57 protein-coding genes and 1 tRNA gene (1 of these 58 only partly in view) are annotated in these 57,543 nt (G+C 46.3%); 28 read left to right on the top strand and 30 right to left on the bottom strand.

What is annotated here, in order from left to right; translation table 11 throughout:
* The 7 genes from moeA to cmoA all read right to left on the bottom strand — a co-directional run.
* A protein-coding gene (gene moeA, locus ACXAGX_RS14540) for a molybdopterin molybdotransferase MoeA (RefSeq protein WP_474839191.1) crosses the window boundary here: on the bottom strand, positions 1-1,034 show its 5' portion. It extends 220 nt beyond the left edge of the window; 1,034 of the gene's 1,254 nt are visible here — the first part of the coding sequence; its start codon is at positions 1,032-1,034; its stop codon lies off the left edge, out of view.
* Between the two features lie 111 nt (positions 1,035-1,145).
* Positions 1,146-2,909 carry a sugar phosphorylase gene (locus tag ACXAGX_RS14535; protein ID WP_474824715.1) on the bottom strand — a complete coding sequence of 588 codons (1,764 nt, stop codon included), beginning with the start codon at positions 2,907-2,909 and terminating at the stop codon, positions 1,146-1,148.
* 3 nt (positions 2,910-2,912) lie between these two features.
* Positions 2,913-4,136, bottom strand: coding sequence for a glycosyltransferase family protein (locus tag ACXAGX_RS14530; protein ID WP_070127729.1), 1,224 nt, complete (start codon positions 4,134-4,136; stop codon positions 2,913-2,915).
* A gap of 14 nt (positions 4,137-4,150) precedes the next feature.
* Positions 4,151-4,969 carry an HAD-IIB family hydrolase gene (locus ACXAGX_RS14525; protein WP_474839189.1) on the bottom strand — a complete coding sequence of 273 codons (819 nt, stop codon included), beginning with the start codon at positions 4,967-4,969 and terminating at the stop codon, positions 4,151-4,153.
* A gap of 2 nt (positions 4,970-4,971) precedes the next feature.
* Positions 4,972-5,838 (bottom strand): kinase, encoded by an 867-nt coding sequence (locus tag ACXAGX_RS14520; protein ID WP_474824713.1) that lies wholly within the window; start codon positions 5,836-5,838, stop codon positions 4,972-4,974.
* A 94-nt stretch (positions 5,839-5,932) separates the two neighbouring features.
* On the bottom strand, positions 5,933-6,916 hold the full coding sequence (cmoB, locus tag ACXAGX_RS14515; protein ID WP_474824712.1) for a tRNA 5-methoxyuridine(34)/uridine 5-oxyacetic acid(34) synthase CmoB: 984 nt from the start codon (positions 6,914-6,916) through the stop codon (positions 5,933-5,935).
* The gene (cmoA, locus tag ACXAGX_RS14510; RefSeq protein WP_474824711.1) at positions 6,909-7,661 is read right to left on the bottom strand and encodes a carboxy-S-adenosyl-L-methionine synthase CmoA; all 753 of its coding nucleotides are present in this window, start codon (positions 7,659-7,661) and stop codon (positions 6,909-6,911) included. The genes cmoB and cmoA overlap by 8 nt, the downstream gene beginning before the upstream one ends.
* 190 nt (positions 7,662-7,851) lie before the next feature.
* Here cmoA and ACXAGX_RS14505 point away from each other — a divergent pair, with 190 nt between their 5' ends.
* Positions 7,852-8,487: a response regulator transcription factor gene (locus tag ACXAGX_RS14505; RefSeq protein ID WP_474824710.1), complete on the top strand. Its 636-nt coding sequence runs from the start codon at positions 7,852-7,854 to the stop codon at positions 8,485-8,487.
* Positions 8,488-8,554: 67 nt separating this feature from the next.
* Here ACXAGX_RS14505 and fadE read toward each other — a convergent pair whose 3' ends face one another.
* The 4 genes from fadE to purM all read right to left on the bottom strand — a co-directional run bounded on the left by fadE (position 8,555) and on the right by purM (position 13,516).
* Positions 8,555-10,981, bottom strand: coding sequence for an acyl-CoA dehydrogenase FadE (fadE, locus tag ACXAGX_RS14500; protein ID WP_474839187.1), 2,427 nt, complete (start codon positions 10,979-10,981; stop codon positions 8,555-8,557).
* A gap of 141 nt (positions 10,982-11,122) precedes the next feature.
* Positions 11,123-11,869 (bottom strand): DUF3108 domain-containing protein, encoded by a 747-nt coding sequence (locus tag ACXAGX_RS14495; RefSeq protein ID WP_474839185.1) that lies wholly within the window; start codon positions 11,867-11,869, stop codon positions 11,123-11,125.
* A complete protein-coding gene (gene purN, locus ACXAGX_RS14490) occupies positions 11,829-12,479 on the bottom strand; it encodes a phosphoribosylglycinamide formyltransferase (RefSeq protein ID WP_474824707.1) in 651 nt (216 codons plus the stop codon). The genes ACXAGX_RS14495 and purN overlap by 41 nt, the downstream gene beginning before the upstream one ends.
* The gene (gene purM / locus ACXAGX_RS14485) at positions 12,479-13,516 is read right to left on the bottom strand and encodes a phosphoribosylformylglycinamidine cyclo-ligase (RefSeq protein ID WP_474824706.1); all 1,038 of its coding nucleotides are present in this window, start codon (positions 13,514-13,516) and stop codon (positions 12,479-12,481) included. Before purM ends, purN begins: the two co-directional genes overlap by 1 nt.
* Before the next feature lie 210 nt (positions 13,517-13,726).
* On the opposite strand from purM, the gene ACXAGX_RS14480 reads away from it, so the two are divergent.
* On the top strand, positions 13,727-14,998 hold the full coding sequence (locus ACXAGX_RS14480) for a DUF2066 domain-containing protein (protein ID WP_474824705.1): 1,272 nt from the start codon (positions 13,727-13,729) through the stop codon (positions 14,996-14,998).
* 7 nt (positions 14,999-15,005) lie between these two features.
* On the top strand, positions 15,006-15,746 hold the full coding sequence (gene hda, locus ACXAGX_RS14475; RefSeq protein WP_474824704.1) for a DnaA regulatory inactivator Hda: 741 nt from the start codon (positions 15,006-15,008) through the stop codon (positions 15,744-15,746).
* Here the strand turns inward: hda and ACXAGX_RS14470 are convergent.
* The 3 genes from ACXAGX_RS14470 to arsC are packed head-to-tail and all read right to left on the bottom strand — an operon-like array spanning position 15,743 to position 17,114.
* On the bottom strand, positions 15,743-16,162 hold the full coding sequence (locus ACXAGX_RS14470) for a DUF2069 domain-containing protein (protein ID WP_474824803.1): 420 nt from the start codon (positions 16,160-16,162) through the stop codon (positions 15,743-15,745). The two genes, hda and ACXAGX_RS14470, sit on opposite strands and share 4 nt — an antisense overlap.
* Before the next feature lie 11 nt (positions 16,163-16,173).
* Positions 16,174-16,761, bottom strand: a complete 588-nt coding sequence (gene wrbA, locus ACXAGX_RS14465; RefSeq protein WP_474839183.1) for an NAD(P)H:quinone oxidoreductase — start codon at positions 16,759-16,761, stop codon at positions 16,174-16,176.
* Complete coding sequence (gene arsC / locus ACXAGX_RS14460; RefSeq protein ID WP_474824702.1) at positions 16,761-17,114, bottom strand: arsenate reductase (glutaredoxin); 354 nt, start codon at positions 17,112-17,114, stop codon at positions 16,761-16,763. The genes wrbA and arsC overlap by 1 nt, the downstream gene beginning before the upstream one ends.
* Positions 17,115-17,182: 68 nt before the next feature.
* On the opposite strand from arsC, the gene ACXAGX_RS14455 reads away from it, so the two are divergent.
* On the top strand, positions 17,183-17,695 hold the full coding sequence (locus tag ACXAGX_RS14455) for a TlpA family protein disulfide reductase (protein ID WP_474824701.1): 513 nt from the start codon (positions 17,183-17,185) through the stop codon (positions 17,693-17,695).
* A 16-nt stretch (positions 17,696-17,711) separates the two neighbouring features.
* On the opposite strand, the gene bepA is transcribed toward ACXAGX_RS14455, so the two are convergent.
* Positions 17,712-19,175, bottom strand: a complete 1,464-nt coding sequence (bepA, locus tag ACXAGX_RS14450) for a beta-barrel assembly-enhancing protease (RefSeq protein ID WP_474824700.1) — start codon at positions 19,173-19,175, stop codon at positions 17,712-17,714.
* 248 nt (positions 19,176-19,423) lie between these two features.
* On the opposite strand from bepA, the gene ACXAGX_RS14445 reads away from it, so the two are divergent.
* On the top strand, positions 19,424-20,497 hold the full coding sequence (locus ACXAGX_RS14445) for an AI-2E family transporter (RefSeq protein WP_474839181.1): 1,074 nt from the start codon (positions 19,424-19,426) through the stop codon (positions 20,495-20,497).
* Positions 20,498-20,559: 62 nt separating this feature from the next.
* Here ACXAGX_RS14445 and bcp read toward each other — a convergent pair whose 3' ends face one another.
* Complete coding sequence (gene bcp / locus ACXAGX_RS14440; protein ID WP_474839179.1) at positions 20,560-21,024, bottom strand: thioredoxin-dependent thiol peroxidase; 465 nt, start codon at positions 21,022-21,024, stop codon at positions 20,560-20,562.
* Positions 21,025-21,046: 22 nt separating this feature from the next.
* A complete protein-coding gene (locus ACXAGX_RS14435; RefSeq protein ID WP_474839177.1) occupies positions 21,047-21,589 on the bottom strand; it encodes a glycine cleavage system transcriptional repressor in 543 nt (180 codons plus the stop codon).
* A gap of 249 nt (positions 21,590-21,838) precedes the next feature.
* On the opposite strand from ACXAGX_RS14435, the gene dapA reads away from it, so the two are divergent.
* From dapA to ACXAGX_RS14415, 4 genes are all read left to right on the top strand, one after another.
* Entirely contained in the window at positions 21,839-22,723 is an 885-nt protein-coding gene (gene dapA, locus ACXAGX_RS14430) for a 4-hydroxy-tetrahydrodipicolinate synthase (protein ID WP_474824696.1), read from the top strand.
* Positions 22,724-22,735: 12 nt separating this feature from the next.
* On the top strand, positions 22,736-23,851 hold the full coding sequence (bamC, locus tag ACXAGX_RS14425; RefSeq protein ID WP_070127709.1) for an outer membrane protein assembly factor BamC: 1,116 nt from the start codon (positions 22,736-22,738) through the stop codon (positions 23,849-23,851).
* A gap of 15 nt (positions 23,852-23,866) precedes the next feature.
* A complete protein-coding gene (purC, locus tag ACXAGX_RS14420) occupies positions 23,867-24,583 on the top strand; it encodes a phosphoribosylaminoimidazolesuccinocarboxamide synthase (RefSeq protein WP_474839599.1) in 717 nt (238 codons plus the stop codon).
* Positions 24,584-24,715: 132 nt separating this feature from the next.
* Positions 24,716-25,558, top strand: a complete 843-nt coding sequence (locus tag ACXAGX_RS14415) for a DMT family transporter (RefSeq protein ID WP_474839172.1) — start codon at positions 24,716-24,718, stop codon at positions 25,556-25,558.
* Positions 25,559-25,592: 34 nt separating this feature from the next.
* On the opposite strand, the gene ACXAGX_RS14410 is transcribed toward ACXAGX_RS14415, so the two are convergent.
* Both ACXAGX_RS14410 and ACXAGX_RS14405 read right to left on the bottom strand, forming a co-directional pair.
* The gene (locus ACXAGX_RS14410) at positions 25,593-26,141 is read right to left on the bottom strand and encodes a prepilin-type N-terminal cleavage/methylation domain-containing protein (protein WP_474839170.1); all 549 of its coding nucleotides are present in this window, start codon (positions 26,139-26,141) and stop codon (positions 25,593-25,595) included.
* A gap of 147 nt (positions 26,142-26,288) precedes the next feature.
* A complete protein-coding gene (locus tag ACXAGX_RS14405; protein WP_474839168.1) occupies positions 26,289-26,903 on the bottom strand; it encodes a LysE family translocator in 615 nt (204 codons plus the stop codon).
* A gap of 236 nt (positions 26,904-27,139) precedes the next feature.
* Here ACXAGX_RS14405 and efpL point away from each other — a divergent pair, with 236 nt between their 5' ends.
* Both efpL and ACXAGX_RS14395 read left to right on the top strand, forming a co-directional pair.
* Positions 27,140-27,712, top strand: coding sequence for an elongation factor P-like protein EfpL (gene efpL / locus ACXAGX_RS14400; RefSeq protein WP_070127705.1), 573 nt, complete (start codon positions 27,140-27,142; stop codon positions 27,710-27,712).
* A 79-nt stretch (positions 27,713-27,791) separates the two neighbouring features.
* Positions 27,792-28,094 (top strand): hypothetical protein, encoded by a 303-nt coding sequence (locus ACXAGX_RS14395; RefSeq protein ID WP_474824691.1) that lies wholly within the window; start codon positions 27,792-27,794, stop codon positions 28,092-28,094.
* A 65-nt stretch (positions 28,095-28,159) separates the two neighbouring features.
* On the opposite strand, the gene yfaE is transcribed toward ACXAGX_RS14395, so the two are convergent.
* The 4 genes from yfaE to ubiG form a co-directional block, all read right to left on the bottom strand.
* Positions 28,160-28,432, bottom strand: a complete 273-nt coding sequence (gene yfaE, locus ACXAGX_RS14390; RefSeq protein WP_083273229.1) for a class I ribonucleotide reductase maintenance protein YfaE — start codon at positions 28,430-28,432, stop codon at positions 28,160-28,162.
* Between the two features lie 14 nt (positions 28,433-28,446).
* Positions 28,447-29,577, bottom strand: a complete 1,131-nt coding sequence (gene nrdB / locus ACXAGX_RS14385; protein ID WP_474824690.1) for a class Ia ribonucleoside-diphosphate reductase subunit beta — start codon at positions 29,575-29,577, stop codon at positions 28,447-28,449.
* Positions 29,578-29,647: 70 nt separating this feature from the next.
* On the bottom strand, positions 29,648-31,978 hold the full coding sequence (nrdA, locus tag ACXAGX_RS14380) for a class 1a ribonucleoside-diphosphate reductase subunit alpha (protein ID WP_474839166.1): 2,331 nt from the start codon (positions 31,976-31,978) through the stop codon (positions 29,648-29,650).
* 424 nt (positions 31,979-32,402) lie between these two features.
* Positions 32,403-33,107 (bottom strand): bifunctional 2-polyprenyl-6-hydroxyphenol methylase/3-demethylubiquinol 3-O-methyltransferase UbiG, encoded by a 705-nt coding sequence (gene ubiG / locus ACXAGX_RS14375; protein ID WP_474824688.1) that lies wholly within the window; start codon positions 33,105-33,107, stop codon positions 32,403-32,405.
* A 356-nt stretch (positions 33,108-33,463) separates the two neighbouring features.
* On the opposite strand from ubiG, the gene gyrA reads away from it, so the two are divergent.
* The 10 genes from gyrA (at position 33,464) to pyrF (ending at position 46,376) form a co-directional block, all read left to right on the top strand.
* Positions 33,464-36,160, top strand: a complete 2,697-nt coding sequence (gene gyrA / locus ACXAGX_RS14370) for a DNA topoisomerase (ATP-hydrolyzing) subunit A (protein ID WP_474824687.1) — start codon at positions 33,464-33,466, stop codon at positions 36,158-36,160.
* A gap of 89 nt (positions 36,161-36,249) precedes the next feature.
* On the top strand, positions 36,250-37,335 hold the full coding sequence (gene serC / locus ACXAGX_RS14365; protein WP_474824686.1) for a 3-phosphoserine/phosphohydroxythreonine transaminase: 1,086 nt from the start codon (positions 36,250-36,252) through the stop codon (positions 37,333-37,335).
* 3 nt (positions 37,336-37,338) lie between these two features.
* Entirely contained in the window at positions 37,339-38,619 is a 1,281-nt protein-coding gene (aroA, locus tag ACXAGX_RS14360) for a 3-phosphoshikimate 1-carboxyvinyltransferase (RefSeq protein ID WP_474839164.1), read from the top strand.
* Between the two features lie 143 nt (positions 38,620-38,762).
* Complete coding sequence (gene cmk, locus ACXAGX_RS14355) at positions 38,763-39,437, top strand: (d)CMP kinase (protein WP_474839162.1); 675 nt, start codon at positions 38,763-38,765, stop codon at positions 39,435-39,437.
* 131 nt (positions 39,438-39,568) lie between these two features.
* Positions 39,569-41,239 carry a 30S ribosomal protein S1 gene (gene rpsA, locus ACXAGX_RS14350; protein ID WP_070127696.1) on the top strand — a complete coding sequence of 557 codons (1,671 nt, stop codon included), beginning with the start codon at positions 39,569-39,571 and terminating at the stop codon, positions 41,237-41,239.
* 76 nt (positions 41,240-41,315) lie between these two features.
* Positions 41,316-41,606, top strand: a complete 291-nt coding sequence (ihfB, locus tag ACXAGX_RS14345; RefSeq protein WP_474824684.1) for an integration host factor subunit beta — start codon at positions 41,316-41,318, stop codon at positions 41,604-41,606.
* A gap of 220 nt (positions 41,607-41,826) precedes the next feature.
* A complete protein-coding gene (locus tag ACXAGX_RS14340) occupies positions 41,827-44,166 on the top strand; it encodes a PilZ domain-containing protein (protein ID WP_474839160.1) in 2,340 nt (779 codons plus the stop codon).
* 82 nt (positions 44,167-44,248) lie between these two features.
* Positions 44,249-44,503, top strand: coding sequence for a lipopolysaccharide assembly protein LapA domain-containing protein (locus ACXAGX_RS14335; RefSeq protein ID WP_474824682.1), 255 nt, complete (start codon positions 44,249-44,251; stop codon positions 44,501-44,503).
* Between the two features lie 3 nt (positions 44,504-44,506).
* Complete coding sequence (lapB, locus tag ACXAGX_RS14330; RefSeq protein WP_474839159.1) at positions 44,507-45,676, top strand: lipopolysaccharide assembly protein LapB; 1,170 nt, start codon at positions 44,507-44,509, stop codon at positions 45,674-45,676.
* Between the two features lie 7 nt (positions 45,677-45,683).
* Positions 45,684-46,376: an orotidine-5'-phosphate decarboxylase gene (pyrF, locus tag ACXAGX_RS14325; protein WP_474839157.1), complete on the top strand. Its 693-nt coding sequence runs from the start codon at positions 45,684-45,686 to the stop codon at positions 46,374-46,376.
* A 75-nt stretch (positions 46,377-46,451) separates the two neighbouring features.
* Here the strand turns inward: pyrF and ald are convergent, their stop codons facing one another.
* Complete coding sequence (ald, locus tag ACXAGX_RS14320) at positions 46,452-47,579, bottom strand: alanine dehydrogenase (protein ID WP_474839155.1); 1,128 nt, start codon at positions 47,577-47,579, stop codon at positions 46,452-46,454.
* A 134-nt stretch (positions 47,580-47,713) separates the two neighbouring features.
* Here ald and lrp point away from each other — a divergent pair, with 134 nt between their 5' ends.
* From lrp to serS, 6 genes are all read left to right on the top strand, one after another.
* Positions 47,714-48,199 (top strand): leucine-responsive transcriptional regulator Lrp, encoded by a 486-nt coding sequence (lrp, locus tag ACXAGX_RS14315; protein WP_070127690.1) that lies wholly within the window; start codon positions 47,714-47,716, stop codon positions 48,197-48,199.
* Positions 48,200-48,459: 260 nt separating this feature from the next.
* On the top strand, positions 48,460-51,111 hold the full coding sequence (locus ACXAGX_RS14310) for a DNA translocase FtsK (protein ID WP_474839153.1): 2,652 nt from the start codon (positions 48,460-48,462) through the stop codon (positions 51,109-51,111).
* 5 nt (positions 51,112-51,116) lie between these two features.
* Positions 51,117-51,743 (top strand): outer membrane lipoprotein periplasmic chaperone LolA, encoded by a 627-nt coding sequence (gene lolA, locus ACXAGX_RS14305; protein WP_474839151.1) that lies wholly within the window; start codon positions 51,117-51,119, stop codon positions 51,741-51,743.
* A 41-nt stretch (positions 51,744-51,784) separates the two neighbouring features.
* Entirely contained in the window at positions 51,785-53,053 is a 1,269-nt protein-coding gene (locus ACXAGX_RS14300; protein ID WP_474824801.1) for a replication-associated recombination protein A, read from the top strand.
* Between the two features lie 4 nt (positions 53,054-53,057).
* Positions 53,058-53,441 carry a fluoride efflux transporter CrcB gene (crcB, locus tag ACXAGX_RS14295; protein WP_474839149.1) on the top strand — a complete coding sequence of 128 codons (384 nt, stop codon included), beginning with the start codon at positions 53,058-53,060 and terminating at the stop codon, positions 53,439-53,441.
* Between the two features lie 10 nt (positions 53,442-53,451).
* A complete protein-coding gene (gene serS, locus ACXAGX_RS14290) occupies positions 53,452-54,747 on the top strand; it encodes a serine--tRNA ligase (RefSeq protein ID WP_474824674.1) in 1,296 nt (431 codons plus the stop codon).
* Positions 54,748-54,810: 63 nt separating this feature from the next.
* Here serS and ACXAGX_RS14285 read toward each other — a convergent pair whose 3' ends face one another.
* Genes ACXAGX_RS14285 through ACXAGX_RS14265 form a run of 5 tightly spaced genes read right to left on the bottom strand, consistent with a single transcriptional unit; the run spans position 54,811 to position 56,853 of the window.
* A complete protein-coding gene (locus tag ACXAGX_RS14285) occupies positions 54,811-55,155 on the bottom strand; it encodes a TusE/DsrC/DsvC family sulfur relay protein (RefSeq protein WP_474824673.1) in 345 nt (114 codons plus the stop codon).
* A complete protein-coding gene (locus ACXAGX_RS14280) occupies positions 55,152-55,415 on the bottom strand; it encodes a hypothetical protein (RefSeq protein WP_474824672.1) in 264 nt (87 codons plus the stop codon). Before ACXAGX_RS14280 ends, ACXAGX_RS14285 begins: the two co-directional genes overlap by 4 nt.
* Positions 55,415-55,780 (bottom strand): DsrE family protein, encoded by a 366-nt coding sequence (locus ACXAGX_RS14275; RefSeq protein WP_474839147.1) that lies wholly within the window; start codon positions 55,778-55,780, stop codon positions 55,415-55,417. Before ACXAGX_RS14275 ends, ACXAGX_RS14280 begins: the two co-directional genes overlap by 1 nt.
* Entirely contained in the window at positions 55,780-56,178 is a 399-nt protein-coding gene (tusD, locus tag ACXAGX_RS14270) for a sulfurtransferase complex subunit TusD (RefSeq protein WP_474839145.1), read from the bottom strand. The genes ACXAGX_RS14275 and tusD overlap by 1 nt, the downstream gene beginning before the upstream one ends.
* Before the next feature lie 9 nt (positions 56,179-56,187).
* A complete protein-coding gene (locus tag ACXAGX_RS14265) occupies positions 56,188-56,853 on the bottom strand; it encodes a Bax inhibitor-1/YccA family protein (protein ID WP_070127680.1) in 666 nt (221 codons plus the stop codon).
* 253 nt (positions 56,854-57,106) lie between these two features.
* On the opposite strand from ACXAGX_RS14265, the gene ACXAGX_RS14260 reads away from it, so the two are divergent.
* Positions 57,107-57,198: transfer RNA gene (locus tag ACXAGX_RS14260), tRNA-Ser, on the top strand.
* A 155-nt stretch (positions 57,199-57,353) separates the two neighbouring features.
* Here the strand turns inward: ACXAGX_RS14260 and ACXAGX_RS14255 are convergent.
* Positions 57,354-57,543 (bottom strand): hypothetical protein (locus ACXAGX_RS14255; protein WP_474839143.1); only part of this gene is annotated, 190 nt, incomplete at its 5' end.

Genomic DNA, 57,543 nt, shown 5'->3' with positions numbered 1-57,543 from the left:
GATGTTGTGAGAGTCGCCTTAATCGTAAGGGGCTTGATAACCTGTTCTGAAGCCGCTCCCACCATGCGCTTAATAATAGGCAGTACCAATTGTTGGGTGGTCACAAATGCAGATACAGGATTACCCGGTACGCCACAGAATACTGCGTTACCTAATCTGCCGAACGCAAAGGGCTTTCCAGGTTTTATGGCTATTTTCCAAAACCCAATGTCACCCTGACTTGCTACCAGCTCTTTAACAAAATCGGCATCACCCACCGATACGCCACCACTACTGATCACTAAATCCTGAGTGTGAGCAGCGTTGGTAAATACTTCACTTAACGCCGCTTTATCATCTGCAACAATCCCGAAATCTGTGATCTCAACCGGTTCGGCGGCAAGCAGTGCTCGGGTACCCGTGCGGTTGGATTCGTAAATTTGACCTGAAGCCAGCGTTTCTCCGGCGGTTTTTAGTTCATCGCCTGTGGCAATAATACCCACCCGAAGTTTGCGGAAAACCTGAACAGAAGCAATGCCCATTGAAGCAAGTAGAACAAGGTGACTGGCGGTGAGCTGGGTGCCTGCTGTTATAACGGTCGCGCCTGTTGCAATGTCGCCACCGGCGCGACGGATATTTTCACCTGGCATGGCGGGTTTATTAATGACCACTTCAGTGTCTGTACGCGAGGTATTTTCCTGCATGACAACACAATCTGCGCCACTGGGAACCAGCGCACCCGTCATAATACGCACTGCCTGACCTTTTTCCAGTTTCACTTCTCTTAACGGCATGCCTGCAAGTTGCGTATCTACAACCTGTAACGGCAGTGTCGACTGCGAATCACTGGCGTACAGCGCAAATCCGTCCATTGCCGAATTGTCGGCAGGGGGCACGTTTACACCAGCAACCACATCTTTACTTAGCACCCGGTGTAATGCGTCGCCAACCATTACGGCTTCAGCTTCTACTACAGGTTGAACGTGTGACAGCGCGTTATGAAGTGCATCTTCCAAGGGAAGCCAACCATTGGGGGCAGAAGTCGAGATAGTCATTATGTGTATACCGCAGGTGAAAAGAGGAATTATTGCTTAACAAAATAAAAAAACCAACACCCACAACAACATGTGCTGGAAGGTGCTGGTTTTTCGGGGTAGATAGCAGTGTTAGTCTTCAAACTCCATATTTGAAATCCACACTGTTTGGTAGGGTTTAAGCTGCAGAAAGCCACCCACATCTTCAAGCTCATCACGGGTGATGAGATCCATCCATTTATCGGTACCAATCAAGTTAATACTTGATAGCAAAATAGACTGTTCTTCGTTAGTCACATTACTTACACAGAACACACTCTGCCGGCGATCAAGACTCTGTCGCCAGAATCCGAACAAGGTGTCACCGAGTTGTAAAGTAAACTGTGTGGCGTTCGGGTGAAAGGCCGGTTGTGCTTTACGAATACGAATTAACTGCGAAATGCGTGTTAGTACCTTGTGATGCTGGGAGTAGGGCGAATCGAGCAGGGCAGCGAGTTCTTCAAAATTCCAGCGATGACGATTAATAGAGCGGTTTTGCCCGGTGTTGGCCACCTTTTCATAATCGTTGCTGGTACCCAGTAGACTATGAATGTAAAGCCCTGGAATACCTTCCATACCAAGCATGATGGCATGCGCACAGATAAAGCGGTCTATCTGCCATTTGTCTGGCCCTGCCGTGGTACCTTGCAGAGCATCAAACAACGTGATGTTAATTTCATAAGGCTTTTGCTGACCGTGGTCGGATGCCCGCCAGGACACTTTTCCGCCGAAATTCTGCATGGTGTGAACCAGGGTAGAAATTTCTTCGTCATCGAGTAGGCCTTCCGCAGGGCGCAGACCAATGCCGTCGTGAGACGCAATAAAATTAAAATACGTGGTGCCGTTCTGCGCCGGTGGCATGCTCATCATCCAGTTTTTCAAATAGGCACAATTTCCGGTAACCAAGGTGTTTACCAGCAAAGGCGGCAGCGAAAAATTGTAGATGGCATGGGCTTCGTTAGCATTCCCGAAATAGGTGAGGTTTTCCCGGTTTGGGATGTTGGTTTCTGTAATGATAATGACGGTCGGGTCGGCATGTTCAATCAGCGTCCGAAGCATGCGAATGCACTCGTGAGTTTGAAACAAATTGATACATGAGGTGCCGATTATTTTCCATAGGAAAGCGACAGCATCCAAACGGAACAATTTCGCGCCCTTGTCCAGATACTGTCGAATGATTTCCACAAACGCCAGGAGCACCTTGGGGTTGCGGAAATCAAAGTCGACCTGATCATGACTGAAGGTACACCAAACATATTGCGTACCTGTGGCTGTTTGGGTTTCTCGCAATAGAGGAGAAACCCGGGGGCGGGTAACCATAGATAAATCATCGCTGGGATCAGCGGTGAAGAAGAAATCGCTACCGATCCCTTCTCCTTTCTGGAAATTCTCAAACCAGGCACTGCGAGCTGAGCAATGGTTAATCACTAAATCGAACATCAGTCCGTAGTGTTTAGCCAATCGCTCGATATCACCCCAGTCTCCAAGTGATTCATTCACACTGGAGTAGTCGATAACAGAAAAACCATCATCTGAGCTATAGGGGAAGAACGGCAACATGTGTACTTTGTTTATTGTGTTCTTACAGTAGGTATGGAGAAATCTATCGAGTGTGAACAATGGCTGTTCACCTTCACTGATCACACTATCGCCATAGGTGATCATAATGATGTCTTCTTCATCCCAGTAATTGCAGTAAGGTGTTGGCTGAACGATATCTTCGTCAGCCTTCAGGCGCATGGTTGCTAATAGTTCCGTGGCCAGTTCACCAACCGGGATTTCCAGATGCACATCCGCATAGATAGCCTGTAATTGATTACAAACCTTTTCGTGTAATTGATCCCAACTTGTCGTCATGCGTTACCCTAGTAGTTCAGCGGTGTCTGCTTCAACAGCCTCCAGCAGGCGGTCAAGAATATCTGGAACCGCACTGGTGACACGGTTCCAACTTGGAATAAACGGTGTTTCCATCGGATTTTCCAGGAAGCTAGTGCCTGCTTTCATGATATTACTGGCGAATAATTCAACGGCTTTTTCTTCGTTGTGAATATCTAACGTAAGGCCATTCATTACCGCATCGTTGTGGTAGGTTTCAACGAAGTCCAGCGCAATACGGTAATATGTCGCTTTAATCGAACGGAACATTTCGTTGCTAAACGTAAAGCCCTGTGTCGCCAGTTTGCGGAACAGTGCCTTGGTAATGTCGATAGACATTTTGGACAGGCCGCCTTGGTCGTTATTAAAAGACAGATCCTGGTGTTTGTGATCGTAGTTATCGGCAATGTCTGCCTGACACAAACGGTTATGGTTATAGTTTCTGTGCATTTCAGAAAGTACACCTACTTCCAGACCCCAGTCGCTTGGAATTCGAATATCGCTTAATACATCGCGACGGAAAGAAAACTCACCTGCTAGCGGATAACGGAAGCTGTCCATGAATTCGAGGTATTCGTGGTCGCCTAGTGTACGCTTAAGCGCGCGCAATAATGGAGTAACCAGCAGTCGCGAAACCCGACCATTGATTTTTCCATTAGCAACACGGGCATAGTAGCCTTTACAAAATTCATAGTTGAATTGTGGGTTAGCCACCGGATAAATCAGGCGCGCAAGTAAATCGCGGGTATAAGTCACAATGTCGCAATCGTGTAGCGCAACAGATTCTGAGCGGTTAGATGCCAGAATGTAACCCATGCAATACCATACGTTTCTGCCTTTGCCGAGCTCTTTAGGTGCCAGGTTAAGAGCAGATAATTCTTCATCGATGGCTTTTAAACGGGGGCCATCATTCCATAAAACACGGTGATGCTGTGGAAGCTTTTCAAAGAACTTCAGTGCAGACTTGTATTGTTCTTTATCGGCGCGGTCTAAACCAATGACGATTTCAGAAAGATAAGGAACTTGGGTCAGTTCGGTAACGATGTTAGGGAGTGCCTCACCTTCAAGTTCAGAATACAGCGAAGGTAAAATAAGAGCCATTGGGCGCTTCTGCGAAAATCGTAAAAGTTCAGCCTCAAGTTCCTCTGTGGGGCGTCTAGATAAGTTGTGTAACGTGGTCACTACGCCATTTTGATAAAAATCAGCCATGTGTTCTCCGTGTCCTATTTAAAAAGTAATTGGGTCAATACTTCAGTCCAGCCTTCGGGGCCATGTAGGGTACTGGTATATACATTTTCTTCTTTTTGTAATGGTGGTGGTGGATGGCTGGGAGAAGCGATTCTTACTGCTATATTCGCCGCTTCCAGCATCGCAATATCATTTTTGCCGTCACCCAGCGCTATGCTGGATACGTCTTCGTTACTTTGTCGACGGTACTCATCAACAAACCATTCCAAAGCAGCCCCTTTATTGCAGTCGCCGGAAATATGAATAAAGCGCCCGCCTTCGAGAGGGTAGGCCCCGCGCTCGGTTACCGATTTAATGAATGCCTCTTTGCGTTCATCAGAACCTTTCCATAAAACCGGTTCACCAAATTGACGCTGCGCTGCACGTGTGGCGTCGGCAGCGTCTAGGCCAGTTGCTTCACAAATATCTTCAATAGTCATTTCACTGAAATGGGTGAACTCATCCTGAAAATCCGGTTTCACTTTTTCAAGTAACTTCAGCCAGTACATTTTTGATGAAGTAAAGGATTTGCACCAAAATCCATCTTGCCAAACCGTACCTGCTGGCTTCTTCTTAAAAAAACCATGAGGAATATAGGCCGCAGCGCCATTTTCGACGATAAACGGTCCGTTCAGACTCAATGTTTGGCGTAGCTCCAATAATTCAACAAATGTCTTGCTGGTGGTTGGGATCACCGGAATGTTTGCGCCTTCTAGTTTTATTAGCGTGGGTTCGGCGGCGGCAAAACTGTAAGTGTTGTGATCCAGCAGAGTGCCGTCCATATCAGTGAAAATTAGCGTGTTAGCGTTGCTCATTACTACTTCCTGATTACGTCTTTTATTATTCGGTTTTCGTCGAGTTCAAATACCTGATTGCATTTATCTGGCAGCGTGGCAAATGCATGTTCGGTAAGTCGTTGATAGTGCTGAATGAAGCGTAGAATTTGTTCATCAGACATAATGCCAGCGCTGTGCTTCCCGGTTTTTGCTGCAAGTTTATGTTCTTGCTCGCATCGCCATTTATACACGTGTTCAAACGATGGACCTTTCAACATTACCCAATACTGCATAAATCGGTATAAAGATTCATAATCGTCAGTAATTTTATCGTTAACAAAGCTGCGCCACGTGCCGTCCGGGTCTTCCTCTGACTCTAGGGTGTTAACCGGTTCGTTTAGTGCTTTTGGCGCTTGTGCATCTACGCCCCAGCACCAGCCTTCCATAAGTACTATATCTACGGGGGCTTGAATAACCGGCCACTGCGCCGATGGGAAAGGGTCGTCAATGGCTTTATTGAACCGGGGAAGGGCAACGTCACCTGTTTTACCTAATGCAGCAAATGTTTGCAGCGCGAGTTGCGTGTTGTGGGTGCCAGGTACGCCCCGGGTCCTAAGCAACGGGTGTACAGATTCAGCTAACTCAACGCGGGACTGTTTTGAAAGGTAGAAGTCGTCGAGAGACACCGTCACGGCGGTGAGGTTTTTAGAAGTAAAATAATGAACCAGAAAATCACATAAGGTGGATTTTCCTGAACCCTGACAGCCATTAACGCCAACAAAGAAAGGTTTGTTTGCACTCTTTTGGTGCTCTGCAATTTCCTCTGCGAGCGGCATGAACCACTTTAGTGCAGTGGTGCGATAGCTGTCCGGTAATTGGTGTTCGGTCAGAAAGCCCGTAATATCCATGTTACTACCTATGTGGCGTGCATCTCAGCACAATCTTATGAGAGTAGTAACTACAACAATTATGCCAACATAGGTCACTATGTTGGCGTAAAAGCTACTTTTTCGTGGCGACTAAAACGGCACGTTGTGGTGCAGGATAGCCTTCAATGGTCTTACTATTGTCTTCAGGATCGAGGAAATCGACCAAAGACTGAGAGGTCATCCATTCGGTGGTACGTTGTTCTTCCAGCGAGGTGGTATTAATATCGGCAACGCAGATATTTTCAAAACCGAGTCGCTCAAGCCATAAGGTGAGTGCATTCACGCTCGGTAAGAACCATACGTTACGCATTTGCGCATAGCGTTCACCGGCCATCAGCACGGTTTGCTCGTCACCGTCTACCACCAACGTTTCGAGTACCAGCTCACCGCCTTTACGTAGCTGATCTTTCAGTTGAGCAAGAAACAGCATTGGATCCTTTCTATGGTATAGCACACCCATTGAAAATACGGTATCGAAGGCTTTCACTGGCTGCATTTGTTCGATGCCTAGTGGCAGGAAATGAATTGCTGAATTTTGACTGTAGTGTTTAATCGCCTGAAATTGGATCAAAAACAACTGAGAGGGGTCGATACCATATACCCCTGTCGCGCCTTGACCGAGCATCCGCCACATATGATAACCACTGCCACAACCCACATCGAGTACGTAGCGATTTTGTAATGGACTAATGTGCGGTAGCACGCGATCCCATTTCCAATCTGAACGCCACTCAGTGTCGATATGAATACCGTGCAGATGAAAGGGGCCTTTTCGCCATGGCATGAATTGCTTTAGCAACCCTTCAATTTGCTTTTGTTGATAGTCTGTTACGCTGTTGGCATCGCCAATCGTTACCGAGTCGAGTAAGTCAACATTACTAGCAGGTACATCAGGTAACTTTTCCAGCAACTTACACCATTTATTGAACTCACCATGTAAATCGTTTTTCTGCCAGTGAGTAATTTGGGCAGGTAAGGTTTCCAGCCAATGTGACAGCGGCGAGTGTAATACCTGCTCGTAACAATCTTTGAACCAGCTATCGGCAAGCTTATTCATTGCCAGACTCCTGTGGGGCTTTAATCGCCACCAAGGAAGTAAAGTTAAAACACTTGAACCACATTACAACATCAGTAAAGCCTACGCCTTTGAGGCGGTCTTCGTGAACTTTAAAGGTGTCGGTAAGCATGACGTTTTCTAAAGCAGCTCGCTTTTGGCTCACTTCTAATTCGCTGTAACCATTATTGCGTTTAAATTGATGGTGCAAATCGATAAGCAGATGATTCCCGGCTTCACTAGGATGCTGAATTTTTTCTGATAGCACCAAAATACCGCCGGGATTGAGCCCTGCGAAAATAGTCGCAAGTAACCCTTCTCGTTCGGCAGGCGGAATAAACTGGAGAGTGAAGTTCATGATCACCATTGAGGCGTTTTCAATGGTAGTTTCCAATGCTGATTCACAACGAATGGAAACCGGATTAGGCAAGTTAAAGCTGGAGACCACACGTTCGCATCGCTCAACCATGGCCTGGGAATTATCAATACCGATGATATTGCACTTAACGTGCTCGGTGCTTCTGGCCACAGATAAACTGGCAGCGCCTAATGAACAACCCAAATCATACACGTTGCTGTTATTCGTTACCCGTTCCCGGGCTAGTTCGCCAATAGTATGAAGAATGGTTTGATAGCCCGGTACCGAGCGCTGAATCATGTCTGGGAAAACATCGGCAACATGTTCATCGAAACGGAAGTCACTGACCTGGGTCATGTGATTCGCAAATATAGTGTCTGATTTTTGCACAGAAGCTGTCCGGATGGAAAAATTGAAAAAAACAGGCGGCGATTTTAAAGGATTGGCAGAATTTTTTCACATAAAAGGAAAAATATTATGAATAATCAAGCCGTGTGCGCTAAATTGACTTTATATCCTTAGCCTAAAGTATTAGGCTATACAGATTAGCAAATTTCTATAAAAGATCGAGCACGCATTTATGACCCGTATTTTAGTCGCAGACGATCATCCACTGTTTAGAGAAGCACTTAGCGCAGCCCTTGAGCCGTACTTTAAAGATGCTGAAATTCTCGAAGCTGGCAGTCTTGAAGCAATGATGTCTGTACTGGCTGCAAACAGGCAGATTGATTTATTGTTATTAGATTTAAACATGCCTGGTGGTGAATATTTCAATGGATTGATCACTGTTAAAGATGAATATCCAGATTTACCCGTTGCAGTTATCTCGGCAAACGAATCTATTGATGTGGTTGCACAGGTTATGGGGCTTGGGGCGGAAGGCTTTATCCCTAAATCCTCACCGACGAAAGAAATTGCATCTGCAATTGTCGCTATTAAAAGCGGTGAGAATTGGGTGCCTGAAGAAATGAAAGAAGATTTGCAGAACGTAGATGAGGAGTTGACCATTCTCCTGAAACGATTCCGCGAACTCACGCCAAAGCAGATTCAGGTTTTAAGCTTCTTACGGGCAGGCTTGATGAACAAACAAATTGCCCATGAAATGAATGTAACTGAAGCCACCATTAAGGCGCATATTAGTGCCATTCTACGAAAGCTTGAGATTAACACCCGTACTCAAGCCGTACTGCTGATGGATAAACTTCAGTTTAGTTAACCTTTACTGCTGTACAAAAAAATGCCGCTTCATATTAAAGCGGCATTTTTGTATCTGGAAATCGACATTACAATGTATTGATTTTCGCCACCAATTCTTCGTTGTCGAAGTCATCCACATTTATCGTGCGTAATCGACCCGCTTCAGCGCGTTTCAATAGCGCAGCTTCTTCTTCATCAATCCAGTCTGCAGCCAAGGCTTCATTCGCCAGCGCATCGAGGTTGGTGAAAGAGAGACGGGCTTTTTTCTGCTTACTAATGCGTTCAACAATAGGTTCCGCTTCGAGAATGTCGTCAAGAGTTTGTTCGAGGTCGCCAAACAGGTTGCCTTCTTCTCGTGTTAAATATTGTCCGTCACCTAGTCGACTACGCGCTGTACCAGGGGTTTGTAGTACAGTGGCAATCTTGTGTTCCAGTTTGTCATCAGGTCGCTTACAACGACGTCCGAAAGGCAATACCAGAAGCCGCATTGCCACAGACATGGGTTTACTGGGGAAGTTTGCGATAAAGTTATCGAGGGCTTCTTCGATATCAAACAGTGTATTCTGCATCGCCCAATGCATCATTGGCGCATCTTCAAACAAGCGGCCGTCTTCGTCGAAACGCTTGAGCGTGGCACTGGCCAGATACAATCCACTGAGAATATCACCAAGGCGGGCAGAGAGTCGTTCTCGACGTTTCAGGTCGCCACCGAGCATTCCCATTGAAATGTCGGTCAGAAAGGCAAGGTTAGCACTGTAGCCTTGTAACAGTTGATAGTAGCGCGCGGTGTCATCGTTAAATGGGGCACGATGGAAAATACCCCCAGTTATAGAGAACCAGAAGCTACGCACCTTGTTAGCAATAGCAAAGCCAATATGGCCAAAAACGGCTTTATCAAAGGCGCGTAACTGCTCGCGTTTATCTTCTAAGCCTGCGGCTTGGATTTCGGCCAGCACATAAGGGTGACAACGCATAGCCCCCTGACCAAATATCATCATATTGCGGGTAAGAATGTTGGCCCCTTCAACCGTAATGGAAATAGGCGCCCCCTGGTAACCACGACCAAGGTAGTTGTTCGGGCCGAGCATGATGCCTTTACCACCGTGAACATCCATGGCGTCATTAATCACCTGGCGCATCTTTTCGGTTAAGTGATATTTGGCAATGGCTGAGATGACGGAGGGCTTTTCGCCTAAATCAACGCCAACAGTGGAAAAGCGTGTTACTGCATCCATGAGGTAAGCGTTACCTCCGATCCTCGCCAGCATTTCTTCAACGCCTTCCATTTTCCCAACAGGAATGCGGAACTGACGACGAATACGGGCATACGCTCCGGTAGCAAGGGCCACAGATTTCGCGCCACCTGCACCGGTAGAGGGTAACGTGATGCAACGTCCCACAGACAAGCATTCCATGAGCATTCGCCAACCTTTACCAGCCATTCGCGGACCACCGATTATAAAATCAAGCGGCACAAAGATGTCATTGCCTTTGACGGGACCATTCTGGAAAGGGGTATTCAATGGAAAGTGACGGCGCCCAATTTCGAGCCCTTTGGTATCTCGTGGGATCAAGGCGCAGGTGATACCTGAGGCATCGTGCTCTAACAAACCATCAGGGTCTTCTAATTTAAACGCCAAGCCTACCACGGTGGCAACCGGTGCCAGGGTAATGTAGCGTTTGTTAAATGTCAGGCGCATACCAAGCACTTCTTTGCCTTCCCATTCTCCTTTGCAAACGATACCTACGTCTGGAATCGCACCGGCGTCGGAGCCGGCTTCCGGGCCGGTTAATGCAAAACAGGGAATTTCATCTCCGTTTGCCAGCCGCGGCAGGTAATGATCTTGTTGCTCTGGCGTACCATAGTGCTGTAATAACTCGCCCGGACCCAGTGAATTGGGTACGCCTACAGTGCTTGATAGCACGGCTGAGCAGCCTGCTAACTTCTGAATTACTCTTGATTGGGCAAAAGCAGAAAATTCCAGGCCACCGTATTTCTTCTTAATGATCATGGCGAAGAATTTGTGCTCTTTCAGGTAGGCCCAAATCTCTGGTGGCAAATCCGCATTCTGATGGTTAATTTGCCATTCGTTAACCATGTGACAGACCCGAACTACTGGCCCATCAAGGAACGCCCGTTCCTCTGGTGTTAGTCGTCCTTTAGGAATTGCGTGAAGCTTGTCCCAATTGGGTTTACCAGAAAACAGCTCACCATCCCACCACACGGTACCTGCATCGATGGCTTCCTGCTCAGTGGCTGACATCTCAGGACTGACTTTTTTATAGAAAGCCAGTATGGGTTTAGTGATATAAGGTCGACGAATATCCGGGATTGAAAGTGGTACGGCGACAACCAGAAAAACCAACCAACTGAAAAAACCAATACTACCGAATAAGGTTCCGAGTACCATCACGCCGGCTAAAAGTGAAACAGTGTTAGACAACGTCATCCGTTTATATGCTGCGACACTGGCTGTCAGCAGGAAAACCAATAACCAGACGAGTTCACCCATATTAAGCTCCTTTACCGTATGAGAATGTAATGCTTTTAGGAAGCATCACTATGAGGTCAGACCAGACCAATAACCTTAAGCTAATCCCTCAATGAAAAAAGGTCAAGGAACGAGAGATGAATAATAAAAGAAGTCAGTCAATTAAAGATGACGGTAGCTTTTTAGACGAATATCGCCCTGTTCGTCACCATCTTTAAATTGCTGCAAGCGAACAAGGTTATAATCCAACGAGGGGGCAAACCAAGCAAAGGTTTCCCGAGAACTGCTGTGGTCGCGAAGTAATTTAACTTTAATGGTCTCGAGTTTGCCGTAAGGTAAATCGAGGGTTTCATTGCCAGTGACTTTAATGTCGTAATTTTTGAGTTCGCCGCGATAGTTGACGAAGTCATAACTGACTTCAGTTTCACCGGCGGCCAATTTTCGGGCTAAGTCGATACGGTAGAGTTGGTTATCAGTTTCGCCATTCCAAGGCAGAGTCTCGCTCCCTTTAATCTCAATTTGCTTTTCCGGATAGCTGGCAAACTTTACTTCAAGCTCTTTATCCGGACCGGTTCCTGTTCGTTTATAGTAGTAAGAAAACGGGTGAATGAATTGTTCAGAGGCGAAGAAAACGGAGTGTTCGAAACGTTCGTCAGAGAGGAAAAACTTTGACACATCTGAATGATAGGTGAGGGCATACTGCTCATCTTTCAGATATTCAAGTTTGATAGAGACATTGCCTACATCCCCACCCCATTTATAAGCGGTATACTCTGCTTCAAACGGTGGGATGACCGGACCATCGTCAGCAAATGCTGCTGATGATGTCATCAGCAGCATAAACAACGATACAGTGAAAGAAATATAATTATTCGCTGGCGTAGCCTTGTGGCGGAAGAATGTGATCATCAAGTACAGCCTTATTGTCCTTCATCGTCAGTCTACCGGCTACAAACCACTGTAATACGAGTGGATAAATGCGGCGTTCCTGCTCCTGCACCCGTTCAGCCAAATCGCTGGCGGCGTCATCTTCAAACACCGGTACTCGGCTTTGGATGATGACCGGACCACCATCGAGTTCCGGGGTAACAAAATGAACGCTGACACCGTGTTCGCTGTCGCCGTTATCTATAGCACGTTGATGGGTATTTAACCCTTTGTACTTTGGCAACAAAGATGGATGAATGTTCAATAGTTTACCGGAAAAATGTTCGACAAATTCTGCAGTCAGAATGCGCATAAATCCTGCCAGTACAACAGCATCAGGTTTTACACTATCAATCAGTGATTGCAGTTTTGCGTCAAATTCATCACGTACCGGGTAGTCTTTGTGGTCGAGACAATGTGCAGGTATACCTGCTTTCTCAGCGCGCTCCAGGCCGAAAACGCCAGGGCGGTTTGAAATAACCGCCACAATTTCGGCATTTAACTGGCCACCTTCAACAGCATCTATCATTGCCTGAAGGTTAGAACCGTTTCCGGAAATTAGTACGCAAATGCGTGGTTTTGCTGCAGACATTAGTTGATCTCTACCTGCTCACCGTCATTACGTTGTTCAATGTGACCCAGTAACCAGGCTTTTTCGCCACCAGCGGTCAGGATCTCAATGGTTTCGTCTACGTCTTTCTCGTCAACCACGATAATCAGACCTACACCGCAGTTAAAGGTACGATACATTTCATGACGGGTGACATTGCCGTTTTCCTGCAGCCAGTCAAACACTACTGGCCATTCCCAGCTGTTTTCCTCGACAACCACTTTGGCATCGTCAGGTAAAACGCGCGGAATGTTTTCCCAGAAACCACCACCGGTAATATGTGAAATCGCTTCTACTTTTACTTTTTCAAGCAGCGCCAATACGGCTTTTACGTAAATGCGGGTAGGGGCAAGAAGGTGGTCAATTAACGGCTTGCCGTCGAGATCTGCATTGACGTCTGCACCACTTACTTCAATAATTTTTCTGATTAACGAATAGCCATTGGAGTGCGGACCAGAAGAGCCCAACGCAATAATTTTCTGACCGGGTTTTACACCTGTGCCGTCGATAACGTTATCGGCTTCCACCACGCCCACACAGAAACCCGCAATGTCGTAGTCGCCGTCGTGGTACATGCCAGGCATTTCAGCGGTTTCACCACCAATCAATGCGCAGCCGGCTTGCACACAACCTTCACCGATACCGGTAACCACGTCAGCAGCAACATCAACATCTAACTTACCTGTTGCATAGTAATCGAGGAAGAACAAGGGTTCAGCACCTTGTACAATCAGGTCATTAACGCACATGGCTACCAGGTCGATACCCACGCCGTCATGACGCTTGGCATCCATCGCTACACGTAATTTAGTGCCCACACCATCGGTACCAGAAACCAGTAACGGGCGCTTATATTTTGCTGGTAATTCGCACAGGGCGCCAAAGCCACCTAAACCGCCACGAACTTCAGGACGGCTAGTCCGTTTGGTAACGGATTTGATTCGTTCAACCAATTGATTTCCGGCATCAATATCTACGCCTGCATCTTTATAGCTAAGTGACTGTTTATTTTCGCTCACGAGTATGGCCCTGGTGCGGTGGTTTGAAAGACGCGGATTCTACCAGCAAGTTGCGGTAAGTCCAACAGCGACGGGTTACGAAATTGTTGTGGCAAAACCAGTTGCTGTCAAAGTTTTACATTTTAGTGGTGAAAAATTCTGTCAAATAACTCACAATACGATTTCTTTAGTTCATCAGCTTTCACTTTCCCGGAGCGACGCTAAATCTTCATGTTTTTTCAACGTATTATTCTTCGCTTTATTCCAGCTTGTGTATTGGTCTTTACCTCAGTTGCCTGTGTGAGTGTTATTGCCAGTACAACCGTATCCGTTAACGAAGCCAGTGTGGCAGTGGAAAATCAGTCTTCCCGCACGCAGCGTGCTGCAACGAGAACCGCCCTTGAACAAGTGGTTGTGAAAATTACAGGACAAAGGGATGCGCTAAAACAGGCATCGGTGAGGGCTATGCTATCCGAGCCGCAACGCTACTTGCGGGCCTATCGATTCGAAATGAATAACGGCGAACTGTTTTATGTGGGCGAATTTGATTCGCAAACCGTTATTCAGGAATTGCGTGAGGCAGGATTACCCATATGGGGCCAGCGTCGCCCAGATACCCTTATGTGGTTGGCTACCCAGGATGATAATTCAAATCGCGAGATTATCAGTGACGGTACTGCCAACGACATCACTGAAGCATTACGTAAAGTCGCCATGGAGCGCGGTGTGCCGGTGGTGTTCCCGTTAATGGACCTGGATGATAGCTTAAGTATTAGTGTTTACGACGTATGGGGGCGGTTTGCCGTTAGTCTCAAGGAAGCATCAACGCGCTATCAGCCAGATTACATTGTAGGGGCGCGTCTTTATAAAGTAGAAGAAAATGCCGTTCCCGATATCGAAGAGGCGAAAAAGACCCAGGAACAGGTCAGAAAGCTCAAATATGACAGCTACCGACCCGCATTTTCCAATAATGGTTTACAAGATTTAAATACGTATTTGGTCGACGATCTGGTACAGGCAGTAAAAGCGCCAGCATTTTCCCGCAGCGAATTTGAGGAAATGGGTAATCAGAGTCAGGATGGCGCTTACGCATTGGATTGGGTAGTTATCGACAATACTGATATCAATTTTGGCAGCGTTTACGCGGATGATCCGGCAGAACTGGCCGCGCTTTTTCTCGAAGATTACAGCGATTTTCTCGGCAAGCATTTTTCGGTAAACACCACTGAAGAGAACATTACCGAAGATCTGATGACCATTTCTGTTGCCAATGTGGACTCATTAGAAAAGTATGTGCATGCACGAGAGTACATGACACAAATGAGTATGGTGAAAGCCGTCTCTTTGATTGAACAAGAAGGGTCTGTTGCCACATTCTCATTAACTTTACTGTCTCGGCCAGAAGACTTTTACAAAGTCATCAAGCTCGACTCCAGACTAAAACCTGTTACAGATGCGGCAGGAAATAGACTGGAAGGGCAGAACTTCTACTGGAACGAATAAGTCCGCTATGCAGTTACCGCTTCCAGTCTCTCTGCCCGTAGATGAAACGTTCGGAAGTTATGTCGGCGGTGATAATCAGGATTTGGCAGATTTTCTTAGTGCCTTGAGTCAAAGCGGTAGTGAATGGCGCAGTAACCCGGCTTTCAGCTCACTTGATAAAAGTCCTCTCGCTGCGGTAGGTATAATTGGTGCGCCAGGTAAAGGAAAAAGCCACTTGCTTTATGCGGTTTGTCATCAGCTTGCTGCACGCAACACATCGCATATCTATCTTAACCTCCGTGATCACAAAGAGTGGACGCCAATTATCTTCGATGGCTTAGAGCGATTACCTTATGTGTGTCTCGATAATATCGATACCATTGCGGGTATTGCGGAATGGGAAGAGGCGTTATTTCACTTTATCAACCGGGTGGTCGATCATCACACATCGGTCTTATTGTGGGCTTCGTCCATGGGCCCGAATCATCCTGCCTTTCAACTACCTGATTTACGTTCGAGATTAAGCTGGGGTATAACGTATCAACTCCACGCACTGAGTGACGACAATCGTTTGGCCATTTTGAAACATCGTGCTGCACAACGAGGAATGGGCTTCTCAGATCAAGCGTTAATGTTCTTAATGAACCATTGTGAGCGTGATTTACCTACGTTGATGAATTTGCTGGCGAGGTTAGATACCCGCTCATTGCAGGAGCAGAAAAAGCTCTCGGTGGCGATGATAAAACGAGAGCTGGGAATAGATAATTAAGAGTGGTTTTCGAAACGGTCTTTTTCTTCCTGCATAACATCTTTTAATTTCTTTAAACCCATTCCTAATTCGCGGCCTCGCATTCGGGCAAAGGCACTGCACCCAATAAACATACCGGTGGCGAGTATGAGTTCAATAATCGCGTAGGCGAGCTCATCTGGTGCCGCGTAACCTGCGGTGAACCCATGAATGACATAGAATAGGACAATGAAGTTAGCCCAGGCATGGGTGTAAGGTTTGCCCGCAACTATACCGCGCAGCGGCAGCAATAAAGGCAGAATGTAAACTACGGCAATAAATGTTGTGCTGTATACCCGCTCATTAACCAATGAAAACTGCCACAGTGTTACCCAAGCCAGCAGCAATAAGTGGCAGGTTAACGCAAGGTAGCGAAATGTCCGGGTTTTCGATGACATGGGTGCCATGGCTAACTTCCTTTCAATTGATTCGCAAGTAGGGCTAGTCTTTTACCCTGGGCAAATGCCAGTTGTTTTTCATGTTCTGACAAGGCCTGTTGGTGATTCGTTGCTACATGCGAAACGCCGTAGGGAGAGCCACCGGTTTCTGTGTCATGGAGTGCGGCTTCAGAGTAGGGTAAACCACACAGCACCATGCCGTGATGCAGCAAAGGCAGCATCATGGTAAGTAGCGTGGTTTCCTGTCCCCCGTGCATGCTGCCGGTGGAGGTAAAAACACTGGCGGGCTTATTAATTAGCGTGCCTTTCAGCCATGCCTGACTGGTACTGTCGAGAAAGTGTTTTAACGGTGCAGCCATATTGCCAAATCGGGTAGGGCTGCCCAATGCTAACCCATCACAGTCGCTGAGATCCTGCTGACCAACATAAGGTGCACCAGATTCTGGTACTGCGGGTTGGGTCGACAAATAATCAGGCATTGGCGGAACGGTGCGTAGCATGGCCTCGACCCCCGTGCTTTCTACTCCTTTTGCTATCTGGTTGGCGAGCAGTTTAGTGCTACCGGTCCGGGAATAATACAGCACCAGAATTTTTGTCATTAGATAATTTCCAGCACGGATTCAGGGGGACGGCCAATGCGGGCTTTATTGCCATTGATCACAACCGGCCGTTCTAACAACTTAGGCGTATCTGCCATCGCGGAAAATAGCTGGTCCGCTGTGATATCTTTTGCTTTGAGACCCTGTTCTTTGAATTCAGTTTCATTGGTGCGCATCATTTCAAGGGGAGAATTTACGCCTAGTTTTTCTGCCAACGCTTCAAGTTCAGTTTTGCTGAGTGGATTTTTGAGGTACTCAATGACCTCGGGCTCAACGCCATTCTCCTGTAATAAAGACAGTGTTTGACGGCTTTTAGAACAGCGCGGATTGTGGAGGATCTGAATGGTAGACATTGGCATCACTTTGTTTGTGTTATAGTTTCGTTATCAGGAATTCTAGCAAGGATAGGTTGGATATTCACATGACCGAAAACAAAAATAGCGTAAAAAAAACGGTTTTTTTATTTATGGTTGCCTTCCTTTGCCTGTTGGCGATGACGGCGGGTATTGCGGTCAGTCATTTTATGCAGGCTGATGCCACAACGCTAACGGGAAAGCCGATCCGTTGGCAAAGCGAAAATTGGAAAGTGGTGAATTTCTTTGCTCCCTGGTGTGCGCCTTGTTTACGCGAAATACCGGCACTCAATAGATTGCATCGTTCCCTTGAGAATGACGTACAGATTATTGGTGTGAGTTATGATGGGGGAAGTTTGCAAGTACTGCAGCAATTGGTGATTGATTTAAACGTTGAATTCGACGTGCTAAATACTAGCGACGACATTACGCTACCTATGGCTTTCCCTGGCTATTTACCTGCTACCTACCTCATATCGCCTTCGGGTGAGGTCGCCCAAACGCTTTACGGGGAGCAAACCGAGACGGCTCTGCGCGAGCGGCTGAATCACTTAAAGCAAGAAGTAGCCGGCGCGCACTAAGCAGATGAGCACTAAGCTACAAACGCTCTAGTCGTTCTTGTTGTTCTCGAAGCTGTTTGATACGAGCGCGTATCCGTTGCTTTGCAAGGTGTTTATCAGCAGTAAAATTGTAAGCAAACTGCAATTCATCAATTGCGGGCTTATAAGCGCCATTTAATACCATTAACTCAGCTTTACTTTGATGCATGCCTTGAAAATCTTTCTCATTTTTATAAGCTTCTGTAAGCAATTGATACGCAATTTCGTAGTCTGGGTGTACCAGCAGGAAGTCTTTTAAAATAATAATGGCGTCAGTATTATCACCGGCGGCAATCATTGCATTCGCTTGATTTAGAGCGAGTACCTGATTCCGCGGCGTGCGTGCAAGATGAGGTTTTAACCTTGCCACGGCCTCGTCGGCATTGTGTTGTGCCAGCGAAATATCCGTTGCCGCATCAAGATAAAACAGATTTTCCGGGTTACCTGCCAGTAGCGCATCGATAATTTCTTTCGCTTCAACCACCTTTTCATTCCGCAGATAAGCGAGTGCAAGGCCATATTCAGCGGCTTCTTTCATCACGTAGTCTTTCTTTCGCAATACGTCCTGGTAGTAATCCAAGCTGTAATTTTTATCGAACGTGTAGCGAGACATAACGCGCGCTTTGGCTAAATGAAATGAGAGGCTCTCGCGTATGTGCACTCTCGGAAAGTCTCTTGCTCGGGCTCGCGCATCGGCAACCCGGGTTTCGGTCAGTGGGTGAGACATTAATCGTGCAGGCGGTCTGGATACCATGCGGTATTGCGCTGTCAGGGTTTGGAAAAATGTCGCCGCTGCTTCCGGATCAAAACCTGCGCGGGCTAACATTCCGATACCAATACGGTCAGCTTCCTGCTCGTTAGAACGGGTATAGTCGATAGACATTTGCGCTGACGTAGCTTGCCCAGCGGAAATTGCTGCCATGCCTGCTTGCGGGTCGGCCATGGCTAACAACACACCACCAAGCATACTCGCGATGGCGATTGGCGCGGCCCGTTGTTGGGCTTGAATATGTCTGGCAAGGTGACGTTGGGTAACGTGTGAAATTTCGTGGGCCAAAACAGAGGCCAGTTCGCTTTCGTTTTTCGCATTGTGAATGAGGCCGGTATGTACACCGATGTGACCACCGTAAAATGCAAAAGCGTTGATGGCGTCGTTATTCACCCAAAAGAATTCAAATGGAAATTTCGTGTTCTCGGCTTCAACGACCAGACGATTCCCTAAATCCTGTAGATATTCGTCGAGTACAGGATCGCCTATAACAGGGGCGCCGCCACGCATTTGTCGCATAACGGCATCGCCAATCAGCATCTCTTTATCTAAAGAAAGAACGTCAGAGGCTACCACGCCAATTTCAGGCAGGGCATTACGATCATTGAATTTACTCTCCTGTGCAATAACTGAAAAACTCATTGCCAGAAGAAACAGACCTAACTTCATTCCGTTGCGCGCTAAATATCTCATCGAACCTTTTACTGTAGAGTACCACCAAAGCGTTAACACATAGAGTGGTGACCGGATAGATAAGTTTCAATTATCCATCGCAATATTTAACTATTGTGCCGTACAATACCGGTTAATGCTATAAATCGGTATGTATAATATAGCGATAAATCCCGTAGTTAGTGTGCGACATCAATGGTTTGCCCTTGCGGGCGACGGTTGATATCTCCTATGATGCGATTCCTTTTTGTTCCTGTTGAGCAGAATTTATGAGTTTATTCAGTGTATTCGGCCGCTGGTACCGCCGAAAATTCTCTGATCCTGATGCAGCAATGTTGCTCATCTTGATCCTATTATCTGCCACCGTTTTGGTTGTCTGGGGTGGCCTAATAATGCCTGTTTTAGTGGCGGCTGTGATTGCCTATCTGCTTGATTGGCCCGTTACACGGTTGGTAAACGTGGGTGTGGGCAGAACCTTGGCATGTAGTTTGGTAATGATCGCCTTTGTGGCGATTACCATTTTGTTATTGGTTGGATTAGTGCCGACTATCAGTAAGCAAAGCGTGAATTTGATTCAGGAAACGCCGCTCATTTGGCAAAACGCGCAGGAGTGGATATTGCGGTTACCCGATCGCTATCCTGATTACGTTCAGGTGTATCAAATTCAACAGATGATGGAAGGGTTTAACGATCACATGGTGGAGTTCGGTCAGACAGTCTTGTCTGCATCGGTAAGTTCGCTGGGCAATGTGGCCGCACTCTTGGTATACATGATACTGGTACCGTTAATGGTATTTTTCATGCTCAAAGACAAAATGTTCTTTCTTGACAGTATCTCCAATCTGCTCCCGGCGGAGCGGCGTCTCATCACCCAGGTGGGACATGAAATGAACACACAGATTGCTAACTACATACGCGGTAAGGTAATTGAAATTGTTATTGTCGGCGCGGTGTCTTGTGTCACCTTTGCGTTAATGGATTTACGCTATTCAATTCTGCTTGGGGTTTTAGTCGGCTTGTCTGTACTAATCCCATACATTGGTGCAGCAGTGGTAACCATCCCTGTGGCCGTCGTTGCTTTATTTCAGTGGGGGCTAACCCCGGACTTTTATTACCTGATGATCGCTTACGGTATTGTTCAGGCACTGGACGGTAATTTGTTAGTGCCGTTATTGTTCTCTGAAGCGGTGAGCCTGCATCCTCTTTACATTATTGTAGCGGTGCTTTTCTTTGGTGGTCTGTGGGGGTTCTGGGGCGTGTTTTTCGCCATACCTCTGGCAACGCTAGTGAAAGCCGTCATTACTGCCTGGTCAGGCCCGGAAGTGATATTGCCAGAGCAATAAAAGCATAAAAAAATCCCCCGAACTCGGGGGATTTTTGTTATGTGACTAGGGTTAAGTGAAGTTTAACCTCCGAGGTAATCCAACACGACCTGATGGTGATCTTTTGTCTTAAACTTATTGAAAACATGTTCAACCGTACCATGTTCATCAATGAGGAAGCTTAAACGGTGAATGCCATCATATTCCTTGCCCATAAACTTCTTCGGCCCCCATACGCCAAACGCATCTGCAACGGCGTGGTCTTCATCAGACAATAAGGTAAAGTTAAGGCCTTCTTTTTCAATAAATTTTGGCAAACGTTTAACCGCATCAGGGCTTATTCCTAATACCACCACGTTTTTATCATCCAGCGCGGTTTTGCTATCACGCAGATTTTGCGCTTGGACGGTACAACCGGGTGTCATCGCTTTGGGGTAAAAATAAACTAAAACTTTTTTTCCGGCAAAGTCAGTGAGGTTTACCGGGTTATTGTCTTGATCGGGTAAAGTAAATGCTGGCGCTTTATCGCCGGCCGCCAAGGTATTCATAACGCTCCTTAAATCTAGCGGATTAATCTTTCCTGGTAATACTGCCGGTGAGACCAATGGAAGAAAACAGTTCGTCAGCTTCCTGTCTCAAAAGGGCAATATCAAGAGTATCTGGTGTGTTGACAATAAACTTACAGCGCATCATTTCCTGACCGCTTTGCTTATTGGTGAATGTACGCTGTCTGAATGCGCTAATAGACACATTTCTTTCTGCAAAAAAGCGGGTAACAGACCGTAAAAGTCCGTGACTGTCTACACCACTGTATTCCACGTCATAAAGGTGGTCGAGATTCTGTTTTTCATGATGACTTGTACGCTTCATCATCGAGAGCAAATCAAGACGTTGGCAAACCGGCGGAATAGCCAGTTCGGCGCGGGTAATAGCTTGATGCGACCCTTCAATTATCATCGTCAGTGAAAATTCTTTGCCATAAATAGCTTGCCGACTATCGAGGATATTACAGTGAGCATCGGAAACCGTATCGGCTATTTCACTGAGAATACCGCTGCGATCTGTACCAAGAATAGTGACAATGAGTTGATGGTTCATGTGGTGGCTTATCATTCTGTTAACCTTTTGAATGGTAACACATCCTAAAATTTCGATGCCAGTTTCTTATCCGCGGCGATTAAGAATCATTGTCGAACGCTTGCCCAGAAAACCGTCAATAGCAAGGGTTTTACAATGCGGCTTTCATAAAATATTCAGTATTTAGGATAACGATGGCGATTTCCTGCTAAAAAGCCCGCCCGATAACTTGTTTTTACCCCTTTACCTCATTACCATGTGCGCTCACAAAATGTGGGAGATAATATGTTTAAAGGCAGTTACGTTGCGCTAATCACACCAATGACTCAGACTGGTGAGATAGATTATCCTGCGCTTGAGAAACTTGTAGAGTTTCATATCGAGCAGGGCACACATGGTATTGTTTCAGTGGGTACTACCGGTGAATCTGCGACGTTGCCATTTAAAGAACATATTGAAGTAGTCAAACAAACAGTTGCTGTTACCGCGGGTCGTATCCCGGTGATAGCAGGCAGTGGTGCAAACGCCACCGACGAAGCTATTTTCCTTAGTGAACAAATGGCGGGTCTGGGAATTGACGGCTTCCTCAGCGTTGTACCTTACTACAACAAACCACAGCAACGTGGCATGGTGGCGCACTTTAATGCGATTGCCGATGCGACTGACTTACCGGTACTGCTTTATAATGTACCTGGTCGTACCGTTGCCGATATGCTGCCTGAAACTGTTGCAGAACTGGCCTCTCACAAGAAAATTGTTGGTCTGAAAGATGCCACCGGCAATTTAGAGCGTCTTAAAGCTACTCAGGCGTTGGTACCCGATGACTTTGTGCTGTTAAGCGGCGACGATGGTACCAGTGCAGAATTTTTGTGTCAGGGCGGCCACGGTGTTATTTCGGTGACAGCCAACGTGGTGCCTGGCGCCATTTCAAAAATGTGTGAAGCAGGTCTGGCAGGAAATGCAGAGGAATGTCGCGCAATTAATGCTAGTATTGCATCGCTCCATAACGGCATGTTTATCGAGCCAAATCCTGTCATGCCAAAGTGGGCTTTATACAAAATGGGGCTAATAAATAGCGCCGAATTACGATTACCGATGGTTTTACCGGAACTTGCGAGCCAAAAAGCACTCGAAGAACTACTAAAAAAACACGCATTGATTTCTGGTTAAGAAGGAATTCCGATGAAAAACACACTGGCTTTGCTAAGTGGCCTGTCTGTATTGGCCCTAGCTGGTTGTTCAAGCCAACAAGATTATCAAACGGCTTCAGGCAGTTATGACTATCTTGACGTATCCCAACGCGCTTCTGTAAAGGTGCCGGAAGGCCTCGATTCACCTGAATTTAGTCAGCAGTATGAGTTACCCAATGTCGGTGACGGTGCAGACAACAATTTGATTGGACGTAGTCTTTCAGTGCAATCACCCGCACTGGTTTTGCCCCTCGTTGCTGGTTCACGTGTTGAAGAAGGCAGCGATTCAGCCGTCGTGGTTTTTGATCAGGTCGACGACAGCAAGCCGTTAGAAGATGCTATCTGGGACACCGTACTTAGCTTTTTAGAAGAAAAGCAAATAGGTGTCGAAAGCTTCGATAAAGCAGCAGGAAAACTGGTGACCGACTGGACGGTAGAGCGTATCGTTTCTGATGACTCCTGGTACGATTTTTCTGATGCTAAAACATCGGAAGTTTCTCGCCGATTTGTTTTCCAACTCGACGTAAAAGCGCATGGTCGCTCTGCAGCGTTAAGCGCTAGCTTAGATGACTACAAAATGAAGTCTTCGTCTGGTGATGCCGAAACACTCGCGTCGATCAACGAAATGACAGAACGCCGTGAAGAGATTGGTATTCTTAATGAAGTGCTTGGTCACTACGAGTATCAGATTAAATTAGACGAAAGCAAACGTATTGCGCAAATCCGTAGCGGTTTAAACATCGAAATGGGCTTCGACGGCGATGGCGCGCCAGCCTATGTTGTTGATGCACAATACGATATTGCATGGCCCAGAATGTTACTCGTTTTACGTAAGATGGGCTTCGACGTTAAAGATTTAGACAAATCAACTGGACTGCTGTTTGTTTCCTATAATGATGAAGACAGCGGTTGGTGGAGTGGACTATTTTCTGACGATAAAGATTTGCTTGAAAAGGGTGAGTATCGTCTGAAAGTTCAGGCCATTGGCGAAAACAAAACGAGCATTACTTTCATGAACGATGAGAGTGAACCGTTTGAACCTAATCAGGTTGCTGACTTATACGACCAATTTGCTCGTGTAATGACAGAAGATAACCTGGATATCTAAATTTCGAGATTGATGATGGAAAAGCGCGAAGAACTGTACCGCGGTAAAGCGAAAACGGTATACCTCACTGACGACAGTGAAAAACTGATCCTTGAGTTCAGAAATGACACATCGGCATTTGACGGTGAAAAGATTGAGCAACTCGACCGTAAGGGCGAGGTGAACAACAAATTTAATCACTTCATCATGACCAAGCTGGAAGAAGCGGGTATCTCTACCCAGGTAGAAGCACTGCTGTCTGACACCGACTCTTTGGTTAAGAAACTGGATATGATTCCGGTTGAATGTGTTGTACGAAACGTTGCAGCGGGTTCACTGGTTCGCCGTCTGGGTGTTGAAGAAGGGTTAATGCTGAATGATAAGCCAATTTTTGAGTTCTTCCTCAAAAATGATGCGTTTCATGACCCTATGGTCAACGATTACCATATCACAGCATTCGGTTGGGCCACTGAAGCGCAAATCGCTGAAATGAAGCGCTTAACATTCGCTGTGAACGATGTGCTTAAAGCATTGTTCGATGAAGGCGGTATGATTCTGGTCGACTACAAACTTGAATTTGGTCTCGACGCCGATGGCAACATTATTCTCGGCGACGAATTCAGCCCGGATGGTTGTCGCTTATGGGATAAAGAAACCCGTAAGAAAATGGACAAAGACCGTTTCCGTCAAGGGTTAGGTTCAGTTGTTGAAACCTATATCGAAGTTGCTGAGCGTTTAGGCCTGAAACTTTAATAAAAGCAATTTTGAAAAAAGCACCTTCGGGTGCTTTTTTTATTTTTACAATTTTTTAGCAAACAGTGCCTTAGTAGCATTGTCATTATTATTTCTTCGTGGGATGGTGAGTAAAATATTAGGGAGATTTACATGCCAGTATCCACATACCTGTTTGCCTGTCTTGCCATGATAGCGTTCGCCGCTAATTCTTTACTCTGTCGTATGGCGCTGGTCGAGACCGATATTGGTCCCGCTACATTCACATTTGTCAGGCTGCTCAGCGGTGCACTTATTCTCAGTCTACTTATCCACTTCAAAGGGCATAAGCCGGCAAGGCAGGGTAGCTGGGTAGGCGCTATTGCACTGTTTTGCTATGCAGCGGGTTTTTCATTCGCCTACCAACATGTAACGACGGGCACGGGAGCACTGCTGCTATTTGGTGCGGTACAAATTAGCATGATTGGAATTGGCTTCTTCCGCGGTGAACGGTTTTCAATGGCGCAATCAGCAGGCTTTCTCATCGCATTTTGCGGGCTGGTATATCTGGTATTGCCAGGTGTTACTGCGCCACCGCTCGTATCTGCATCACTTATGATCCTGGCGGGCGTGAGTTGGGGCGTGTATTCTATTTTGGGTAAGGGGGTTGCTGCGCCGCTTTTGATGACAGCAGGGAATTTCTTGCGTACGACACCTTTTGCAGTTGTTTTATTTTTAGTGATGGCTGAACCTTTTTCCATGTCAGATCCAGGCATCATTTATGGCGTTCTTTCGGGCGCCATTGCCTCGGGCTTGGGCTATGCGTTGTGGTACTTTGTATTGCCCGAGTTAGAAGCCACAAATGCAGCTACGTTGCAGCTCAGTGTACCGGTAATCGCCACATTCATGGGATGGCTGTTCCTTAGCGAAACCATCACAATGCGCATAGTTCTTGCCAGTTTGGCGATAATCGGTGGTATTGTGCTAGTCATTAAAAGCAAAAGAAGCGTAAATTGACATGCTTTGATTCATGCTTTCTGAGCAAGTGGGGTTATAAATTGTACATTTGCACCTGGCCGGGACTACCTTCATAGCCATACGCGGCATAATTAGTATCGCTTATAAAGTAAACGAAATAAGGGTCGGAATAGCCAGAAAGCGTTCCCCCTGAACTACTTTTCAAGTACGCGCACACTTCAGCACTGGAATCAGCATAATAAACCGTATTCCAACCTGCTGTCATTGCTGAACCGAAATCATTCATTACGTTTACAGGCTGCGGATCAGCAAACACGTTAGACCATAATTCAGCACAACCCGAGCTGTCGTTTGTCGAGCCTTTAGGCCAGCCATTATCAGAGAACGTTACAGACTGGCCATTGATTATAATGGGCGATGTGCGTCTGATTATATATTTCGCATTCATTAAGGTTAGGCCAGATTTGAAACCCGCCATCATTGAATTCGTTACAGCATCATTGGCATCGTCAGATAAGTCAATGAAGCGAGGCGCTGCAGTAACGGCAAGAACACCAAGAATAATAATGACAATAATGAGTTCTATGAGGGTAAAGCCCTGGGCATAACGATTTGTTTTCAAAATGATATTTTCGTAATAATTCAGGAGCTTTAATCGTAGATTAATGTTTTTCTGTGAGCAATCTGAAAACCGGTGTGACAGTTATGCAGACACGTTTACAAGTATCCGCACACATAATTAAGTCGATTTATCAGTTAGATAAAGAAATCAGCTAAGCGCTAACCAGGCACCTACGCCAATCATTAGGCTGCCGGCAATTCTGTTCATCACACGTACGTTACCGCTTTGCAGCAGTAACGTTCGTAGCGAGCGGCCGCCTGACGCGTAAATTAATAAACAGCTAAATTCTAAAGTGAGGATTATGGCGACTAACGTTATGAGTTGCTCGGCTAACGGCTGCTCCGATTTAAGAAACGGAGGCAATAATGCGACAAAAAATGCCCACCCCTTGGGGTTGGCGATGGCCGTGATAAACCCTTGAGAGATTAACGCTGTACGACTTGCGGGCTGGGTTTCTTCTGATGTAAGGGCCATTTTTCCGCGGGACAGCCACATTTGAATACCGGTATTAGCCAAATAGGCGGCACCAATGAGTTTGAGAACAGAAAATACAGTAGGGTAATTTAATAATAATGCTGCTACACCGATAGCAGAAAGTGTGGCGACTAAACCAACCCCAATTAATTCGCCGAGCATCATCCACAGTGCACGCTTAACACCAATACTCATTCCCAATGTCATGGCCATTGTCATACACATACCCGGTGTAATAGACACAAAGAAGAATGTTGGGATAAAAACGGACAAGACGGCCCAGGTCATAAACAGATTTCCTTAATTAACGGGCGTAGACGATGCCAGAATTTGACCATTCAGGCAAAAATATTTCTGATTAATTTCTGCTATCAATGTGTAATATTGAAAATCCAATGTGGTTAAAACAGTATTAAGGATTGATAATAATAAAACTGCTTTCTAAGCAAAGCGAAATGGCGGAAAATACCAACTGGAATTGTTATCAGGTATTTGCGCCTGACTCTCATTTACAGGAAATCGCCATGCCTAAGGCAAGTGAAATAAAAAAGAATAATACGATTATTTTCGATGGAAAGACCTGCATTGTTCGTGACATCGAGCGTTCCGTACCACAGGGCCGCGCCGGCGGCAGTATCTATCGTATGCGCATGTACGACGTAGTGAGCGGTGCCAAGTACGATGAGACCTTTAAGGACTCAGACATGCTGGAAATGGCTGATTTAGTTCGACGCCCAGCCATGTTTTCGTATATCGATGGCGAAGAATATGTGTTTATGGATAAGGAAGATTACACGCCTTACCATCTGAATAAAGACAGCATCGCTGATGAAGCATTATTTATTAATGAAGAAACAGACGGTATTCAAGTATTGGTTGTCAGTGAAGTGCCAGTAGCGTTGGACTTACCAATGAGTGTGGAGTTGGAAGTGGTTGAAACCGATCCGTCAATTAAAGGTGCATCAGCTACATCGCGTACCAAGCCGGCCAAACTTTCTACGGGCTTAGTCGTGCAAGTCCCTGAGTACATCAGTACTGGTGAGTGGATTAAGATCAATACCGAAGAACGTAAGTTTCAGAGTCGGGCTGATAAGTAATCATTTTAACCATACGTATCTTAACGGCAGGATCCACGAACGGTTTCTGCTTAATTTTAACGAGTAAAAGGAAATTTCTGTGAAAATAGTAAAACAGTTATCAACGATTGCCTGTATTGGTTTGTTTACCTGTGTACTGGGTGCTTGTAGTGAAGAGAAGCAAGAGCAAACTGAAGATTCAATGAGCAAAATGAAAGGTGCAGCCAGTGATATGATGGATGACGCAAAAAATGCCGCGTCAGACTTAGCAGATAAAACTGAAGATTTTGCTGAAGATGCGGCGGATAAGGCAGAAGACTGGGCTGATGACGCAGGCAACGCCATTGAAGACAATTGCGAAAAAATGAAAGAGAAAATGGACTTAGAAGACAAGGATTGCTAATAATCTTTGCTGCCATTAATGAAAAAAGCCCGCATTTGTCATCCAATTGCGGGCTTTTTTTTCGACTATAGTGGTACGTCAATTTTCAAATTGGTCAGAGGCTTGCAGCAACAGGGAAGAATTTCATCGTCATCGATGAAGGCGAGGGGATCGACAGTATAACTGACTTCACCACTTATTAGCTTTGTGCGGCAGGCACCACAAAATCCATCACGACAATTAAAGTGACATTCCACGCCAGCATGTTCTAAACATTCAAGCAGAGTTTTATCGGAAATGGCATCAACACACCCCACATCGACAACGTCGATGCGAAGTGTGGTGTCGGGTTTTCCCATTCGCGATGGGAAGCTTACAGTTCGAAATCGGCGAAATCGTCTTCACCTACGGAAGAGTCGATTTGTCCTACCAGATAGGAACTGATTTCAGATTCCTGAGGTGCTACCTGAACGTTATCCGAATTGAGATAATTGTTCATCCAGGGTAGTGGATTACTTTTTATCTCATACGGCGCTTCAAAGCCAATGGCAGTCATTCGCTGATTCGCAATGTATTCCACGTACTGACACAAAATTTCCTTATTCATGCCAATCATGGAGCCGTTCTTGAACAGGTAATCGGCCCATTCCTTTTCCTGCTCTACAGCACTGATGAAGATTTGACGTGCTTCTTCATGACACTCTGCGGCAATTTCAGCCATTTCAGGATCATCTTTGCCTCGGGCCCACAGATTAAGTATATGCTGCGTGGAGGACAAATGCAGGTTCTCATCACGGGCAATTAGACGGATGATTTTCGCGTTACCTTCCATTAACTCTCGTTCAGCAAACGCAAAGGTACATGCAAATGATACATAGAAACGCACAGCTTCCAACGCGTTAACCGAGTTCATACATAAGTACATTTTCTTCTTCAGTACGCGCATATTCACTTCGTACACTTCACCGTCGACAGTATGAACGCCTTCGCCCTGGGTTTGCCAAAGCTGGGTGTGGAAGATGAGGTCGTCGTAATAACGGGAGATATCTGCGGCACGGCGTTTGATTTGCTCATTAACCACAATATCTTCAAATATTGAACTGGGATCAGAAAACAGGTTACGTAGAATGTGCGTGTAAGACCGGGAGTGAATAGTCTCAAAGAAAGACCAGGTTTCGATCCAGGTTTCCAGTTCCGGTAATGAAACGATGGGCAGAAATGCAATATTAGGACTGCGGCCCTGCACTGAGTCGAGCAGTGTTTGATATTTCAAATTTGAAATAAAGATATGTTGCTCTGGTTCAGTCAGCTTTTGAAAGTCCACGCGGTCACGAGTTACATCGACTTCTTCAGGACGCCAGAAGAAACTGATTTGCTTTTCAATCAATTTCTCAAAAATGCTGTGTTTTTGTTGATCGTAACGGGCCACATTAACAGGGTTACCGAAAAACATAGGTTCTACAAGAGGATTGACGCTTTGTTGATTAAACGTTGTATATTTCATAACTGCAATTTAGCTCGATTTATTACCGGTTAGAAAGCGAATGCCAGGGCGGGCGCCCTGGCTAATACCGTTAGATTTTACATGCACCGCCGGCACAGTCGTCATCTTCTTCGATAACGGCTGTCTGGGCCTGCTGGTTCTTAGGATGAGCCTGGCTCTGCTTCACTTCCATAGAACTGGTGTCTGTGTTGCCATCTCGGGTATTGTGGTAGTACAAGGTTTTTACGCCCAGCTTGTAGGCTGTTAGTAGATCTTTCAGCAACAGCTTCATCGGTACTTTACCGCTTTCGTATTTGCCCGGGTCATAGCTGGTATTGGCAGAGATTGTCTGGTCGATAAACTTCTGCATGATACCTACCAGTTGCAGGTAACCGTCGTTCGAAGGAATATCCCACAGCAGCTCATAAGCATCTTTCAGGTTTTCATATTCAGGTACAACCTGCTTAAGCACACCGTCTTTGCTTGACTTAATTGAGATGTGACCACGTGGTGGTTCAATACCGTTCGTCGCGTTAGAAATCTGAGAAGACGTCTCAGACGGCATCAGCGCAGACAGGGTAGAGTTACGCAGACCGTGCTCCATCATTTCTGCACGCAGGCCTTCCCAATCCATATGCAACGGTTCGTTACAAATGGCGTCGAGATCCTTCTTGTAGGTATCGATAGGCAGAATACCTTTTGCGTACGTGGTTTCGTTAAATTTCGGACACGCACCTTTCTCTTTTGCCAGATTCACAGAGGCTTTGAGCAGGTGATACTGCATGGCTTCGAATGTGCGGTGAATCAACGGATTTGCACTGAAGTCAGAGTACTTAACGCCATTTTTCGCCAGATAGTAAGCAAAATTAATTACGCCTATACCCAGCGTACGACGATTCATTGTTGCGTGATATGCCGCCGGAACAGGATAGTCCTGGTAATCCAGCAAACTGTCGAGGGCACGTACGGCAAGGTCAGACAGTTCTTCAAATTCATCTACCGATTTAATTGCACCTAAGTTAAACGCAGACAGCGTACACAGGGCAATTTCACCGTTTTCATCGTTCACGTGTTCCAGTGGCTTGGTCGGCAGGGCGATTTCAAGACACAGGTTACTTTGACGCACTGGAGCAACAGCCGGATCAAATGGGCTATGCGTATTACAATGGTCAACGTTTTGCAGGTAAATACGACCCGTAGAAGCACGTTCTTGCATGAACAGGCTAAACAGTTCCATGGCTTTAATTTGCTTCTTGCGGATGGAGTCGTCCTGTTCGTATTTAACGTACAGTTCTTCGAATTTGTTCTGATCAGCGAAGAAAGCATCATAAAGGCCCGGCACGTCAGACGGGCTGAACAAAGTAATGTAGCCATCTTTCATCATGCGCTGATACATCAGCTTGTTGAACTGAACACCATAGTCGAGGTGTCGTACACGGTTTTCTTCGACACCACGGTTATTTTTAAGTACCAGCAGAGATTCTACTTCCATGTGCCAGAGTGGGTAGAACAGGGTAGCTGCGCCACCACGAACACCACCCTGAGAGCAGCTTTTCACTGCCGTTTGGAAATACTTGTAGAATGGAATACAACCAGTATGGAATGCTTCACCACCGCGAATTGGGCTTCCCAATGCGCGGATACGACCCGCGTTCACACCAATACCGGCACGTTGGCTTACGTATTTTACAATAGCACTGGCTGTGGCATTGATAGAATCCAGACTATCACCGGTTTCAATCAGTACGCATGAGCTGAACTGGCGGGTAGGCGTACGCACACCAGACATAATAGGTGTTGGCAGAGAAATCTTAAATGTTGATGTTGCATCGTAGAAACGACGGACATAATCAAGACGCGTCTCTTTCGGGTATTCAGCGAACAGGCATGCCGCAACCAGTACGTAAAGGAACTGGGCACTTTCGTAAATGTCACCGGTCACACGGTTCTGTACCAGGTATTTGCCTTCCAGTTGCTTAACCGCCGCATAGCTGAAGGTCATATCGCGCCAGTGGTCGATGAAATCGTCCATCGCTTCGAATTCGGCCTGGGTGTAGTCAGACAGCAGGTGCTCGTCGTACTTACCCTGTTCAACCATTTTCTTCACGTGATCGAACAGTTTAGGCGGCTCAAACTGACCGTATGCTTTTTTACGTAAGTGGAAAATAGCGAGTCGCGCAGCAAGATATTGGTAATCAGGTGCATCAGTAGAGATAAGATCTGCCGCTGATTTGATCAGGGTTTCGTGGATCTCGCCGGTTTTAATACCGTCGTAAAACTGGATCTGGGCTTTGAGTTCTACCTGGGAAACAGAAACATTGTTGAGTCCTTCTGCTGCCCACGTAATGACTTTGTGGATCTTATCTAACTCAATAGCTTCTTTTTCGCCATTGCGTTTAGTGACATACAAGTTATTGTTCATTTGTACTGGCCGTTAGTTTGTTAGCGCATGAATGACGGGATGAATACCCATTTTCACTGTAATTATTTGACGTAATTTGGCTCTGAAAGCCTGATCCAGCAGAGATCCCTACTGCCTGGCGGGATCCTGTGTTTTGTTGCTCACTTTTCGTTATAAAACACCCGTCGGACAAGACACAAGATAGTGAGGTTTACGCGTTAATGCAACCCAATATCTGGTGGTAAATCCAGCGATCAAACTATGCAATAAAAATGGTTAGTGAAGACTAACCAAGTACAGGCAATCAAATGGCAAATCAGCCAAATGCAACCGTTTTTTACTTTTTTGATCTGCAATTAAAAAATTTTAACTGCTACTATTATGACTGCTCACAAATACGACATGTAGCGCAGATTATGTTCATCAGCACTACATGTTGTGTTTTCTAGTCAGCTTTTTGCGTATGAACGATGTAGTTAACGTCGACGTTTTTATCTGAAAGATAAAATTGACGGCTTAAGGGATCCATATGCAAGCCTGTGGTGTTTCGTGGTAGCAGATCTACCTTATCGGTCATCGCCATTAATTCTGAAGGCTTAATAAAGCGGGCGTGCTGATGTGTGCCTTTCGGTACCAGATTTAAAATGTATTCTGCACCCACGATACCCATTAACCAAGATTTGACGTTACGGTTTAATGTGGACAGAAAAACATGGCCTCCTGGTTTAACCAGGCGCGCACACGCTGCAACAATAGAGACGGGGTCCGGTACGTGTTCAAGCATTTCCATACAAGTCACTACATCAAATTCACCTTGATGCTGGGCGGCGAACTCTTCTGCACTGATACATTGATAATCCACACACACACCAGATTCGAGACCGTGAAGTTTCGCCACTTCAAGAGACGCCTGAGCCAAATCAATACCAGAGACTTCGGCACCCAGTTTTGCCATGGATTCTGCAAGAATACCTCCACCGCAGCCCACATCGACCACCTTTTTACCAAACAGGCCGTCACAATGTTGCTGAACGAAGTCCAAACGTAAAGGGTTAATTAGATGCAGTGGTTTGAACTCACTCTCTGTGTCCCACCAGCGCGAGGCCAGTTCACTGAATTTGGCAATTTCTTGCTCGTCGACGTTGCTCATGAAAACGCTCTATACCGTTATTAAAGAATATAAAAGAAAGAAAACAATCAGCGTAATAGGTTACATCAACCGTTAGTGAAAAGGCATGTTTTGTCAGTGAAACATCGTTAACTGAACGAAAAGTAGACGCTCAGGCACTACTGTCCTGATTGCACTGATTAAGCGCTACATAAATCTGTCATCCAGTGATACACTCAATGATTACCTGAGGAGGTTATGAGCGGGTCAACCGGCTCCTCAAGATAAACCCATAATAAGAAAGCGCTGTTCTTAGCTGCATTTATTACCAGGTTTTAACACTTGGTGGTGCGTGATATTGGATACGCTTGAACTTGAATCAAGGGACATAGCAGTTTATGACTGATAACGCTAAAGAAATTCTGCCCATAAATATTGAGGAAGAGCTGAAGAACTCTTATCTCGATTATGCGATGAGCGTTATTGTTGGGCGTGCATTGCCTGACGTAAGAGACGGCCTCAAGCCGGTTCACCGTCGTGTACTCTTCGCGATGAACGAACTCAAAAACGACTTCAATAAACCATACAAAAAATCGGCCCGTGTGGTCGGTGATGTCATCGGTAAATATCACCCTCACGGTGACAGTGCGGTATACGACACCATTGTACGTATGGCACAGCCATTCTCGCTGCGTTACATGCTCGTCGACGGGCAAGGGAACTTCGGTTCGGTAGACGGCGACTCAGCCGCTGCAATGCGGTATACCGAAGTGCGCATGGCCAAGATCGCCCACGAATTGCTGGCGGATCTGGATAAAGAAACTGTTGATTTTGTACCTAACTATGATGGTACAGAACAAATTCCTGATGTACTGCCAACAAAGGTACCTAACCTGCTGGTTAACGGTTCTTCTGGTATTGCGGTTGGTATGGCGACTAACATTCCGCCACACAACCTGACTGAAGTTATCAACGGCTGTATTGCATTAATTGAAAATCCGTCGGTAACAATCGAAGATCTGATGCAATTCATCCCTGGACCAGATTTCCCAACCGCGGCAATGATCAGTGGCCGTAAGGGCATTGATGACGCTTACCGCACCGGTCGCGGCAAAATCTATCTGCGTGCTAAAGCGGAAATCGAAACGGACAGTAGTGGCAAAGAAACGATTATTGTCAACGAAATTCCGTATCAGGTTAACAAAGCCCGTCTGATTGAAAAAATTGCCGAGCTGGTTAAAGAAAAACGCATTGAAGGTATTTCAGCACTGCGCGACGAGTCTGATAAAGACGGTATGCGTATTGTTGTGGAAGTGAAACGCAACGAATCTGCAGAAGTACTCCTTAACCACCTTTATGCTAATACCCAATTGCAAACGGTATTCGGTATAAACATGGTGGCGCTGGATAACGGCCAGCCTAAAGTTTTCAACCTCAAGGAAATGCTTGAGGCGTTTATCCTTCACCGTCGTGAAGTGGTAACTCGCCGTACCGTTTACGAGCTGCGTAAAGCCCGTGACCGTGCGCACATTCTTGAAGGTCTTGCCATTGCGCTGACCAACATCGATCCGATCATTGAGCTTATTAAAGCCTCGCCGAGTCCGTCTGAAGCCAAGAAAGCCTTGGTTGCACAGGGTTGGAACCTTGGCGATGTTGCAGACATGCTGGAACGTGCGGGTGATGATGCAGCGCGTCCTGACTGGTTAACACCAGAATTCGGTATCCGCGACGGCAAATACTTCCTCACCGAGCAACAAGCCCAGGCTATTCTTGACCTGCGTCTGCACAAGCTGACAGGTCTGGAACACGAGAAAATTCTCGACGAATACAAAGAACTGCTGGCGGTCATTGCTGAGCTTCTGCATATTCTGCGAAGCCCTGAGCGCCTGATGGAAGTGATTCGCGAAGAACTTGAAAAAATCCGTGATGAATTCGGTGATGAACGTCGTACAGAAATCACCGCAGCCAGTCACGACATCGATATTGAAGATCTCATCGAACAGGAAGACGTGGTAGTGACGCTTTCCCGTGAAGGTTATGTGAAATATCAAAAACTCAGTGAATACGAAGCGCAGCGCCGTGGTGGTAAAGGTAAGTCAGCGACCAAGATGAAAGATGAAGATTTCATCGAGCGTCTACTGGTAGCCAATACCCATGACCACATTCTGTGTTTCTCTACCCGCGGCCGCCTGTACTGGTTGAAGGTATATCAATTGCCGTTCGCCAGCCGTAATGCTCGCGGTAAACCTATCGTTAATATTCTTCCGCTGGAGAATGACGAGCGTATTACAGCCATTCTGCCGATTAAAGAATTCGAGGAAGGTAAATTCGTACTCATGGCTACCGCTAACGGTACCGTGAAAAAGACTGACCTTAGCCTGTATTCCCGTCCGCGATCCAGTGGTATTATTGCCGTTAACCTGAACGAAGGTGACGAATTGATTGGTGTCGCGATCACCCATGGTGATGACGACATCATGCTGTTCTCTGATGAAGGTAAAGTGGTTCGTTTTAACGAAAAACTTCGCGATTCAGAAACTGGCGAAATCAAGCGTGATCCTGAAACCGGTGAAGAACTCCAGGCACTACGTCCAATGGGCCGAACTGCAACGGGTGTTCGAGGTATCAAACTGCAAGAAGGCCAGCGGGTTGTATCACTGATTGTGCCACAGGGTGATGGCGCTATTCTGACAGCCACAGAAAACGGTTACGGTAAGCGCACACCGCTTGAAGATTACCCAGCGAAGAGTCGTGCGACTCAGGGCGTGGTATCTATTAAGGTGTCCGAGCGTAACGGTAAAGTGGTTGGTGCAGTTCAGGTAGATGAGTCTGACGAAATCATGTTGATCAGCAACATGGGTACGCTTGTACGTACGCGTGTGAGTGAAGTTTCAACGGTAGGTCGTAACACCCAGGGTGTACGTCTTATTCGTACCGCTGATGAAGAAAAAGTCGTAGGGCTGCAACGCATTGAAGAAGTGATCGACGAAGACATCGATCTTGAAGACGGTGAAGAGAACACCGCAGACGCTGAAGCATCAGCAACCGATGATGCCGCTGTTTCTGACAGCGATAAGCCAACGACAGAAGAATAAGTCTACGCGCTTTGTAAAAAACGCGTTTTAACTCTTATTCAACAAGCGGCTTTTGCCGCTTGTTGTGTTTACAGGTGTTGAAAAAATCTATGAGTAACGTATTTAACTTCAGTGCAGGTCCAGCCATGCTGCCTGCAGAGGTCATGCAACAAGCACAGGCGGAATTCCTTAACTGGCGCGATTCAGGCTGTTCAGTAATGGAAGTGAGCCACCGCGGTAAAGACTTTATCGAGGTTGCCGCTACGGCAGAGCAAGATCTGCGCGATCTTCTCAATGTACCTGAAAATTATAAAGTGTTATTCGCACACGGCGGTGGCCGTGGACAGTTTGCCTCTGTACCGCTTAACATTTCGACTTCTTCAGACACGTCTTTACACATGGTTACTGGTTCATGGTCTAAAGGTGCCGTTGCCGAAGCTGCCAAATACAACAACGCCAAAGTCATTGGGGAAACCGTTGAAGTAGACGGCCTACAGGCTGTGGCGAAAGTGACGGAAGCTAACGTTGACCAATCAGCTGCCTATCTGCATTTTTGCCCTAACGAAACAGTAGATGGTGTTGCCTTTGACTGGTTACCAGAATCTGGAAACGTACCACTGGTTTCAGACATGTCTTCTTGCATTTTGTCAAAACCTCTCGATGTGTCTGCACACGGTATCATCTATGCTGGCGCGCAAAAAAATATCGGTCCATCAGGTTTGTCAGTGTTAATTGTGCGTGACGATCTGATTGGTAAAGCCCGTAAGGAAACACCATCAATTTTCGATTATGAATTGATGGCGAAACATGATTCCATGTATAACACGCCGCCCACGTTCTCCTGGTATTTGGCTGGTCTTGTATTCAAATGGCTGAAAAGCAATGGTGGTTTAACTGCCATGCAGCAACGCAACGAAGAAAAAGCGGCGCTGTTATATGGAGCCATCGATGGTAGTGACTTCTACAGCAACCCGGTACATCCTGATAACCGCTCTATCATGAACGTGCCATTTCACTTAGCTGATGACTCGCTGAACCAGAAGTTCCTTGAACAATCTGATGCTGCTGGCCTGAAAGCGCTGAAAGGCCACCGTTCTGTAGGTGGTATGCGTGCCAGTATTTATAACGCCATGTCAGTGGAAGGTGTTGCTGCGCTGGTTGAATTTATGAAACAGTTTGAAAAGGAAAACGGGTAAGTTATGGAGCAGTTAACCTTACAACCGATTTCCCGTATTGACGGTGAAGTTAACGTCCCTGGTTCTAAAAGCCTGTCTAATCGCGCTTTGTTACTTGCTGCTTTGGCTGATGGTGAAACGACACTCACCAATTTGCTAGACAGCGACGATATTCGTCATATGCTCGTGGCACTGGAAAAGCTAGGTGTGCGTTATGAACTGAGCGACAGTAAAACCGAATGCAAAGTGCAGGGTATCGGCGGTAAATTTAAAGTGACCGGCGAAACAGAGTTATTTTTAGGTAACGCGGGTACCGCGATGCGTCCGCTTTGTGCGGTACTGGCAGCCAGTGATGTGTTGGTTACCCTTACTGGTGAGCCGCGCATGGAAGAACGCCCGATTGGCGATCTTGTCGATGCATTACTTGAAGCCGGTGCAGATGTTACCTATCTGAAAAACAAGGGGTACCCACCTCTGCGTATTGCCGGCGGTAGTTTATCGGCAGATGAAGTGTCGGTGGACGGGAGTGTTTCCAGTCAGTTTCTTACCGCGATTCTGATGGCTGCGCCGCTCTTTGCATCTGATACGTTAATCAAAATTAAAGGTGAACTTGTTTCTAAGCCGTATATCGATATTACCTTAGATACCATGGCGAAATTTGGTATCGACGTGGTTAACAACGATTACGCGAGTTTTGAAGTGAAGGGCAATCAAACTTATAAAGCGCCAGGACGTTTTATGGTTGAGGGCGATGCGTCGTCAGCGTCTTACTTCCTTGCTGCAGGCGCGATTAAGGGCGGGACGGTAAAAGTCACGGGTATTGGTAGCAAAAGTATACAGGGTGACATTCGTTTTGCTGATGTGCTTGAGGCTATGGGCGCTAAGGTGGAGTGGGATGATGAATCTATCACTGTGACTGGTGCACCGCTGAAAGGTGTCGACCTCGATATGAACCATATCCCAGATGCAGCGATGACCATTGCTACTACCGCGCTTTTCGCAGAAGGGCCGACGTCCATTCGTAACATCTATAACTGGCGGGTAAAAGAAACGGATCGTCTGAATGCGATGGCAACAGAACTTGAAAAGTTAGGTGCAAAGGTAGAAGAGGGCCATGATTACATAACGGTATGGCCAACAACGACGCTGAAGCACGCAGCCATTGATACTTACAACGATCACCGCGTTGCCATGTGTTTCTCACTCGTTGCGCTGAGTGATACGCCTGTGACAATCAACGATCCTGGCTGCACAGCAAAAACGTTCCCTGACTACTTCGACAGATTCGCAACAATCTGTCACTAAGTGTTCCACATCTTCTGTCATTCTAACTAAACGCCCTGAAACGCAATGCCATCTTCCTGGAAGGCGGCATTGCTAATCTACTCAGGGCGGGTATAATTGCGCGCGATTTTATAACCTTTTTATAACTTATAACTGGAGCAGCTATGCAACTGATCCCCGTCGTCACGGTTGACGGACCGAGTGGAGCTGGTAAAGGAACCCTGAGCAGTTTGCTTGCAAAAGAACTTCAATGGCACTTTCTCGACAGTGGTGCTATATATCGCGTGCTGGCTGTAGCCGCACTTCATCATGACATCCCGGTAGACGATGAGCCTTCTATTGTGCCGTTGGCAACAGGTCTTGATGTGAGTTTCGAGACCGACGGCGAAAGCAGTCGCATCATCCTTGAGGGCGAGGATGTCACAGACGATATCCGTACCGAGCAGGTTGGGGCGGTTGCCTCACAGGTAGCAGCATTACCTCGTGTACGCGAGGCATTGCTTCGACGTCAACGAGCGTTTCAGCAAGAACCTGGATTGGTCGCAGATGGTCGCGATATGGGTACTGTTGTATTTCCTGATGCACAGGTAAAACTTTTTCTGACTGCCAGCGCCGAAGCCCGCGCGGAGCGTAGATATAGTCAGTTGAAAGATAAGGGCATGGATGTTAACATTGCGCGCCTTTTAACCGATATCAAAGCTCGGGACGAACGAGACACCCAACGCGCCGTGGCGCCATTGGTACCGGCACAAGATGCAGTAGTAATAGATTCCACGCATCTGGATATTACCCAGGTGTTTGAAAAAGCGATGGAAATTGTAAGAACAAAGGTACGTTGATTAACAGCGTTACCTTTATTTGTATTTCCGTTTTTTGTGATATGTCGACACAGGATGTGACGACTTTTGTTAGTAACCCCACGTTAGCCGGACTGTAATGTGGTTTTAAACTGAATAAATTAACTGAACTTATGACTGAAAATTTTGCACAACTTTTTGAAGAAAGCCTCCAGGAATTAGAAACACGCCCTGGTTCGATTGTTAAAGGTACCGTAGTTTCTATCGACAAAGACATCGTTCTTGTTGATGCAGGCCTGAAATCAGAAAGTGCTATCCCAGCTGATCAATTCAAAAATGCTGAAGGCGAATTAGAAATCGCTGTTGGCGATTCTGTAGACGTAGCACTCGACGCAGTAGAAGACGGTTTCGGTGAAACTATCCTGTCTCGTGAGAAAGCTAAGCGCCATGAAGCTTGGGTTGAGCTGGAAAAAGCTTACGAAGATAAAGCCACTATCAAAGGCGTTATCAACGGTAAAGTTAAAGGCGGTTTCACTGTTGAAGTTAACAGTGTGCGCGCGTTCCTGCCAGGTTCTCTGGTTGACGTACGTCCAGTACGCGACACCACTCACCTGGAAGGTAAAGAGCTTGAATTTAAAGTAATCAAGCTTGATGCGAAGCGTAACAACGTAGTTGTTTCTCGTCGTGCAGTTATCGAAGCAGAAAGCAGCGCAGAACGTGAAACTCTGCTGGCTAACCTGGAAGAAGGTCACGAAATCAAAGGTATCGTTAAGAACCTGACTGATTACGGTGCGTTCGTAGATCTGGGTGGCGTAGATGGTCTTCTGCACATCACCGATATGGCTTGGAAGCGCGTTAAGCACCCAAGTGAAATCGTAAACGTTGGTGACGAAATCAACGTTAAAGTTCTGAAGTTCGACAAAGACAAGCAACGTGTATCTCTGGGTATGAAGCAAATGGGTAACGATCCATGGCACGACATTTCTCAGCGTTACCCAGAAAGCACTAAGATCTCTGGTCAGGTAACTAACCTGACTGACTACGGTTGCTTCGTAGAAATCGAAGACGGCGTAGAAGGTCTGGTTCACGTTTCTGAAATGGATTGGACTAACAAGAACATCCACCCATCTAAAGTTGTTAGCTTAGGCGACACTGTAGAAGTGATGGTTCTGGAAATCGACGAAGAGCGTCGTCGTATTTCTCTAGGTCTGAAGCAGTGTATTGCTAACCCTTGGGAAGAGTTCGCGAAGTCTCACGAGAAAGGCGACAAAGTGTCTGGTAAGATCAAGTCAATCACTGACTTTGGTATCTTCATCGGCCTTGACGGCGGCATCGATGGTCTGGTTCACCTGTCTGACATCAGCTGGAACAAAACTGGCGAAGACGCAGTTCGTGAATTCAAGAAAGGCGACGAAATCTCTGCTGTTGTTCTGCAAGTCGACCCAGAGCGTGAGCGTATCTCTCTTGGCGTTAAGCAAATCGAAGAAGATCCTTTCAACAAGTATCTGACAGATAACAAGAAAGGTGCTATCGTTAACGGTACAGTTACTGCTGTTGACGCGAAAGGCGTTACAGTTAACCTGTCTGAAGAAGTTGACGGCTACATCCGTGTTGCTGACTTGTCACGTGACCGTGTAGAAGACGCTTCTGAAGTTGTTAGCGTAGGCGAAAGCATCGAAGCGAAATTTATGGGCGTAGACCGTAAGAACCGCACTGTTAACCTGTCTGTTAAAGCGAAAGATCAGGCTGACGAAAAAGAAGCTATCGACAAAGTTAACCAGCAGGAAGACGCTGGCTTCGCAAACGCGATGGCAGAAGCATTTAAAGCTGCTAAAGGCGAATAATGCAAATACGGGTGTGCTAAACCCACACCCGTTCCGTAGTAGCTGTACCATAATGTTTTTACGAGAGAGGTTTTAGATGACCAAGTCGGAACTGATTGAACGGCTCGCGGACCAGGCGCGACATATCCCGGCAAAAGATTTAGAGCTGGCGATTAAAGAAATTCTGGAACAGATGGCGCAAACTCTGCAAAAGGGTGAGCGTATCGAAATTCGTGGTTTTGGTAGTTTTTCACTGCATTACCGCGCTCCGCGTGTTGGGCGTAACCCTAAAACCGGAGATACCGTTAAACTTGATGGTAAATATGTTCCACACTTTAAACCCGGTAAAGAATTACGTGAACGGGTAGATAGCGCCATCAGCGCTTAATTCTAAAAAGCCGCATTCTGCGGCTTTTTTTATTTCTGCTCTTTGTTATTGCTGCAATCGCATAACTACGCATCCCCATTCCGTAAGAAGCATAATAAGAACGCGGTAGACCATCTTCATCAATAAGTCTAATTTATAAGATTAAAACTTGACCACGATCTCATAATCGATATATTAGAAAGGTGCTAATTAATACTTTTTTGCTGTAATAATAAAAATAATGCCAGCTTCCGAAGAACAACAGGTCATAAAACAGTATCAGCCGCTCATTAGAGCGCTTATTCCTTACGAGCAAGATAATAGACTGCTCGAAGGCCTGAACAAGTTCACGGGTCGTGTTTCGGCTTCTATTCGCAAAACAATTAAAGAAGAAGTCATCAGGCTCACGTCACTGACTGACGCGCCAGCGGACAATTCCTCCTTTGCACAATTTCCTGTTTTCAAATTTTCCCATTTTGGGGTCGAAATGCGGCTCGATAAAGTGGGGGCGCAAATACTGCAAAAAGAGTCCGAACTTTATCGAGAGCGTTATACGGTTGGTGTTTTTGAAACCATCACTAATTCTGATTTTTATAAAGAACACCTTAAGAAGGAAAATCATAAAAAAATCGTTGATGCGTTCACAATCGAAAGCCAAACGTTAGACGACATTAATTTTGGTGATGAACTGGCAATTACACCCCATTTTCCCGTGTCTTCACTTGAGTTCGAAAAAGGGCGTAGCTGTACGGTATCTTCGTTTGCCAGTAACAGTATGTCGCTTGAGAGCAAGCGCCCGCCGAAAGTAAGCTCGAAAGAGGTATTTAGTTTTCATTTACCCGAGATACCAGGCATACCCAAAGAGCAGGCTGTTAGATACATGGTAAGTGCGATTAAATTCAATAAGCACACCGAAAAATACGAAACGCACTTTCGCCTTCACCCGAGTACCGACCCAAAAATAGTGGCAGCACTAAAAAAATATGTGAACATGGCTTCGTTTCAACAGCCTTTGCAGCGTGAACTGGAAAGTGAACGAGCCATGCAAGATCTTGAGCGTGATCGTATTCTCGATAATAGCCCGTGGGTTCCGGTATTTTTGCAAGTGAATAAGCAAGGTGTAACACCGCTCTCGGTGCTTTTCACGGCCGCTAACGAACAGTTTAGTGGCGGAATTCCTGCCACTCATGATCTCACTCGCCCAAAGCTTATCGCACGAGTCATGGCTGAGATGACGACGTACTCTGAGTCGTTTGTCATAACAGGGTTAATACAAACAAAGCAGGGCGAGGTAAGAATTGCCGCGACAATTCGTGAGCTCGAGAAAGCTGGCATAATCGCTCAGGTTGTTCACTTGCTCAATGCGAATAACTCGATGTACTGCGCACACTGTCGCTTGCAGCAGGTTGGTAACGTAGATAAGCAAAAAGCGTTTGCCATTCATGACATTGTCTCGAACGAGAACGAGCAGCTAATGCAGATTTCCCATGTCATGTTTTATCGAAATGCGACGGAAAGTTTGACTGGCTTGGCTCTGAGTCAGCGACTGCCGATGCCAGCAATCCCCGATGAATTCTTGCAAGACACCGCGAAAGCGAAAATTTCGCTGCTTTTTGATGAGCAACTTAACCGGCGTGCCGAAACCCGATATTTGCTGGAGAAGGAAGGGGCAATTAAAACGGGGTTGTTAAAATCACAACAGGTGTTCGTAAAAGACATCTCGCCCAATGGCATGTGTATTGAGCTGCCTGAACCACTATCGTCGGCTGAGAAAGAACTGAAGGTTTCCGTACCCGAGTTCAAACTCAAGTCTCAGCGTTACCGCGTTGTCGGTGTTTCGTCTTGCAAGAAGGTAATACGGCTAAAGCTGTTTGCAAAACGAGAGACAGTTTGTGCAAGCATTAATCAGTTAGTAAATAAAAATATCAGTTACTTTAAATCTCGCGATTTAACGGTAATTCAGCGAAGAAACCACCGATTTGCCTGGGAACTGGCTGTTCGACACCATCCCTCTGCCAGCATTTTGTGTATTAATAACCGCTATTTAATCAACCGTTTGAAAACACTTTATCAGGCCAGTGAATGCAGCGATTTATATCCATTTTCTGTTATCGAAAATGTGGTGCCTATGCATGGCTTTTTCGCCGATAAAAACGCGGATAAGCCTAAGTCTCGTTTGCTATCGGAAATGTTCGAGGGAAAAGTAACCTCCGCGAATGTCGTGCATTGCGTGCGTAAAAGCGATAGCAAGCTGGTTTACCTTCCAGAACACGAATATTTCTTCGGTGTGTTAAGAAAGCAGGTGCATAACCATTTGACTGAAAACAAAATTGAGTTATGCGTAACCAAGGTTGACGTAAGCCGATGCCAAAACCACGAAACTACTATGTCTAAAAAGCGCCTGGCTCAGCTTTCTCGTATCGATAAACCCATGTACGATCGCTTCAGCGTAATGCAGACCTCTTATAGTCATGTATTGTATTTGACTAGCGAATCTGCTCTTCACAGCGCAGTGATGCGCGCAAAATTGCGTCCGGTCAAAGCTAAAGCTGAGCAAAAGCAGGCTGCAGCGACAGCATAACGTAGATTTTTACTGATTCTGATATTATGTTTTCCTTCAATTTGCTATCCTTTTGCTTAGTTGAAAAACAAAGGTTTTTACGTTGAAAGGAATAATCACACTTCTTGTTATCGTTTTCCTGTTAGTGATGGCATTCGCCATTGGCTCGCAGAACGAAACGCTAGTGACCGTTAATTATTTGATAGCGCAGTCTGAACTCCGGATGTCTACGCTAATCGCTATTACGTTATCCATTGGTATCCTAATAGGATTACTCATGATGCTTCTTAGCTGGCTGAGCTTGCGTGTTCAGCTCGTTGCGGTGCGGGGCCGGTTACGCAAGGCGACGAAAGAATAAAATATGCTGGAATTGTTGTTTCTCCTTTTGCCTGTTGCTGCCGGCTACGGTTGGATAATGGGCCGCAACAGTGTGCGTCAAGCGCAGCGGAAACAATCGAGCATATTATCTCGTCATTATTATAAAGGCCTCAATTTTCTTTTATCCGACCAGCCTGATAAAGCTGTCGATACACTCATCAAGATGATCAACCTCAATAGCGATACGGTGGAGACTCACATCGCCATGGGGAACTTTTTCCGGCATCGCGGAGAAATAGATCGCGCCATCAAAATTCATCAAAACCTGGTTTCAAAAGAGGAAATTCAGGGAACGCAGCAAGAAAACGCGCTCAAAGAGTTGGGTAAAGATTACATGCAGGCCGGTTTTCTGGAACGTGCAGAAGGTGCTTATCTGCAGCTATTGAATAGCGATAGACACTATCAGGTGGCTCAACAACAATTATTCAGCATTTATCAGACAACCAAAGAATGGGAGCGCGCCATCGAGCTTGCTGAGCGTATGGTGGAATGCCATGGCGATACAGATGATGTGAGTGAACGTCTTGCCCATTTTTATTGCGAGCAGGCACAAATAGAGCAGAACAATGGCCAGCAGGGCGATGCACTAATACTGCTACAAAAAGCAGTTAACGCCGATGAACATGCTGTACGTCCTTGGCTTATGCTGGGGCATATTGCGTTGAACCAAAAACGCTATTCCGACGCGAATGCCTATTTTATTCAAGTTGCAGAACACGACCTGAACTGGTTTAGTGAAGCGGTTCCAAGCTTAGAAGTTATCGCTAACGAAACCGGAGATTGGGATGGTTTCGAGAAAGCATTGGCTTCACATTGGCAAGAATGTGCAACGTCTTATCTCGCCATGGTCGATATTAAAATTCACCAAGGTAAAACATCTGAAGCCGCCCAATATTTGCTTGAACAATTGCGCAAGCGTCCTACCATGAAAGGGTTCAAAACCCTCATGGGACTTTATATAGACCAAATCAACGATACTGAATCCGCAGATAGTTTACGTTTGTTGAAAGGTTTAGTTGAAGAACAGATTAAGCAGCGTCCCAAGTATCGCTGTGCAAGTTGCGGGTTTTCCGGAAGAAAACTGTATTGGCTATGCCCATCCTGTAAGAAATGGAATGTAGTAAAACCCATCAAAGGCTTAGACGGAGAATAAATCTCTCATGCAAGATCCTAAAGTCATCGTCGCTCTCGATTACGACAATGCAGACAATGCCCTGGCATTTGTTGACCAGCTAGACCCAAGCCTGTGCCGGCTGAAAATCGGTAAAGAAATGTTTACCTTATTCGGCCCAGAACTGGTTAAAAAGCTTCAGAATAAAGGCTTTGAAATCTTTCTTGATCTCAAATTCCACGACATTCCGAACACGGTTGCCAAAGCATGTAAAGCGGCAGCAGAAATGGGCGTGTGGATGGTAAATGTCCATGCAAGTGGCGGCCTGGAAATGATGAAAGCAGCGAAACTGGCCATTGAATCCAGCTCTCATCCACAAACCAAACTGATCGCCGTAACTGTATTAACCAGTATGGATGAAGCACAACTTCAACGTGTTGTTCCTGGTGTAACACCTGCCCAACAGGTTGAGAAGCTTGCGGCGCTCACTTTTGAAGCGGGCCTGGATGGTGTTGTTTGTTCGGCACAAGAAGCCGTGCTTCTACGGAAAACCATGAAGGCACCTTTCTTGTTGGTCACGCCTGGTATTCGTCCTGTTGGCAGTGATGTTGGCGACCAAAAACGTGTGATGACACCCGTCGATGCGATGGAAGCCGGCGTGAGTTACCTTGTGATGGGCCGTCCTATTACCCAGGCAGACGAGCCCATTACCGTATTAAAAGAAGTAAACGCATCACTTTAAAATATATTGTGGTTTATAAAACAAAAGCCCCGCTGTGTTCGCACACCGCGGGGCTTTTTCAGTAACTACTACTGATTATTTCAACGCTTCTTCTGCTGGGGTGTAGGTGAGGCCCAGCTTTTCACCTAAAGCATCAACTACGGCTTTGTAAGTCACTTTACCTTCGTGAACGTTCAGTCCGTTCAACAAATGTTTGTCGTCGAGCATGGCTTGCTTAGGCCCTTTGTTGGCCAATGCCAGACCAAACGGCAGCGTTGCATTGTTCAGTGCCATGGTTGACGTACGAGCAACACCGCCCGGCATATTTGCTACACAGTAATGAACTACGTCATCGATAATGTACACAGGATCTTGGTGAGTGGTCGCCTTAGAGGTCGCAAAACAACCGCCCTGGTCAATTGCAACGTCAACCACGACTGAGCCTGGCTTCATCGCTTTGATATGTTCTTCGTTCAGCAGTTTAGGAGCAGCCGCACCCGGAATAAGTACCGCGCCAACCACTAAATCAGCTTTTGAAGAATATTGCTCGATAGCGTCTACTGTTGAGAATACTGTTTTTACCTGACCATTAAAGATATCGTCAATCTGACGTAAACGAGGTAGAGAGCGATCCAGAATAGTGACATCTGCCCCCATACCCACAGCCATTTTCGCCGCGTTAATGCCTACCACGCCGCCGCCGATTACTAATACTTTTCCTGGTGCTACGCCTGGTACACCGCCGAGTAACGTACCACTGCCGCCATGCGCTTTCTCAAGGTAGTGCGCACCTGCTTGAACAGACATACGACCTGCAACTTCACTCATTGGTGCTAGCAGAGGTAGACCACCACGGTCATCTGTCACTGTTTCGTAAGCAATACACGTTGCGCCTGAGGCAATGAGAAGCTCTGTTTGCACTGGGTCTGGGGCAAGGTGAAGGTAAGTGTACAGGGTTTGGCCTTTTCTCAGCATCTTACATTCGTTTGGCTGTGGCTCTTTCACTTTAACGATCATTTCTGCTTCGGCAAAAATTTCTTCCGCTGTTGCAGCGATATGTGCACCAGCAGCGATATACATATCATCAGTAAATCCAATCGCTGTACCTGCATTGGTTTCCACAACGACACTATGACCGTTTGTGACAAATTCCTTCACTGCGGCAGGCGTCAGGCCAACACGGTACTCATGGTTTTTAATTTCTTTTGGTACACCTACTAACATAGAACCCTCAATCATTGCTGTTTTATTGTGTTTTGAAGTGCCGCAGTATACGTGATGAAAAAACGAAGTTTGTGCTGAATATTTCTGAGATGCCATGTTATATTCTGAATTATAGCCAAGTTGCGGAATATAATATGCTAGTAAAAACCCCGAAACACCTTGACCGAATAGACAGGAATATACTCATTCAACTTCAGAAAGACGGCAGAATTTCTAACGTTGAATTGGCAAAATCAGTGGGGTTGAGTCCGAGTCCGTGTTTGGAAAGAGTCAAGCGGCTAGAGGCGCAGGGATACGTAAAGGGCTATCACGCAACCCTCGATCCTGAGAAGCTAGGCGCAGCTATGTTGGTGTTTGTTGAGATTACCTTAACAAAGACTTCAGTGGATATATTTGCAGAATTTTCTGCTGCCGTTCAAGATCAGGAAGACATTCAAGAATGTCACCTTGTTTCTGGCGATTTTGATTTTTTGTTGAAAGCCAGAGTGGCTGACATGTCGAGTTATCGAAAGTTACTTGGCGATACATTATTACGGCTTCCTGGCGTGAGTGAATCTCGTACTTACGTGGTGATGGAGGAAGTAAAAAGTACTACCTCTTTACGTATAAACCTCAAATGAGCTGTGAGTCGGTCAATTTCGATTAGAAAGTCGTCATGCAGATGTACCGTAGGCAGATTAAAATAGGTAACTAAGCTACCTTTATGGTAGGCTTTTGCTATAAAAACACCTGTTGAAACGAGGGAATTTCAGGTTGTATTCAGCCATGATTCAGCAGGGTTGCAAATAATAATGAATGTTTCAAACAGGCCGGCGTTGTCTTCCGTGTGCAGGGAAATGCCTTTACACAAACGCCTGGCTGATATTAGTGATTAGGGTTTATGGCGCGTTTAACAGGTGTTCAGCGATTACTCGAGGCCGGCATGATTGTCGCCAGTGTGTTCGCTTTCTTCATTCTACTGGCATTAGCTTCCTTCCATCCCGGCGATCCGGGGTGGAGTCAGGCCGGGCTGCAACTCGATGTACATAACTGGGTTGGCGCTACCGGGGCATGGGTTGCCGATTTGTTATTGTTTAGCTTTGGTTGGCTGGCCTATTTATTACCTTTCTGTTTTGCCTTCATTGGCTGGTTTCTTTTCCAGCATGTGAAAGATCTTGATGAGTTCGATTATCTTACTATCGGATTGCGTATCATCGGCGGCTTGCTGATTGCGTTGGGCGTAACAGGCATCGCCAGCATTAATTTCAACGATTTGTATAACTTTTCTGCCGGCGGCTTTGTCGGTGATGTCATCAGTTCAGCGCTCATTCCGTATTTTAATACTGCCGGAACCATTCTGCTGCTGCTTTGTTTTTCCTGCACCGGTTTCACCTTGCTAACCGGCATCAGCTGGTTGGACATAATTGATGGTCTGGGAAGTGCCACCATATGGTTTGGACGCAAAACGATTACGGTACCACAGCAACTCATTGGTCTTGAAATGCCACGTCTTGCGCTTTCTTCTCCGGAAAAATCAGCGGGGCAGGGGAGTGACGATTCTCTCGATGTGACAACGTTGAGGGCTGCCCCTCCTGCAGATGATGAAAAGCCCACGAAGGCGTCCACTGGCCGTACATATGGCAGTTCAAACAGGGACGAACCTTCTTTTAGTATTCCAGATGAAGTGTTTGCTGACGAAGAAGAACCCGAATATACCCTGAATGAAGGCAGCAGCGACAAAGTTGATAGCAAATCTTCAGGATTTTCTTTTAGCAGCTTAAAAGAAAAAGTCATGCCAACAAAAGAGAAAGCCCCATCAGAGCCCGAAGTAGAAAAATCGGAACCTACTTTCTCTGCGTTTGATGATGTCTCAGAAACCGACAACACAAGTACGGAAAGTGGTATCAATACGCCACCGTGGACAGAAGAACCAACGGCTGCCCAACAGCCTGAAACGTCGGGCACTGCGCCTGCAGCTTCGCAAAAGTCGAAAGCGCCTACCACGTTGGCAGAGGCCGTGGCTGCAAAAGAAGCAGAAAAAGCTGAAATTGCTGCACTTGGTCCCATGCCTTCATTTGAACTGTTGGATCGCCCGAATCGGAAAGAAAACCCCATCACCCAGGAGGAAATGGATATGCTTTCCCGCCTGGTTGAAGACAAATTGAAAGACTTCAACATTGAAGCGAACGTGGTAGGTGTTTATCCAGGTCCGGTGATTACCCGATTCGAACTTGATTTAGCCCCTGGTGTGAAAGTCAGTAAGATTACTGGTCTTTCAAAAGACCTAGCACGTGCTATGTCTGCAATGTCAGTACGCGTGGTGGAAGTTATTCCTGGTAAGTCGGTTATTGGTCTTGAGTTACCGAACAAAAAGCGCGAGATGGTAAGTTTAAAAGAAGTGATCACCTGCGACGCTTTCCAGAGTAATAATTCGGCGCTAACCATGGTATTAGGTGCGGATATCAGCGGAAAACCTGTGGTGGTTGATCTTGCGAAAATGCCACATTTGTTGGTAGCCGGTACCACGGGTTCAGGTAAATCGGTAGGCGTAAACGTAATGATTCTGAGCTTGCTGTATAAGTCTAAGCCAGAAGATGTACGCATGATAATGATTGACCCGAAAATGCTCGAGCTTTCGGTATATGAAGGCATTCCGCATTTGCTTGCTGAAGTGGTAACTGACATGAAAGAAGCCGCCAATGCCTTGCGTTGGTGTGTGGGCGAAATGGAGCGTCGTTACAAGCTAATGTCTGCGCTGGGCGTACGTAACCTCAAAGGTTATAACGCCAAAGTGCTGCAAGCCATTGAAGACGGCGAGCCGATTAAAGATCCACTGTGGCGTACCGAAGACAGTATGGAACAGGAAGCGCCTGACCTCGAGAAACTACCTGCGATTGTCGTGGTGGTGGACGAATTCGCTGATATGATGATGATCGTCGGCAAAAAAGTAGAAGAACTGATTGCCCGGATTGCACAGAAAGCCCGTGCTGCCGGTATACATCTTATTCTTGCGACTCAACGTCCATCGGTAGACGTTATCACGGGTTTGATTAAGGCCAATATTCCCACCCGTATTGCGTTCCAGGTATCCAGTAAAATTGATTCCCGCACTATCCTTGACCAACAGGGCGCAGAAGCCCTTCTCGGCATGGGTGATATGCTTTATTTGCCGCCAGGCAGCCCTGTTCCTACCCGGGTGCATGGTGCATTTGTTGACGATCATGAAGTACACGCGGTGGTTAGCGACTGGCAGAAGCGCGGTAAACCCAATTACATCGATGAAATTCTAAACGGTGAATCGTCAGCCGAAATTCTGTTACCCGGTGAGGCGTCAGAGAATACCGACGAGGAATACGATGCTTTCTTCGATGAAGCCGTGGCATTTGTTACGGAAACACGACGGGCCAGTGTATCCTCAGTTCAGCGCAAATTCAGAATTGGTTACAATCGCGCTGCCCGCCTGGTAGAACAAATGGAAGCAAACGGTGTCGTATCTTCACCGGGACACAACGGTAACCGGGAAGTTCTGGCACCACCTGCACCGAAGGAGTAATTAGTATGCGTCAGGTTTTAGCATTATCGGCAATGGTATGTTCTCTTAGTTTTTCATCTGTAGCGATGGCTGGTGATCAGGCCACCACAGAACTGCGCACCTTGCTCTCTCATATCAGTCAGTATAAAGCGAGGTTCAAACAAACCATTACTGACACCGAAGGTAATGTGGTTCATGAAGCCAATGGAAATATTATGCTTGCTCGTCCAGATAAATTACGCTGGGAAACGGTATCACCAGACGAAAATACCTTGGTGGCCGATGGTGAAACCGTTTGGAATATCGACCCTTTCGTCGAGCAAGTCACGATTATCGATCAGAAAAAAGCGGTTAAAGATAACCCTATTATGTTGATCACTGCTACGGACGATGAGACCTGGGCGAAGTTCGTGGTGAGAAAAGCGGATGCGGTTAGCGACGAGTACTTTGTTACGCCGGTGAACCAGGAAGGACAGATTCGTGAACTTACCCTTATTTTCAGTGATGACGCCTTAGTTGGCTTAACCACACTAGATGCACAGGAGCAAATTAGCAGTCTAAAATTCAGTGCCGTTGAGACCCAATTCCCTCTGGCAGCCGATGCCTTTACGCCTTCTTTTTCTGATTCTTACATAGTTGATGACCAGCGGTGAGTTTATTTTCTCAGGATGATTACGCGCCGCTTGCGGCGCGGATGCGCCCTGTCAGCATTGATGAATATGCAGGCCAGCAGCATTTATTAGGCGAGGGTAAACCGCTGAGAAAAATGCTCGAGGCGGGACAGTGTCACTCGATGATCTTGTGGGGACCACCCGGCACCGGCAAAACCACCTTGGCGGAAATGATTGCACAATATACTCATGCAAAAGTCGTCCGGTTGTCAGCAGTAACGGCGGGTGTGAAAGATGTACGTGCGGCCATGGAACAGGCAGAGATAGATAAACGTCATGGTCAGCGAACCCTGTTGTTTGTCGATGAAGTACATCGCTTCAATAAGAGCCAACAAGATGCCTTTTTGCCTTTTGTTGAATCTGGTGTGGTGACTTTCATCGGTGCTACCACCGAAAACCCATCGTTTGAACTGAATAATGCTTTACTGTCTCGGACCCGGGTATACGTACTCAAAGCGCTTGACGACGAGGCGCTGAATCGTTTGCTCGAACGGGCATTGCACGACACCGAGAAAGGTCTTGGCAGTCGTGGTTTGTCGCTTACTGATGAAGCGCGCAGTGCACTGATTGGGTTATGTGCTGGCGATGGACGTAGATTGCTTACGTACCTCGAATTAGCCAGTGATTTTGCTGAAGGTCATGAAATTGTCCTAGCCGATATTGAACAGGCTGTAGGCGAAAAAGTCGCAGCCTATGATAAAGGCGGTGATGCGTTTTATGATCTCATCTCTGCCTTCCATAAATCGGTAAGGGGCTCTGATCCTGATGCCGCATTGTATTGGTACGCCAGAATACTTAATGGTGGCGGCGATGCACTGTATGTAGCAAGGCGGTTGCTGGCGATTGCGTCTGAAGATATCGGTAACGCTGATCCCAGAGCCTTGCACCTTTGCGTAACTGCATGGGACTGTTATCATCGTGTTGGTCCCGCAGAAGGTGAACGGGCTATTGCTCAAGCCGCGGTGTATTGTGCCCTGGCGCCAAAGAGCAATGCGGTTTATATGGCGTTTTCGCAGGCGAAGCAGTTGGCCGCGAAAGCACCTGATTATCCTGTTCCCATTCACCTGCGTAACGCCCCAACTGCACTGCTTAAAGAGCTCGGCCATGGTGATGAGTACCGGTATGCCCATAACGAGCCAAACGCTTTTGCGGCGGGTGAAGTATATCTGCCACCTGAACTTGCTGGGAATCGGTTCTACGAGCCTTCCGAGCGTGGGCTGGAACAAAAACTAAAAGCGAAGCGGGATTTTCTCGACGCACTCAATCAACAAGCATGGAATAAAAAGGGATAACACAATGCCAACAGGGATTGTACTTTACTGTTATATTGCCGCTGGCGGTGCCATGGGGGCCTGCTTGCGCTATTTTGTTAGTTCAAACATCGATTCCTGGTTTGGAAAAGCGTTACCGTTTGGTACACTCACCGTCAATGTGGTTGGCTCTTTCAGCCTGGCACTTTTATATGGATTCATAGAGCGGATCGAACTGGTGGAATCACCGTATCGGGCGCTTATCGGTGTGGGCTTATTAGGCGCCTTTACCACCTTCTCCACGTTTTCAATTGAAACGCTGACACTACTGGAAAACGGCCTGATCATGAAAGCTGTTGCCAATGTGTTACTGAATGTCTGCCTTTGCCTGTTAGCAGGCTGGGCAGCCATAGCAATGATGAAAGGATAAAAAGAATTACATGTTAGATCCAAAGTTACTTCGCGCAGACATCGATAACACCGCGAAGCGTCTTGCAGAGCGTGGTTTCACGCTGGACGTAGATGCATTTAACGCACTGGAAGATAAGCGTAAGGGTTTACAGACCAAAACGCAGGAATTGCAAAACGAGCGTAATGTTCGTAGTAAATCTATCGGTAAAGCGAAAGCACAGGGTCAAGACATCGCACCACTGTTGGCTGAAGTCGGGCAGTTAGGCGATGATCTGGATGCCGCAAAAGCCGAACTTGATGCATTACTTAGCGAGATCAGTGCATTGACACAGGGTATTCCTAACTTACCGGATGCTTCTGTTCCTGCGGGTAAAGACGAAAACGATAATGTTGAAATTACTAAGTGGGGCACACCTGCTTCTTTCGATTTTGAAGTAAAAGACCATGTTGATGTCGCGGAAGGTTTGGGTAAGGGCGCCGACTTCGAAGTGGCAACTAAACTCACTGGAAGCCGCTTTGTGGTAATGCGTGGCCAGGTGGCGCGTTTACACCGTGCACTCGCGCAATTCATGTTAGACACCCACACCGGCGAACACGGCTATCAGGAAATGTATGTGCCTTACCTGGTAAACCATGACAGCTTGTACGGTACTGGGCAACTGCCAAAATTCGGTGAAGATCTTTTCCACACCAAACCCGCCACGGAAGAAGGTCAGGGGCTTTCTTTAATCCCAACTGCCGAAGTACCATTGACTAATATTGCCCGTGACGAAATCTTTGATGCGAAGCAATTGCCGGTAAAAATGACCGCACATACACCTTGTTTCCGCAGTGAAGCCGGTTCGTATGGTCGCGATACCCGTGGCCTAATTCGTCAGCATCAATTCGAGAAGGTTGAGCTAGTGCAACTGGTGAAGCCTGAAGATTCCTTCAATGCGCTGGAAGAACTAACCGGTCATGCTGAAGTTATTCTGCAGAAATTGGGCCTGCCATACCGTAAAGTTCTGTTGTGTACCGGCGATATGGGCTTTGGTTCGTGCAAAACCTATGATCTGGAAGTGTGGCTACCGGCGCAGGATACTTATCGCGAGATTTCATCTTGCTCAAACATGCTGGATTTCCAGGCGCGCAGAATGCAAGCACGTTACCGTAACCCTGAAACTAATAAACCAGAATTACTGCACACATTAAACGGTTCTGGCTTAGCGGTAGGGCGTACATTGGTAGCGGTTCTTGAAAACTACCAGCAAGCTGACGGCAGTGTGAAAGTGCCGGAAGTATTGATTCCTTACATGGCTGGCGTAACAGAAATTAAACCTTCCTGATAATTTCTGGCAGCTGTAAAAAAGCGGAGATGTTAACTCCGCTTTTTTGTGTCTGATAGAAAATTATAAACACTTTGCCGGTTTCGGCAGTCCCGCCAGCTTCGTAGCCTGCTTTGCGGGTCCTTTCTTAAAGAGGCGCTGAAGATAGCGGCTATTGCCTTTTTCTGGTCCGTGCTCAGCAGCAATGGCTTTCACCAGTGCGCGAATAGCTGGACTGGTGTCGTATTCCAGATAAAACGCGCGAACGAATCGCACCACTTCCCAATGCGCATCCGTCAGTTCAATATTTTCTTGTTCAGCTAATAGCGGCACCATGCCTTCGTCCCATTGTGTGTGGTCCAAAAGATAGCCGTTTTTGTCTACCGCTATTTGCGCGCCGTTATATTCTAAAAAATGGGTGTCACTCACTTCACTACTACCTGTTTACCGTATTGCTCTATGAGCGCTACAATTTCACTGTCTGTTAACAAGGCTGCGTCTTCTACCTGCACACCACGTTGTTCGGCGTCGAGTTGACGTACTTTCAGTGTTGAGCACAAACTGGCTAGTTTATATATCTGATACACGCCATCTTCTAACAATATCACCGGTGATCCTGCCACATTCGCCGCAGCGAGGTAGCGATACATTTGCGGGGTTTCTGTGGCCGTATTAATCGTTACTATCATTAAAATGTCACCACGTGATCGGCTTGTTCGATAAGCATAATAATTCCTGCATCGTCGAGAGGCTCAGCTAAGTCTGATACGATATCTAACGAATAGTTTTGTGCGCCCATGCCCTGGCGTTCTATATTGCTTTGCGCGTAATAGCATTCCTCAATATCGAAAAACGGTAATGATTTAAGTCGCTTGCTTTGATCTTTAACCCCGTTGACTTTCTTTTGCGGCAATAGCTGATACAGACCATTCCCTTCGAATATTATCACTACCTCATGACCGTAGTTCGTAGCGGCAAGTGCAAAATCCAATCCGTCAGATGCATCGCTGGTACCATAAGGTGCGCTGGTCAATCTAATCAATAGTTTAGCCATTAGAATTGCACCAGATGTTTGCTGTTGTGTAAATCGGCAAAAAATTCACCCAGCCCCGTCTGTTCAAACGGTACAATGTCATTTGCATTTATACCGCGCTTTTCGCCAGCGGTCATACAAACCCGTAAGGTTACATTATGTTTTTGCTTCAGTGTTTTCCATGCCGCGAAATAATTGGTTTCATCATTCGGCGGGGCCATTGCGGGCATCGCATTATAAATCCCACGCTGATAAAAAAATATTTGGTCAATATGATGCCCATCAGCCAAGAGCTGATGACAGAAGGCAAGGGCAGTAGACGCTCCCTGATCGTCATAAGGCGCTGATGTAACAAGGACGGTGTAATTAGACATAGAAATAAAAAAACACCCCGTTTGGGGTGTTTTCTCCAGACTCACGGGTAACGATTAGTCGTCGCTACCGAACGCACCTAACAGATGCAGAATCGCTGTGAACAGATTGTAGATGTTCAGGTACATCGATACTGTTGCACGAATGTAGTTAGTTTCGCCACCGTTAACGATACGGCTGGTATCGAACAGAATGAAACCAGACATTATGAAAACAATTGCTGCACTGATTGCCAGTGAAACCGCAGGTACCATAAAGAATATGTTAGCGATACCAGCAACAATGGCTACAACCAAACCAACAATCAGAAAACCGCCCAGGAATGAGAAGTCTTTCTTAGTGGTGAGTGCATAACCAGAAAGCGCGAAGAATACCAGTGCTGTTGCACCTAAAGCCTGCATAATAAGGCCCGGACCACCCATTGCGAGATAAAACTGCAATGTATAACCCAAAGATGCACCCATCAAGCCGGTGAAAGCAAATACCCAGTAAATACCGGAAGCTGAATCCGCTTTTTTCTGAACTACGAATAAAGTGATGAAAGCGCCGATGGTCATTACCAGAGACATAATAGGTGAAATACCTACTGCCATGGCAATGCCGGCACAAACAGCACTGAAAGCCAGGGTCATGGCAAGCAGCATATAAGTATTGCGAAGCACCTTATTGGTTTGCAATACTGACTGTTGAGATGCACCTGCATACATCGAACGTTGATCCATTGTTTCCTCCAGAAGGATATCGTTAAAAACCAAAAAAATATGGTGATGTAATCTTAGGTCATTTGTATGGGTTTTGGTTCAATATTTCAAGTGCTTTCCACATCAAAGACACCCCTTGTAACATCTTACGTTTAATTAATACGCAAGTTGGGGTAAATCCAGACCAGTTTGTTTAAAACATAAGCGCTTGAACAGTTTTTTAAAATTATCCCTTTACAGCCATAAAAATATCATTAAGATACGCAGCACTTACGGAGAGATGGCAGAGTCCGGCTGAATGCACCTGACTTGAAATCAGGCGAAGGGTCAAACCTTCCGGGGGTTCGAATCCCTCTCTCTCCGCCATATTCTACAAAACACCGCCTCCCAGGCGGTGTTTTTGTTTGTGCAGATTGATCGCTTCCAAATAGCCATAGCATGTTGTTTGTCATCGCTTCTTTAAAATTAGATTTAGCGGTGACGATAGACGACAGCAAACTGGTGGCATATTGGTCGCTTTATCAGCCAATATGGCAAAATTTGCACACATTGTTTATTGATTGCGCATTCGATTGATTTTGTGAGAAAAAAGACTTTTCACAGCGAAAAAAATCATTATTATACGCAGCACTTACGGAGAGATGGCAGAGTCCGGCTGAATGCACCTGACTTGAAATCAGGCGAAGGGTCAAACCTTCCGGGGGTTCGAAT

The sequence above is a fragment of the Alteromonas sp. ABV4_515 genome (assembly GCF_056160345.1).
Note: the sequence above shows the minus strand (reverse complement) of the source record. Positions and strands in the feature narration are given on the sequence as shown.

Excerpts from the sequence above, each read along its gene's own strand:
- ACXAGX_RS14535 (WP_474824715.1), bottom strand. The coding sequence starts at position 2,909 with ATGACGACAAGTTGGGATCAATTACACGAAAAGGTTTGTAATCAATTA.
- ACXAGX_RS14530 (WP_070127729.1), bottom strand. The coding sequence starts at position 4,136 with ATGGCTGATTTTTATCAAAATGGCGTAGTGACCACGTTACACAACTTA.
- ACXAGX_RS14525 (WP_474839189.1), bottom strand. The coding sequence starts at position 4,969 with ATGAGCAACGCTAACACGCTAATTTTCACTGATATGGACGGCACTCTG.
- ACXAGX_RS14520 (WP_474824713.1), bottom strand. The coding sequence starts at position 5,838 with ATGGATATTACGGGCTTTCTGACCGAACACCAATTACCGGACAGCTAT.
- cmoB (WP_474824712.1), bottom strand. The coding sequence starts at position 6,916 with ATGAATAAGCTTGCCGATAGCTGGTTCAAAGATTGTTACGAGCAGGTA.
- ACXAGX_RS14505 (WP_474824710.1), top strand. The coding sequence starts at position 7,852 with ATGACCCGTATTTTAGTCGCAGACGATCATCCACTGTTTAGAGAAGCA.
- fadE (WP_474839187.1), bottom strand. The coding sequence starts at position 10,981 with ATGGGTGAACTCGTCTGGTTATTGGTTTTCCTGCTGACAGCCAGTGTC.
- ACXAGX_RS14495 (WP_474839185.1), bottom strand. The coding sequence starts at position 11,869 with ATGATCACATTCTTCCGCCACAAGGCTACGCCAGCGAATAATTATATT.
- purN (WP_474824707.1), bottom strand. The coding sequence starts at position 12,479 with ATGTCTGCAGCAAAACCACGCATTTGCGTACTAATTTCCGGAAACGGT.
- ACXAGX_RS14480 (WP_474824705.1), top strand. The coding sequence starts at position 13,727 with ATGTTTTTTCAACGTATTATTCTTCGCTTTATTCCAGCTTGTGTATTG.
- hda (WP_474824704.1), top strand. The coding sequence starts at position 15,006 with ATGCAGTTACCGCTTCCAGTCTCTCTGCCCGTAGATGAAACGTTCGGA.
- ACXAGX_RS14470 (WP_474824803.1), bottom strand. The coding sequence starts at position 16,162 with ATGTCATCGAAAACCCGGACATTTCGCTACCTTGCGTTAACCTGCCAC.
- wrbA (WP_474839183.1), bottom strand. The coding sequence starts at position 16,761 with ATGACAAAAATTCTGGTGCTGTATTATTCCCGGACCGGTAGCACTAAA.
- arsC (WP_474824702.1), bottom strand. The coding sequence starts at position 17,114 with ATGTCTACCATTCAGATCCTCCACAATCCGCGCTGTTCTAAAAGCCGT.
- ACXAGX_RS14455 (WP_474824701.1), top strand. The coding sequence starts at position 17,183 with ATGACCGAAAACAAAAATAGCGTAAAAAAAACGGTTTTTTTATTTATG.
- bepA (WP_474824700.1), bottom strand. The coding sequence starts at position 19,175 with ATGAGATATTTAGCGCGCAACGGAATGAAGTTAGGTCTGTTTCTTCTG.
- ACXAGX_RS14445 (WP_474839181.1), top strand. The coding sequence starts at position 19,424 with ATGAGTTTATTCAGTGTATTCGGCCGCTGGTACCGCCGAAAATTCTCT.
- bcp (WP_474839179.1), bottom strand. The coding sequence starts at position 21,024 with ATGAATACCTTGGCGGCCGGCGATAAAGCGCCAGCATTTACTTTACCC.
- ACXAGX_RS14435 (WP_474839177.1), bottom strand. The coding sequence starts at position 21,589 with ATGATAAGCCACCACATGAACCATCAACTCATTGTCACTATTCTTGGT.
- dapA (WP_474824696.1), top strand. The coding sequence starts at position 21,839 with ATGTTTAAAGGCAGTTACGTTGCGCTAATCACACCAATGACTCAGACT.
- bamC (WP_070127709.1), top strand. The coding sequence starts at position 22,736 with ATGAAAAACACACTGGCTTTGCTAAGTGGCCTGTCTGTATTGGCCCTA.
- purC (WP_474839599.1), top strand. The coding sequence starts at position 23,867 with ATGGAAAAGCGCGAAGAACTGTACCGCGGTAAAGCGAAAACGGTATAC.
- ACXAGX_RS14415 (WP_474839172.1), top strand. The coding sequence starts at position 24,716 with ATGCCAGTATCCACATACCTGTTTGCCTGTCTTGCCATGATAGCGTTC.
- ACXAGX_RS14405 (WP_474839168.1), bottom strand. The coding sequence starts at position 26,903 with ATGACCTGGGCCGTCTTGTCCGTTTTTATCCCAACATTCTTCTTTGTG.
- efpL (WP_070127705.1), top strand. The coding sequence starts at position 27,140 with ATGCCTAAGGCAAGTGAAATAAAAAAGAATAATACGATTATTTTCGAT.
- yfaE (WP_083273229.1), bottom strand. The coding sequence starts at position 28,432 with ATGGGAAAACCCGACACCACACTTCGCATCGACGTTGTCGATGTGGGG.
- nrdB (WP_474824690.1), bottom strand. The coding sequence starts at position 29,577 with ATGAAATATACAACGTTTAATCAACAAAGCGTCAATCCTCTTGTAGAA.
- nrdA (WP_474839166.1), bottom strand. The coding sequence starts at position 31,978 with ATGAACAATAACTTGTATGTCACTAAACGCAATGGCGAAAAAGAAGCT.
- ubiG (WP_474824688.1), bottom strand. The coding sequence starts at position 33,107 with ATGAGCAACGTCGACGAGCAAGAAATTGCCAAATTCAGTGAACTGGCC.
- gyrA (WP_474824687.1), top strand. The coding sequence starts at position 33,464 with ATGACTGATAACGCTAAAGAAATTCTGCCCATAAATATTGAGGAAGAG.
- serC (WP_474824686.1), top strand. The coding sequence starts at position 36,250 with ATGAGTAACGTATTTAACTTCAGTGCAGGTCCAGCCATGCTGCCTGCA.
- aroA (WP_474839164.1), top strand. The coding sequence starts at position 37,339 with ATGGAGCAGTTAACCTTACAACCGATTTCCCGTATTGACGGTGAAGTT.
- cmk (WP_474839162.1), top strand. The coding sequence starts at position 38,763 with ATGCAACTGATCCCCGTCGTCACGGTTGACGGACCGAGTGGAGCTGGT.
- rpsA (WP_070127696.1), top strand. The coding sequence starts at position 39,569 with ATGACTGAAAATTTTGCACAACTTTTTGAAGAAAGCCTCCAGGAATTA.
- ihfB (WP_474824684.1), top strand. The coding sequence starts at position 41,316 with ATGACCAAGTCGGAACTGATTGAACGGCTCGCGGACCAGGCGCGACAT.
- ACXAGX_RS14340 (WP_474839160.1), top strand. The coding sequence starts at position 41,827 with ATGCCAGCTTCCGAAGAACAACAGGTCATAAAACAGTATCAGCCGCTC.
- lapB (WP_474839159.1), top strand. The coding sequence starts at position 44,507 with ATGCTGGAATTGTTGTTTCTCCTTTTGCCTGTTGCTGCCGGCTACGGT.
- pyrF (WP_474839157.1), top strand. The coding sequence starts at position 45,684 with ATGCAAGATCCTAAAGTCATCGTCGCTCTCGATTACGACAATGCAGAC.
- ald (WP_474839155.1), bottom strand. The coding sequence starts at position 47,579 with ATGTTAGTAGGTGTACCAAAAGAAATTAAAAACCATGAGTACCGTGTT.
- lrp (WP_070127690.1), top strand. The coding sequence starts at position 47,714 with ATGCTAGTAAAAACCCCGAAACACCTTGACCGAATAGACAGGAATATA.
- ACXAGX_RS14310 (WP_474839153.1), top strand. The coding sequence starts at position 48,460 with ATGGCGCGTTTAACAGGTGTTCAGCGATTACTCGAGGCCGGCATGATT.
- lolA (WP_474839151.1), top strand. The coding sequence starts at position 51,117 with ATGCGTCAGGTTTTAGCATTATCGGCAATGGTATGTTCTCTTAGTTTT.
- ACXAGX_RS14300 (WP_474824801.1), top strand. The coding sequence starts at position 51,785 with ATGCGCCCTGTCAGCATTGATGAATATGCAGGCCAGCAGCATTTATTA.
- crcB (WP_474839149.1), top strand. The coding sequence starts at position 53,058 with ATGCCAACAGGGATTGTACTTTACTGTTATATTGCCGCTGGCGGTGCC.
- serS (WP_474824674.1), top strand. The coding sequence starts at position 53,452 with ATGTTAGATCCAAAGTTACTTCGCGCAGACATCGATAACACCGCGAAG.
- ACXAGX_RS14280 (WP_474824672.1), bottom strand. The coding sequence starts at position 55,415 with ATGATAGTAACGATTAATACGGCCACAGAAACCCCGCAAATGTATCGC.
- ACXAGX_RS14275 (WP_474839147.1), bottom strand. The coding sequence starts at position 55,780 with ATGGCTAAACTATTGATTAGATTGACCAGCGCACCTTATGGTACCAGC.
- ACXAGX_RS14265 (WP_070127680.1), bottom strand. The coding sequence starts at position 56,853 with ATGGATCAACGTTCGATGTATGCAGGTGCATCTCAACAGTCAGTATTG.